Origin of the sequence: Streptomyces sp. NPDC127100 (genome assembly GCF_042724095.1) — a bacterium.
Lineage (GTDB): Bacteria > Actinomycetota > Actinomycetes > Streptomycetales > Streptomycetaceae > Streptomyces.
Window position 1 is genome coordinate 295,396 of record NZ_JBHXFL010000001.1, and the last position, 55,883, is coordinate 351,278.

General features: G+C 73.2%; 52 protein-coding genes (2 of these 52 only partly in view). 28 read left to right on the forward strand and 24 right to left on the reverse strand.

The window, feature by feature from the left end:
* The 3 genes from ACFWJB_RS01425 to ACFWJB_RS01435 form a co-directional block, all read left to right on the forward strand.
* On the forward strand, positions 1-6 hold the 3' portion of the coding sequence (locus ACFWJB_RS01425) for a sporulation protein (protein WP_386919546.1). It extends 996 nt beyond the left edge of the window; 6 of the gene's 1,002 nt are visible here — the last part of the coding sequence; its start codon lies beyond the left edge, outside the window; its stop codon occupies positions 4-6.
* Between the two features lie 78 nt (positions 7-84).
* Positions 85-540 carry a tellurite resistance TerB family protein gene (locus ACFWJB_RS01430; RefSeq protein ID WP_386919548.1) on the forward strand — a complete coding sequence of 152 codons (456 nt, stop codon included), beginning with the start codon at positions 85-87 and terminating at the stop codon, positions 538-540.
* A gap of 101 nt (positions 541-641) precedes the next feature.
* On the forward strand, positions 642-896 hold the full coding sequence (locus tag ACFWJB_RS01435; protein ID WP_386919550.1) for a twin-arginine translocase TatA/TatE family subunit: 255 nt from the start codon (positions 642-644) through the stop codon (positions 894-896).
* A 33-nt stretch (positions 897-929) separates the two neighbouring features.
* On the opposite strand, the gene ACFWJB_RS01440 is transcribed toward ACFWJB_RS01435, so the two are convergent.
* Positions 930-1,913 carry an alpha/beta hydrolase family esterase gene (locus ACFWJB_RS01440; RefSeq protein ID WP_386919552.1) on the reverse strand — a complete coding sequence of 328 codons (984 nt, stop codon included), beginning with the start codon at positions 1,911-1,913 and terminating at the stop codon, positions 930-932.
* Positions 1,914-2,020: 107 nt separating this feature from the next.
* Between ACFWJB_RS01440 and ACFWJB_RS01445 the strand changes: the two genes are divergently transcribed.
* Together ACFWJB_RS01445 and ACFWJB_RS01450 are read left to right on the forward strand one after the other, a co-directional pair.
* Entirely contained in the window at positions 2,021-2,389 is a 369-nt protein-coding gene (locus tag ACFWJB_RS01445; protein WP_385470565.1) for a DUF6479 family protein, read from the forward strand.
* 163 nt (positions 2,390-2,552) lie between these two features.
* The gene (locus tag ACFWJB_RS01450) at positions 2,553-3,059 is read left to right on the forward strand and encodes a hypothetical protein (protein WP_385470563.1); all 507 of its coding nucleotides are present in this window, start codon (positions 2,553-2,555) and stop codon (positions 3,057-3,059) included.
* Between the two features lie 47 nt (positions 3,060-3,106).
* Here ACFWJB_RS01450 and ACFWJB_RS01455 read toward each other — a convergent pair whose 3' ends face one another.
* Positions 3,107-4,777, reverse strand: a complete 1,671-nt coding sequence (locus ACFWJB_RS01455; RefSeq protein ID WP_385470561.1) for an alpha-amylase family glycosyl hydrolase — start codon at positions 4,775-4,777, stop codon at positions 3,107-3,109.
* A 377-nt stretch (positions 4,778-5,154) separates the two neighbouring features.
* On the opposite strand from ACFWJB_RS01455, the gene ACFWJB_RS01460 reads away from it, so the two are divergent.
* Positions 5,155-5,892, forward strand: a complete 738-nt coding sequence (locus ACFWJB_RS01460; RefSeq protein ID WP_386919555.1) for a hypothetical protein — start codon at positions 5,155-5,157, stop codon at positions 5,890-5,892.
* 20 nt (positions 5,893-5,912) lie between these two features.
* Here ACFWJB_RS01460 and ACFWJB_RS01465 read toward each other — a convergent pair whose 3' ends face one another.
* Both ACFWJB_RS01465 and ACFWJB_RS01470 read right to left on the reverse strand, forming a co-directional pair.
* Positions 5,913-6,644, reverse strand: a complete 732-nt coding sequence (locus tag ACFWJB_RS01465; RefSeq protein WP_385470557.1) for a GAF and ANTAR domain-containing protein — start codon at positions 6,642-6,644, stop codon at positions 5,913-5,915.
* An 80-nt stretch (positions 6,645-6,724) separates the two neighbouring features.
* Positions 6,725-8,074, reverse strand: coding sequence for a tetratricopeptide repeat protein (locus tag ACFWJB_RS01470; RefSeq protein ID WP_386919558.1), 1,350 nt, complete (start codon positions 8,072-8,074; stop codon positions 6,725-6,727).
* A 115-nt stretch (positions 8,075-8,189) separates the two neighbouring features.
* Here ACFWJB_RS01470 and ACFWJB_RS01475 point away from each other — a divergent pair, with 115 nt between their 5' ends.
* A complete protein-coding gene (locus tag ACFWJB_RS01475) occupies positions 8,190-8,390 on the forward strand; it encodes a hypothetical protein (RefSeq protein WP_385470553.1) in 201 nt (66 codons plus the stop codon).
* A gap of 76 nt (positions 8,391-8,466) precedes the next feature.
* Here the strand turns inward: ACFWJB_RS01475 and ACFWJB_RS01480 are convergent, their stop codons facing one another.
* The 5 genes from ACFWJB_RS01480 to ACFWJB_RS01500 all read right to left on the reverse strand — a co-directional run bounded on the left by ACFWJB_RS01480 (position 8,467) and on the right by ACFWJB_RS01500 (position 15,671).
* The gene (locus ACFWJB_RS01480; protein WP_385470551.1) at positions 8,467-9,870 is read right to left on the reverse strand and encodes an extracellular solute-binding protein; all 1,404 of its coding nucleotides are present in this window, start codon (positions 9,868-9,870) and stop codon (positions 8,467-8,469) included.
* Positions 9,870-12,932, reverse strand: a complete 3,063-nt coding sequence (locus ACFWJB_RS01485; RefSeq protein WP_386919560.1) for a substrate-binding domain-containing protein — start codon at positions 12,930-12,932, stop codon at positions 9,870-9,872. The genes ACFWJB_RS01480 and ACFWJB_RS01485 overlap by 1 nt, the downstream gene beginning before the upstream one ends.
* A gap of 34 nt (positions 12,933-12,966) precedes the next feature.
* Positions 12,967-13,329, reverse strand: a complete 363-nt coding sequence (locus tag ACFWJB_RS01490; RefSeq protein WP_385470746.1) for a hypothetical protein — start codon at positions 13,327-13,329, stop codon at positions 12,967-12,969.
* A 103-nt stretch (positions 13,330-13,432) separates the two neighbouring features.
* Positions 13,433-14,500: a hypothetical protein gene (locus tag ACFWJB_RS01495; protein ID WP_385470748.1), complete on the reverse strand. Its 1,068-nt coding sequence runs from the start codon at positions 14,498-14,500 to the stop codon at positions 13,433-13,435.
* Between the two features lie 64 nt (positions 14,501-14,564).
* Complete coding sequence (locus tag ACFWJB_RS01500; protein ID WP_386919563.1) at positions 14,565-15,671, reverse strand: PP2C family protein-serine/threonine phosphatase; 1,107 nt, start codon at positions 15,669-15,671, stop codon at positions 14,565-14,567.
* A 196-nt stretch (positions 15,672-15,867) separates the two neighbouring features.
* Between ACFWJB_RS01500 and ACFWJB_RS01505 the strand changes: the two genes are divergently transcribed.
* The 4 genes from ACFWJB_RS01505 (at position 15,868) to ACFWJB_RS01520 (ending at position 18,899) form a co-directional block, all read left to right on the forward strand.
* Positions 15,868-16,317, forward strand: a complete 450-nt coding sequence (locus tag ACFWJB_RS01505) for a hypothetical protein (protein ID WP_385470752.1) — start codon at positions 15,868-15,870, stop codon at positions 16,315-16,317.
* 171 nt (positions 16,318-16,488) lie between these two features.
* The gene (locus ACFWJB_RS01510; RefSeq protein ID WP_386919565.1) at positions 16,489-17,400 is read left to right on the forward strand and encodes a hypothetical protein; all 912 of its coding nucleotides are present in this window, start codon (positions 16,489-16,491) and stop codon (positions 17,398-17,400) included.
* 57 nt (positions 17,401-17,457) lie between these two features.
* Positions 17,458-17,811: an ADP-ribosylation/crystallin J1 gene (locus ACFWJB_RS01515; RefSeq protein ID WP_386919567.1), complete on the forward strand. Its 354-nt coding sequence runs from the start codon at positions 17,458-17,460 to the stop codon at positions 17,809-17,811.
* An 86-nt stretch (positions 17,812-17,897) separates the two neighbouring features.
* A complete protein-coding gene (locus ACFWJB_RS01520; protein ID WP_385470770.1) occupies positions 17,898-18,899 on the forward strand; it encodes an endonuclease/exonuclease/phosphatase family protein in 1,002 nt (333 codons plus the stop codon).
* Positions 18,900-18,918: 19 nt separating this feature from the next.
* Here ACFWJB_RS01520 and ACFWJB_RS01525 read toward each other — a convergent pair whose 3' ends face one another.
* Positions 18,919-21,003 carry a PhoX family protein gene (locus ACFWJB_RS01525; RefSeq protein ID WP_386919569.1) on the reverse strand — a complete coding sequence of 695 codons (2,085 nt, stop codon included), beginning with the start codon at positions 21,001-21,003 and terminating at the stop codon, positions 18,919-18,921.
* A gap of 253 nt (positions 21,004-21,256) precedes the next feature.
* Here ACFWJB_RS01525 and ACFWJB_RS01530 point away from each other — a divergent pair, with 253 nt between their 5' ends.
* The 3 genes from ACFWJB_RS01530 (at position 21,257) to ACFWJB_RS01540 (ending at position 25,265) form a co-directional block, all read left to right on the forward strand.
* Positions 21,257-23,041, forward strand: a complete 1,785-nt coding sequence (locus ACFWJB_RS01530) for a VWA domain-containing protein (protein WP_386919571.1) — start codon at positions 21,257-21,259, stop codon at positions 23,039-23,041.
* Positions 23,042-23,165: 124 nt separating this feature from the next.
* On the forward strand, positions 23,166-24,782 hold the full coding sequence (gene metG, locus ACFWJB_RS01535; protein ID WP_386919573.1) for a methionine--tRNA ligase: 1,617 nt from the start codon (positions 23,166-23,168) through the stop codon (positions 24,780-24,782).
* Positions 24,783-24,899: 117 nt separating this feature from the next.
* Positions 24,900-25,265, forward strand: coding sequence for a PH domain-containing protein (locus ACFWJB_RS01540; RefSeq protein ID WP_381843608.1), 366 nt, complete (start codon positions 24,900-24,902; stop codon positions 25,263-25,265).
* A gap of 75 nt (positions 25,266-25,340) precedes the next feature.
* Here ACFWJB_RS01540 and ACFWJB_RS01545 read toward each other — a convergent pair whose 3' ends face one another.
* Both ACFWJB_RS01545 and ACFWJB_RS01550 read right to left on the reverse strand, forming a co-directional pair.
* Positions 25,341-25,553 (reverse strand): DUF397 domain-containing protein, encoded by a 213-nt coding sequence (locus tag ACFWJB_RS01545; protein ID WP_381843606.1) that lies wholly within the window; start codon positions 25,551-25,553, stop codon positions 25,341-25,343.
* Entirely contained in the window at positions 25,550-26,425 is an 876-nt protein-coding gene (locus ACFWJB_RS01550) for a helix-turn-helix domain-containing protein (protein ID WP_385470764.1), read from the reverse strand. Before ACFWJB_RS01550 ends, ACFWJB_RS01545 begins: the two co-directional genes overlap by 4 nt.
* Before the next feature lie 454 nt (positions 26,426-26,879).
* Here ACFWJB_RS01550 and ACFWJB_RS01555 point away from each other — a divergent pair, with 454 nt between their 5' ends.
* Together ACFWJB_RS01555 and ACFWJB_RS01560 are read left to right on the forward strand one after the other, a co-directional pair.
* Positions 26,880-27,749, forward strand: coding sequence for a helix-turn-helix domain-containing protein (locus ACFWJB_RS01555; RefSeq protein WP_386919576.1), 870 nt, complete (start codon positions 26,880-26,882; stop codon positions 27,747-27,749).
* 52 nt (positions 27,750-27,801) lie between these two features.
* Positions 27,802-28,407, forward strand: a complete 606-nt coding sequence (locus ACFWJB_RS01560) for a Uma2 family endonuclease (protein ID WP_385470768.1) — start codon at positions 27,802-27,804, stop codon at positions 28,405-28,407.
* A 109-nt stretch (positions 28,408-28,516) separates the two neighbouring features.
* Here the strand turns inward: ACFWJB_RS01560 and aspS are convergent, their stop codons facing one another.
* On the reverse strand, positions 28,517-30,280 hold the full coding sequence (gene aspS / locus ACFWJB_RS01565; RefSeq protein ID WP_385468836.1) for an aspartate--tRNA ligase: 1,764 nt from the start codon (positions 30,278-30,280) through the stop codon (positions 28,517-28,519).
* Between the two features lie 194 nt (positions 30,281-30,474).
* Between aspS and ACFWJB_RS01570 the strand changes: the two genes are divergently transcribed.
* Complete coding sequence (locus tag ACFWJB_RS01570; RefSeq protein ID WP_386919579.1) at positions 30,475-32,652, forward strand: SpoIIE family protein phosphatase; 2,178 nt, start codon at positions 30,475-30,477, stop codon at positions 32,650-32,652.
* Here the strand turns inward: ACFWJB_RS01570 and ACFWJB_RS01575 are convergent.
* The 3 genes from ACFWJB_RS01575 to ACFWJB_RS01585 all read right to left on the reverse strand — a co-directional run bounded on the left by ACFWJB_RS01575 (position 32,571) and on the right by ACFWJB_RS01585 (position 35,304).
* Positions 32,571-33,668: an AI-2E family transporter gene (locus tag ACFWJB_RS01575; protein WP_385468830.1), complete on the reverse strand. Its 1,098-nt coding sequence runs from the start codon at positions 33,666-33,668 to the stop codon at positions 32,571-32,573. The two genes, ACFWJB_RS01570 and ACFWJB_RS01575, sit on opposite strands and share 82 nt — an antisense overlap.
* 79 nt (positions 33,669-33,747) lie before the next feature.
* Positions 33,748-34,725 carry a pirin family protein gene (locus ACFWJB_RS01580; protein ID WP_385468826.1) on the reverse strand — a complete coding sequence of 326 codons (978 nt, stop codon included), beginning with the start codon at positions 34,723-34,725 and terminating at the stop codon, positions 33,748-33,750.
* 111 nt (positions 34,726-34,836) lie between these two features.
* A complete protein-coding gene (locus ACFWJB_RS01585; protein WP_189230111.1) occupies positions 34,837-35,304 on the reverse strand; it encodes an SseB family protein in 468 nt (155 codons plus the stop codon).
* A 150-nt stretch (positions 35,305-35,454) separates the two neighbouring features.
* On the opposite strand from ACFWJB_RS01585, the gene ACFWJB_RS01590 reads away from it, so the two are divergent.
* From ACFWJB_RS01590 to ACFWJB_RS01605, 4 genes are all read left to right on the forward strand, one after another.
* On the forward strand, positions 35,455-37,281 hold the full coding sequence (locus ACFWJB_RS01590; RefSeq protein WP_385468839.1) for an acyl-CoA dehydrogenase: 1,827 nt from the start codon (positions 35,455-35,457) through the stop codon (positions 37,279-37,281).
* A 133-nt stretch (positions 37,282-37,414) separates the two neighbouring features.
* Positions 37,415-38,713: a M18 family aminopeptidase gene (locus ACFWJB_RS01595; protein WP_385468822.1), complete on the forward strand. Its 1,299-nt coding sequence runs from the start codon at positions 37,415-37,417 to the stop codon at positions 38,711-38,713.
* Positions 38,714-38,849: 136 nt separating this feature from the next.
* On the forward strand, positions 38,850-39,101 hold the full coding sequence (locus ACFWJB_RS01600) for a DUF6458 family protein (RefSeq protein WP_385468819.1): 252 nt from the start codon (positions 38,850-38,852) through the stop codon (positions 39,099-39,101).
* 80 nt (positions 39,102-39,181) lie between these two features.
* The gene (locus ACFWJB_RS01605; protein ID WP_386919582.1) at positions 39,182-39,688 is read left to right on the forward strand and encodes an LURP-one-related/scramblase family protein; all 507 of its coding nucleotides are present in this window, start codon (positions 39,182-39,184) and stop codon (positions 39,686-39,688) included.
* Between the two features lie 16 nt (positions 39,689-39,704).
* Here the strand turns inward: ACFWJB_RS01605 and ACFWJB_RS01610 are convergent, their stop codons facing one another.
* Entirely contained in the window at positions 39,705-40,499 is a 795-nt protein-coding gene (locus tag ACFWJB_RS01610; protein ID WP_386919584.1) for a carbon-nitrogen family hydrolase, read from the reverse strand.
* A gap of 217 nt (positions 40,500-40,716) precedes the next feature.
* On the opposite strand from ACFWJB_RS01610, the gene ACFWJB_RS01615 reads away from it, so the two are divergent.
* On the forward strand, positions 40,717-41,541 hold the full coding sequence (locus ACFWJB_RS01615) for a maleylpyruvate isomerase family mycothiol-dependent enzyme (RefSeq protein WP_385468810.1): 825 nt from the start codon (positions 40,717-40,719) through the stop codon (positions 41,539-41,541).
* A gap of 67 nt (positions 41,542-41,608) precedes the next feature.
* Here the strand turns inward: ACFWJB_RS01615 and ACFWJB_RS01620 are convergent, their stop codons facing one another.
* Positions 41,609-42,919 (reverse strand): nitrate/nitrite transporter, encoded by a 1,311-nt coding sequence (locus ACFWJB_RS01620; protein WP_385468807.1) that lies wholly within the window; start codon positions 42,917-42,919, stop codon positions 41,609-41,611.
* Positions 42,916-43,566 carry a GntR family transcriptional regulator gene (locus ACFWJB_RS01625; protein ID WP_385468804.1) on the reverse strand — a complete coding sequence of 217 codons (651 nt, stop codon included), beginning with the start codon at positions 43,564-43,566 and terminating at the stop codon, positions 42,916-42,918. The genes ACFWJB_RS01620 and ACFWJB_RS01625 overlap by 4 nt, the downstream gene beginning before the upstream one ends.
* A gap of 197 nt (positions 43,567-43,763) precedes the next feature.
* Here ACFWJB_RS01625 and ACFWJB_RS01630 point away from each other — a divergent pair, with 197 nt between their 5' ends.
* From ACFWJB_RS01630 to ACFWJB_RS01640, 3 genes are all read left to right on the forward strand, one after another.
* Positions 43,764-44,705: a D-alanyl-D-alanine carboxypeptidase family protein gene (locus ACFWJB_RS01630; RefSeq protein WP_385468801.1), complete on the forward strand. Its 942-nt coding sequence runs from the start codon at positions 43,764-43,766 to the stop codon at positions 44,703-44,705.
* A 167-nt stretch (positions 44,706-44,872) separates the two neighbouring features.
* Positions 44,873-45,220, forward strand: a complete 348-nt coding sequence (locus ACFWJB_RS01635; protein WP_385468798.1) for a GntR family transcriptional regulator — start codon at positions 44,873-44,875, stop codon at positions 45,218-45,220.
* Complete coding sequence (locus ACFWJB_RS01640; RefSeq protein WP_386919588.1) at positions 45,217-46,212, forward strand: DUF1648 domain-containing protein; 996 nt, start codon at positions 45,217-45,219, stop codon at positions 46,210-46,212. The genes ACFWJB_RS01635 and ACFWJB_RS01640 overlap by 4 nt, the downstream gene beginning before the upstream one ends.
* Before the next feature lie 102 nt (positions 46,213-46,314).
* On the opposite strand, the gene ACFWJB_RS01645 is transcribed toward ACFWJB_RS01640, so the two are convergent.
* The 3 genes from ACFWJB_RS01645 to pdhA are packed head-to-tail and all read right to left on the reverse strand — an operon-like array spanning position 46,315 to position 49,949.
* Positions 46,315-47,727, reverse strand: a complete 1,413-nt coding sequence (locus tag ACFWJB_RS01645) for a dihydrolipoamide acetyltransferase family protein (RefSeq protein WP_385468792.1) — start codon at positions 47,725-47,727, stop codon at positions 46,315-46,317.
* Positions 47,728-47,737: 10 nt separating this feature from the next.
* Positions 47,738-48,718, reverse strand: a complete 981-nt coding sequence (locus tag ACFWJB_RS01650; RefSeq protein ID WP_385468789.1) for an alpha-ketoacid dehydrogenase subunit beta — start codon at positions 48,716-48,718, stop codon at positions 47,738-47,740.
* A gap of 1 nt (position 48,719) precedes the next feature.
* The gene (gene pdhA / locus ACFWJB_RS01655) at positions 48,720-49,949 is read right to left on the reverse strand and encodes a pyruvate dehydrogenase (acetyl-transferring) E1 component subunit alpha (protein WP_385468786.1); all 1,230 of its coding nucleotides are present in this window, start codon (positions 49,947-49,949) and stop codon (positions 48,720-48,722) included.
* Positions 49,950-50,272: 323 nt separating this feature from the next.
* Here pdhA and ACFWJB_RS01660 point away from each other — a divergent pair, with 323 nt between their 5' ends.
* Positions 50,273-50,929 (forward strand): response regulator, encoded by a 657-nt coding sequence (locus ACFWJB_RS01660; RefSeq protein ID WP_385468783.1) that lies wholly within the window; start codon positions 50,273-50,275, stop codon positions 50,927-50,929.
* Between the two features lie 75 nt (positions 50,930-51,004).
* Here ACFWJB_RS01660 and ACFWJB_RS01665 read toward each other — a convergent pair whose 3' ends face one another.
* A complete protein-coding gene (locus ACFWJB_RS01665) occupies positions 51,005-52,603 on the reverse strand; it encodes a protein kinase (protein ID WP_385468780.1) in 1,599 nt (532 codons plus the stop codon).
* Between the two features lie 347 nt (positions 52,604-52,950).
* On the opposite strand from ACFWJB_RS01665, the gene ACFWJB_RS01670 reads away from it, so the two are divergent.
* Complete coding sequence (locus ACFWJB_RS01670) at positions 52,951-54,606, forward strand: protein kinase (protein ID WP_386919592.1); 1,656 nt, start codon at positions 52,951-52,953, stop codon at positions 54,604-54,606.
* Positions 54,607-54,675: 69 nt separating this feature from the next.
* Here the strand turns inward: ACFWJB_RS01670 and ACFWJB_RS01675 are convergent, their stop codons facing one another.
* Positions 54,676-55,218: a bacterial proteasome activator family protein gene (locus ACFWJB_RS01675; RefSeq protein WP_385473037.1), complete on the reverse strand. Its 543-nt coding sequence runs from the start codon at positions 55,216-55,218 to the stop codon at positions 54,676-54,678.
* Between the two features lie 219 nt (positions 55,219-55,437).
* Here ACFWJB_RS01675 and ACFWJB_RS01680 point away from each other — a divergent pair, with 219 nt between their 5' ends.
* Positions 55,438-55,883: the 5' portion of a hypothetical protein gene (locus ACFWJB_RS01680; protein ID WP_386919594.1), read on the forward strand. It continues 346 nt past the right edge of the window; 446 of the gene's 792 nt are visible here — the first part of the coding sequence; it begins with the start codon at positions 55,438-55,440; the stop codon falls past the right edge of the window.

Sequence of the window (55,883 nt, forward strand, 5' to 3'; positions counted from 1 at the left end):
GAGTGAGCGGCGGGCCGGCCTGGTAACTTCTACACGGCTGTAGATACCAGGCCGCAGACCACCTCTCGACCGTACGGAGTTCTCATGGCCCTGTGGGACCGCGTCAAGGAGTCCGCGTCGCAGATGCAGACGCAGCTCGTGGCGAAGAAGAACGACCTCAGGAGCGGTGCCTTCCGCGACGCGAGCATGGCGATGTGCGCCCTGGTCGCCGCCGCCGACGGCACCGTCGACCCGTCCGAGCGTCAGCGCGTCGCCCAGCTCATCGCCACCAACGACGTGCTGCGGAACTTCCCCGCCGACGACCTGCGCCGCCGGTTCGAGGACAACCTGGACAAGCTGGCCGCCGACTTCGCCTTCGGCAGGGTCAGCGTGCTCCAGGAGATCGCCAAGGCCAAGAAGAAGCCCGCCGAGGCACGTGCCGTCATCCAGATCGGCATCGTCATCGGCGGCGCGGACGGCGAATTCGACAAGGACGAGCGGGCCGTCGTCCGCGACGCCTGCTTCGCCCTCGACCTGCCGCCGCACGAGTTCGACCTCTGACCGGTGCCCGGCCGGCACCGGTCGACCCGAGTCCCTTCCTGCCGTAGATTCCGACCGGGCCCGTGTCACGGGCCCGGACCGCATGCCATCTGGGGAGCGCCGTGTTCGGACTGAGCGAGCTCGCGATCATTCTCGTCGTCGTCATAGCCGTCCTGGCCGCCAAGAGGCTCCCCGACCTGGCCCGTTCCGCGGGCAAGTCGGCGCGCATCCTCAAGGCGGAGGCCCGGGCGGCGAAGGACGAGCAGGCGCCGGCGCAGGACCCGGGGACCCCGCGCGTGATCCCCGGCGAGGCGGTCCGGCACGAGGACACCGGGGACACCGGCACCGGTGCGGCCCGGGGCGGCGCCCAGGCCTGAGGGCCGGGGGCCGTCCGGCACGGCAGGGGCGCCTCACCGGCCGGCGGCGAAGAAGTCGAGGACCGTGCCGGTGGCGTCCAGGGCGCCGCTGGTGCGGCCGAAGCCCGTGGGCGGGGTGAGGGACGAGCCCGGCCAGGTGTGCCCGGCGTCGTGGACGACGAGGAGCTGCACGGTGCCCGCCGGATCACCGCCCAGGCGCCAGACGGTGCGGTCGTAGCCCCGCTCCCGTTCGGTCACCGGGCGCCCGGCGCGCCCCGCCGCGGCGAAGGCCTCCGCGCTGTCCCGGGCCGACCTGGTCGGCAGGATCGGCTCCTCGGGGTCCGGCGGCGGGGACGGCCATCCCGCGAGGGGGCGTACGGGGTCGTCGGCGCCGTAGACGACCATGACGGGCACCGGGCCGGTGGGTTCGACGGCGGCGGCGCCCGAGGGCAGCTGGCCGGAGACCGAGGCCGCTCCCGCGACCAGGCCGGGGCGCTCGGCCGCGACGCGCAGCGCCATCGAGCCGCCGTTGGAGAACCCGGCGACGTAGACCCGCTCGGGGTCGGCCAGCCCGGTGCGCACCAGGTGCCCGACCAGCGCCTCGGTGAACCGCACGTCGAGGCCGGGGTCCGGGCGCCGCTTCGTCTTCCACGTGCCGGCGCCCCAGCCCCGGCCGAGGCCCTCCGGGTAGGCGACGAGCATGCCGCGCGCCGCGGCGGCCTTCTCCAGCCGGGTTTGCTCCCGCAGCCCGGCGGCGTCCGAGCCCCGGCCGTGGAAGGCGACGACCAGGGGCCGCGGGCCGGCGCCGGCGGGCCGGTGCAGGAGGTAGTCGCGGGTGCGGCCGTCCACGCGGATCCGTTCGCGGGTGCCCGGCCCCGCGGTGGCCGTGGCGCCCGCGGCGGTCGGGCTGCTCGCCGGCGGGGTGGCGCCGGGTCGTCCGGGGTCGGCGGCGCAGCCGGCCAGGGGGAGCGCGAGGGCGAGGAGGAGCGCGCCGGGCCGTCGGCGCGGGTTCGGGGCGAGGTCGCGGAGGGAGCGCATGTCCCGAGGAGACCAACGCCACCGGGTCCGTGTCCACGACCGACGGCACCCCCTTGGATTCGGACATAGCGTGCGCTTTATCTCAATCCGGGGTACATAATCAGAACATGAGTACGGCAACGTATGAACTGCTGGCCGCTTCGAACGCGCTCAACATGTTCGCGGCCTTCATCGGCGGGCTGGTGGTCGCCGGCATGCTGATCCTGGCCGTGCGCATCGGCATGAGGGCCATGGAGCAGGAGTCGACCCGTCCGCGCGCCGAGGAACAGCCCCACCTCCCCGCCTCCGGTCCCGTCTACGAGGAACGGGAGATGCGGGAGCCGGACGAGATCCCGCTGAACACCGACGGGAGCCCACGGCTGATGCCGTACCAGCTCCACCACGCGGGCAGCCGACGCGGCGCGGACCAGAACCGGCGGCGCTGGCTGCCGGGATCGAGCGGGTCCTTCGGCAGCGGCAGCCCGGGACGCATCTGACCCCCGGCACCGCACGCCCCCGTCCTCGACGGCCCCCGGGGCCGCCGGGGACGGCCCCGTTCGGACCAGCACCGGAGTGCGGCGCGGTGCCGGCGCGCCTTGACTGGCAGGGACCCCGCGTGTCCGCGCGGGAGCGGGCGCGTGCGAGGTCCCTGGAGGCGACATGGGCGGTCACCGGGCACACCGGGCGGCGGCGGTGACGGTACTGGCGGCCGCCGTGCTGGCGGGCTGCTCCGACGGCGGCGACGGCGGTGGCGGCGGCACGCCCACGGACTCCGCGAGCGCGGCGGTCAGCCGGGCCGCGTCGGCCGCGTCCTCGCTCGCATCCGAGGGCTCGGACGCCCTGGCCTCGGCGACGGCGGAGGCCGGGCGGTGGCTGGAGGACATCACGTCGGGCGCCGACGTCAAGGCGGACGTGAAGGCGGGGGCGCCGGAAACGGACAGCGGCGGACGCACCACGGCCGCGATCACGGTCCGCAACACCGCGGAGGACACCAAGTCCTTCGCGGTGCAGGTCAACTTCACCGACACCGGCAACACCCTGCTCGACACGGTCGTCGTCACCGTCGACGACGTCCCCGCCGGCCGCTCCGGCAGCGCCACCGCCCGCAGCAGCCACGACCTGTCCGGGGACGTGCGCGCGGTGGTGGCCCGCGCGGTGCGCTACTGAGGGCCGACGCGGTCCGCGCGAGGCGGGCCGCGTGGCACGCGCCGCCGCTACCTCACCAGCCACGCCGTGGTGTCCGGCCCCAGCCTGCCGTCCTCCAGGGGCACGCTGGTCAGCACCACCTCGCCCGCCGGCAGGCCGACCGGCGCGTCCGAGAGGTTGGTGACGCAGCGCCAGCCGTCCGAGCGGTCGAACTGGAGCACCCCGGGCGGCACGTCGTCCGCCCAGGTCAGCGACTCGCCGTCGAGAAGCTTGCGGCGCAGGCGCAGGGCCGTGCGGTACAGCTCCAGGGTCGAGCCCGCCACCCCGTCCTGGGCCTGGACGGAGTACTCCCCGAAGCCCGGCGGCTGCGGCAGCCAGGCCGCGCCCGCGCCGAAGCCGTACGACGGCCCGCTCGTCGTCCAGGGCAGCGGCACCCGGCACCCGTCGCGGCCCTTGCGGACGTGCCCGGTCTGCTCCCAGATCGGGTCCTGGAGCACCTCGGTGGGCAGGTCGGCCACCTCGGGCAGGCCCAGCTCCTCGCCCTGGTAGAGGTACGCCGAGCCGGGCAGCGCCAGCATCAGCAGCGTCGCCGCGCGGGCCCGGCGCAGGCCCGCCCTCCCGTCGACCGCCGGGGCGTGGCCGCCGGACAGCAGCCAGGCGTCCGTGTCGGTGCCGGGCGGCAGGACCAGCCGGGAGGCGTGGCGGACCACGTCGTGGTTGGACAGCACCCAGGTCGCGGAGGCGCCGGCGGCGTGCGCGTCCGCCAGCGAGCCGGCGATGATCTCGCGCAGCTCCGCCGCGTCCCAGCCGCCCTGGAGGTACTCGAAGTTGAAGGCCTGGCCCAGCTCGTCCGGGCGGGCGTAGAGCGCGCGCCGGGCGCCCGGGACCCAGGCCTCGGCCACCGCCATCCTCGGCGGGCTGTAGGCGTCGAGGATCTTGCGCCAGTCGCGGTAGACCTCGTGCACGTCGTCGCGGTCGTAGAAGGGGTGGGTGCCGGGGGCGAACTCCGCGAGCGCGGCCTCGCTGCTCAGCTCGGGGGCGCCGAGGTCGCGCAGCGGCTCCGTGAGGTCCTTGACCAGCGCGTGGGCGACGTCGATCCGGAAGCCGTCGACACCGCGGTCGCACCAGAACTTCAGCGTGGTGCGGAAGTCGGCGCGGACCTGCTCGTTCTCCCAGTTCAGGTCGGGCTGCTGGGGGGCGAAGAGGTGCAGGTACCACTGGCCGTCCGGCACCCGCTTCCAGGCGCTGCCGCCGAAGACGGACTGCCAGTCGGTGGGCGGCAGCTCGCCGTGCTCGCCCCGGCCCTCCCGGAAGACGTACCGGTCGCGGGCGGCCGAGCCGGGACCGGCGTCCAGGGCCTCGCGGAACCAGGCGTGACGGTGGGAGGAGTGGTTGGGGACCAGGTCGACGATCACCTTCAGGCCGAGCCGGTGGGCCTCGGCGGCCAGGGCGTCGAAGTCGTCCAGGGTGCCCAGGCGCGGGTCGACGTCGCGGTAGTCCTCGACGTCGTAGCCGCCGTCGGCCAGCTCGGAGGGGTAGAACGGGCTGAGCCACAGGGCGTCGACGCCCAGGGCGGCCAGGTGGGTCAGGCGCTGGGTGATGCCGCGCAGGTCCCCGAGCCCGTCGCCGTCTGCGTCGGCGAAGCTGCGCGGGTAGATCTGGTAGATGACGGCCTGCCGCCACCAGTTGGGGTCCTTGGACGACAGGTCGGGCGTGCTGGTGGTGCTGCGGACGGTCACGCGGTCTCCTTCGCGATGCGTGCGGGCGACACGAACAGATCTGTCCACATCACCCCAAAAGTGAACGCGCGGGAGGCGGGACGCGCCGGTGACCGGAAGCTGTCCTCGCTCTCCCGGGTGTCCTGGTGTTCGACCGCGCTCGGGGACGGGTCCGGGCACCGGGTCGCGCCGGCGGCCAACGCCACGTCCGCCGGGGGCCGTTCGCGTGTGCCGCAGCGGCTCCCGGACCCGCCGGGGCGGGTGACTCCGGCGGGGGCCCGGCTCACTCGGGTGGACCCCGTGCGGTGGTGGGGCGGGTGGGGTGGTGGTGCCGTGGGGGTGTGACCGATCGTGCGGGGCGCCGGCCGGCCGGAAGGCGGCCCCGAGACCTCGTCCGCGTGCTCGCGATCCCGGCCGCCCTGGCCCTGTGCGCGGCCGCCTGCTCCACCGCCCGCCCGGACGGGACCGGCCCGGCGGCACCGCGGTCCCCGGCCGCGCTCCCGTCGGCCGCCGCCCCGCCGGCGCTCACCCCGGCCCAGGCGAACGCGGCGCTGATCACGGAGGCCGACCTGGGGGAGACCTGGGGGCCGACGCTCGGCGCCGCGACCTGGCGGGACGACCTGCTCAAGGCCACCGCCGACGACCCGGACTGCCGCCGGCTGCTGGACGTCCTCTACACCGAGGAGCTCTTCGGCACGACCGCCCCGGCCCCTCGGGCCACGGCCGCCCTGGACGACTACGCCGGCGGAGCCCAGCTGCACTACCGGATCACCTCCCACCGCGCGGCCGACATCGACCGGACGCTGTCCTGGCTGGGGACGCTGCCCGACACGTGCGGGCACTTCACCGCCGAGGCCGCCCACGGGCCCGCCCGGGACCTCCGGGTCACCGGCGTGACACCGCCCGAGGCGGGGGACGCCCGGCAGGGGCTGCGGGTGACGGTGGCCGGCACGACGGCCGACGCCGGGGCCGTGGTCCTCACCGTGGACCTCGTCGCCGTACGCGTCGGCGACGACGCGATCCTGGTGACCGACGGCGGCCTGGGCGAGCCGGCGGAGGACGCCGCCCCGACGGCCGCGGCGGTCGGCGCGGGACGGCTGACCGAGGTCCGGCGGCAGGGGCGGGCCCTGGTGTGAGCCGGCCGGGTGCCGGTCCGCTAACCGTCGCGGTCGAAGCGCTGCCGGTGGGCGAGGACGTCACGGGCGACGTCGTACGCGGTGCGGCCCCCGGCGAAGGCGGAGCCGCGCAGCCGGGCCAGGGCCTCGTCGGCGCCGACACCGAGCTGGACCATGATCATGCCGATGGCCTGGTGTACCTCGTCGTGTTCACCGGCCAGCCCGCTCAGCCAGGTGCCCTCCTCCCCGTCGTCGAACCGCTCCTCGTCCGTCAGCGCCATCAGGGCCGTGGTCATGATCCCGGCCAGGAGCCGGGCCGTGTTCAGCTCGGCCCCGGTGAGTCCGCCCGCGGTGTCGCGGTAGAGGTCGAGGGTGCCGACGCACTGGGTGTCGCTGCCCAGCGGCAGCGCGTAGACGGCGCGCACGCCGACGGCCGTCGCCTGCTGGGCGAAGACCGGCCAGCGGTCGGCGTCCGCACCCGACCGCAGGTCGCGGACGAGCACCGGGGCGCCCGTCTCGGCGGCGCGGACGCACGGCCCGTCGCCCAGAGTGGCCTGGATCTCCGCGAGGTAGGAGGCACGGTCGCCGCTGGCGCAGAACCGGACCGGGAGACCGCCCTCGCCGCGCAGCGACGCGCTCGCGCCGCTCACGGGGAGCAGCCTGACCGCTATCGCGCAGAGACGGTCCGGCACCTCGCCGGGCGGGACGTCACGCACCCCGTCGGCGGCGGGTTCCCCTTCCGGGGGCCCTCGGCGGTCGTCGCTGGGCCGCATGTCCACCGCCTCCTTCGCTCACGCGGCCGGAGGCCCCGACTACCCGTGACGGCCCCCCGGAAACCGACAGGCCCGAGCCGTCACAGCGGCGGCTGTGCGGGCGCCGGGCCCAGCGTGGTGGTGCCGGGAGCCGTGCGGTGCCCGAGGCCGGTGCGGTAGGCGTCCAGGGCCGCCTCCACCCGCCCGGTGCGGCGCAGCAGATCGCCCAGCAGCCGGCACAGGTCGGCCAGGTCACCGGCCGCGCCCGCCCGCTCCAGCAGGCTGAGCGCGCGCACGTAGTGCTCCTCGGCGGCGTCGGTGTCGCCGGCGTCCTCGGCGATGATGCCGAGCAGCCGGTGCGCGCCCGCCGCGTGCACGGCGCCGCGTTCGGAGGACAGGTCGTCCAGCACCCCGCGCAGCAGCTCGGAGGCCTCCGCGGACTTGCCGCGCCGGTGCAGCACGTCGGCCAGCTCGACGGCGACCTGGCTGCTGTAGAGGGCGGCGCGGGTGGCGGACAGCATGTCCAGGGCCTGCCGCATCTCCTCCTCGGCGCGGCGGAGTTCGCCGTTCTGCGCGCAGACGTAGCCGCGCATCCAGTGGCAGTTGGCCAGCTCGGTGCGCAGTTGCAGCGTCCGGTACAGCTCGGCCGCCTTGGCCAGGGAGGCGTCCGCCTCGGCGAGGCGGCCCTCGGCGAGCAGCGTGCGGGCGACGGAGCGGTGCATGCGGGCCACCAGCGCCGGGTCGCCGGCCCGGGGCGCGAGGGCCAGGGCCAGTTCGGCGGCCTGGGCGGCCCGCGCGTGCGCGCCCATGTCCATGTAGGGACCGATGACGCTGGCGTAGAGCAGCAGCAGCGCGTCGGGGTCGTGCAGGCCGCCGCGGTTCAGCTCGTCGAGGGTGGACTCCAGGAGGTAGACGGCGTACCGGAGTTCACCGGCGAGGTAATGGGTCAGGGCCCGTCCCCGCAGGGCCGGCACCCGGGCCGGCAGCGGTGCGCCGGCCTCGGCCAGGCACTCCTCCGCCCGCTCGAAGTACCGGCGGCCGTCCGCCAGCTCGCCGGTCTCCACCGCGCACTCCCCGAGCCCCAGCAGCGCCGCGGCCCGCTCCTCGGTCAGCTCGTAGGCCTCGGCCTCGGCGAGCAGCCCGCCGTACTGCCCGGCCGCCTGCTCGGCACCGCCGGTGGCGAGCGTGCGCCGGGCCTCGGTGAGCCGCAGCCGCAGGTCGGTGGCGAGCCGGGCCGGGCGGCCGGTGACCAGTTCCTCGTAGCCGACGCCGAGCCGTTCGGCGAGGTGCCGCAGCGCCTCGTCCGAGGGGCGGACGCGGCCGGCCTCCAGGGTGGAGATGTAGGCGGGCGTGTACGCCGGTTCGGCGAGCTGCCGCTGGGTCATCCCGCGCTCGGCCCGCAGCCGCTGCACCCGGCGTCCGATGGTTACCCGATCTTCACGGTCGCCCACTGCCAACTCCCCCTGCGCCCCTTGCCGTTCGGCTTCGACGGCCCTAGGTTAAATTGCGGATTAAGCGTGTTTAACTGCACTCGACAGCCTCCCACACCTTCCCCCAGAGGACGCCGTGCCCGACCGCACACGCACTGCCGAACGGTACGCCAGGGGCGTCGCCGCCGCCGTCGCGGCCGTGGCCGCCCTGGTTCTGGCCGCCAACGCGAGCCCGGCCCAGTCGGCGGAGCACCGGGTGGGGGAGGTGACCGGATCACTCGCGCCGGACGCCCGGCCCGGCGAGCACGCCCCGGCGCCCCTGCCCGGCGCCCGCTGAGGCCCGGACGGGCGCGGCCCGCCGGAGCGCGCCGAGGCCGGGCGGGCGCGGTCGGCCCGGAGCGCGCGCCGCCCGCTCAGTCCGGCAGCGCCTCGCGCAGCGCCGCGTCGAGGCGTGCCGCCAGCTCCGCGTCGCCCGGCGGGTCGTCGGCGAAGAGGGCGCCGAGCTGGGCGGTGAAGGTCTGGGTGAAGGCGCCGTACAGCGGGGTGCGGGGCCGGTGGACCGCCCGCTGAAGGGCCGGGAGCAGGGTGTCGCGGGCGTAGGCCGGGCGGCCCGCCGGGTCGCGGGGCATGGCGTCCGCGCCCTCGCCGGTCGGCGCCGCCGAGGGCGTCGCGGCGGTCACCGCGCACGTCACGCCGTCGTCCGTGTACGCCGAGGTGCGGGTGGCCGCGAACCCGGCGTCCAGCAGGCAGCGTTCGCTCTCCTTGCCGGTGAGGTACCTGATCAGGTCGGCCGCCTTGGCGGACCGCTGGGACGCCGAGGTGACGGCGAGGTTCTGGCCGCCGAGCACGGCCCGGCCCGGCAGCGCGGTCACGCCCAGCCGGTCGCCGGGGAAGGCCTGGGACAGGGCCGGGTAGACGTACGGCCACTGCCGCAGGAAGGTGGTGCGCCCGGCGGCGAAGTCGCCGAGGGAGGCCGTCTCGTCGGAGTGGGCGGCGTCGGGGAGGATGTACGACGCCTCGGTGCGGTCGCGCAGTTCGGCGATGCCCCTCGTCAGCTCCTCGACGGTGGCGTCGTAGCGGCCGTCCTCGTCGGTGAGCGTGCCGCCGGGCACCGCCGAGGCGAAGGCCTCGACGGCGTTGACCGTGCGGCCCTCGTACGCGGCGAGCTGGGTCGTCCAGCCCTTCTCGTAACCGGCGGGCTTGTGGTCGTTGAGGGTCTCGATCAGCTTCCTGAGCCGCTTCCAGTCGACGCCGCCGGACAGTTCCGTGTGCTGGACGCCGGCCTGCCGCAGATGGTCGCGCCGGTAGTAGAGCAGGCCGACGTCGCTGTTGAAGGGCACGGCGTACACCTCTCCCTTCCAGCGGGCCGTGCTCGCCACGGGGGCGATGACGTCGTCGTCGAGCAGCGACTGCGGCAGCGGCCCGATCAGCCGCGCGGCGGCGAACTCCGGGACCCAGGTGACGTCGAGGTTGACCACGTCGTAGGCGGCGCTGCCGGACTGGAGGGCGCCGAGGAGCTGGCTGCGCTGCTCGTCGGCGTTGCCGGGCAGCTCGACCAGCCGGGCGCGGTACCCGGTACCGGCCTTCTCCTGCCGGGCGTTCCAGGCGTCTATGAGCCGCTGCCGGACGCCGTTCTTGCCGGTGACGTCCCGGCCGCTGGCGACCACGATGTCGCCGGGCACGTCGGCGGACGGCGTCACCGCCGGGCCGCCGCCGGTGCCCCCGTCGCCGGTGCAGGCGGTCGGCAGGAGCAGGGCCAGCGCGGCCGGCAGGGCCCACCGGGCCGCGCGCCGACGCCGTGAGAGCCGTCGCGGCATCAGTCCTCCCCCGTTCCGGTGCGGGCGACCTCGTCGTGCAGGGCGGCACCGAGGTCGTCGTCGGCGTCCAGGCACCGGCCGCCGCTCGCCTCCGAGACCCGGGCGTCCGGTTTCCCCGGGTCGCAGGCGCCGCCGGTGAGCGAGACCGTCGTGACCGGCACCCGCACCGCACGCGCGAGGGCGAGGACGTCGTCCAGACGGTCGCCGCCGAGCCGGGACACGTCCTCGTCGTCGGTGACGTGGACGATCAGGCCGGGCCGCTCGTCGCCCGCGCCGCGCCGCCCCATGTCGTCGAGGGCGGCGCGCAGCGCCCGGTACGGATCGGCCTCGGCGTCCCTGACCCCGGCCGTCCGGTCGATGGTGCGCTCGGCGTCCTTGCGGGCGTGCCGGCCGAACGGCAGCAGGGTGTCGTACGGGTCCCCGTCCGTGCCGTACACCGCCCACACCCCGTACTCGTCCCGTGCGCCGAGCCCGCCGAGCGACTGCTTCAGCAGCCCGGGTCCGCCGCTGGGCCCTTCCCACCGGCCGGCCATCGAGCCGGAGCTGTCGAGCAGGAAGAGCACCCGGCCGGGTCCGCCGGCCCCCCGGTAGCCCTCCAGGGACGCCTCCATCGCGTCCCGTCCGGCCGACTCGGTCAGCGGCGACGGCGCACGCAGCACCGAGCCGACGACGTCCGCGGTGTCCAGCAGGGCGCGGCTGCCGGTGGCCGCCCGGAACCCGTCGCGGGCGAACGCCTCGCGCCCGCGCTCACCGGTGAGCCAGGTGCGGAACCGGCCGGCCGCGTCGTCCCGGGCCGCCCGGTCGCGGTCGGCGCCCTGCCAGCGGACGCGGACGAAGACGGGCTCCAGGCCGGGCACGTCGCCGGGGTACTGGGCCATGCGCGGGGTGCGGCGGGCGCTGTCGCAGCCGACGCCGCTCTTCATCAGGAACTCGGGGACGAGGGCGGCGGTGCGGTCGTCCACGGCGTCGTCGTCGGGCAGCGTGCACAGCAGGTCGGCGGCGGTCGGGGAGGGCGGCCCGGGCTGGGCGACGCGGCTCTCGGCGCGACGGGGGTCGGCGGTGCCGGCGCCGGTGGCGTGCAGGCCGACGGTGGCGAGCAGGCCGGTGTCGGTGAACTCCGGGTCGGGGCGGCGCACCTCGGCGTCGGCGCGCCGGGCGAGCAGGTCGTCGATCATCCGGTTGAGCGGGCGCCCGACGCGCTCGTCCAGCAGCTCGGCGGCGATGCCCTGCGGGACGGCGAGCACGACCGGGGAGTACGCGAACGCCTCGCCGTCCGGCTCCAGGACGGCCACGGCGTCGGTGTCCTGGCCCTCGGCCACGCGGGCGACGTCGGCACGGGAGCCGGGTATCCAGACGTCGGGCTGCGGGCCGACGTCGCGCTGCGGGTTGGTGTCGTCGTCCCGGGGCTCCTGCCAGGCGCCGGTGCGCTTGCGCAGGACGGTGACCACGTCGGCGGCGCCCGCGCCGTAGACGGTGATGCCGCTGCGCCGGCAGCCGTCGCCGGTGGTGTTCTCCTCCGACGTCAGGTACGCGTCCGCGGCGGTCCGGACGGTCGTCTCCAGGTCGGGGTCGGTCAGGACGCGCAGTTCCAGGGGCGGTGGGCAGGAGGCCGGCGGGTCACCGTCCGCCACGACGAGCCGGTACGAGCCGAAGCCGACGACGGCCAGGAACGCCAGGAGGAGAACGCCGGTGCCCAGCCGCCCCGGCCACCGCCGGGACGGGCGGGACACCCCGGCCGCACGCGCGTCGGTCCCCCGGCCGTCCCCTTCCTCCGAGCGCCCCTTCCGCCCCGGCCGGCCGAGCACCCACCCCGATCCGGCCCCACGTCCCGAGCCGTTCACACGCCCCGAGCCAGGCCCTCGCCCCGGGCCGGCCCCTCGCCCCGAGCCGTTCACACGCCCGGATCGGCCCCCTCCCCCCGACCCGTTCCCCGGTCCCGGTCCCGGACCGCCCTCGTGCGCCGACCCGTTCTCCGATCCGCCCTCGTGCGCCGAGCCGTCCCCGCGCCCCGAGCCGCCTCCGTGCGCCGGCCCGCCCCCGCTCTCCGACCCGTCCCCGCCGTCCCGGCCCGCGTCCGACCCGTCGTCCGGCGCCGCACCCTCACCGGCGTCCGCCCCACGCCCCGCGGCCGTACCCCCGCCGGCCTCCGGCCCATGCTCGGGCACCGCACCCGACTCCGCGTCGCGGCCCGCGTCCCCGCCGGCTCCGGGCGCCGGGTCCTCACCGGGCCCTCGCCGCGGCTCCGGCCCGGTGCCCGGAACCGGCCCGTGCCCGCCGCCGGCGCCGGGTCGCGGCGGACGCACCCCGCCTTCCCGCCGGCCGCGTCCGCCGCCGCCGGAGGCGGCACCGTTGCCGGCCGAGAGGAGGACGTCCTCCTCGGGCTCGGTGCGGCTCTGCGGTTCCCACAGGTCGCCGCGCACGGTGCGGTGGCCGCCGCCGGTCATCCGGGCCCGCACCGCGTCCGCGAGTCCGCGGAACCACACCTCCTTGTCGCTGCCGTCCAGCAGCGTCACGAGTTCGTCGGTGAAGGGCGTCGGGGTGCGCGGATCGCCCGCGTCCGTGCGGTGGTTGGCCTGCACGCTCATCAGCAGCAGGACCCGCCGCTTGTCGCGGAAGGTCTCCCAGATCCACGCGGCGTTCCCCGCGAAGCAGCAGTCGAGGACGACCACGATCCGCCGCGCCTCGCTCGCCGCGAGCACCGTCAGCACGGTGGTGAACATCTCCGCGCCGGGGAAGACCGCCGCCCCGCCCGCGACCACGCTCGCGTTGCGCGTCTGAAGGAACAGCTCGTCACCCGCGCTCGGTATCGCCCCGTGCCCGGCGAAGTACAGCAGCAGGACACCCCTGGCCTCGTCGGCGGCCGTCCGCAGCGCCCGGCCGAAGGCGACCTGGTCCGGCGAGCGGCGCACCTTGATCTCCCGCTCGCGGAACACCCCGCCGCGCAGCAGCGCGTCCCGCAGCCGGTCCACGTTGTGCCGGACCGCGGGAAGGTCGCCGGGCACCCCGTACGGCGGCTCCGTGAGGTCGTACTTGGCCACCCCGACCAGCAGCGCCCTGTTCACCTGCCCCCGAGGGTCGTAACCGGTCACCGCCCGCCTACCTGCCGTCGAGGTTCACCGGCTCGACGTGCTCCTCGGGCGGCTCGCCGTCCTCCACCTCGCTGCGGTTGGCCTTCCAGGCCCGCACGGCCCCCTTGACCTGGTCCAGCACCTCCTGGACCACCACGGCCGCGCCGCCCCCGACGAACGCCACGACGATCTCCATGCCGATGCCCATCGGGGCGCCGGTCTCGTCGGCCCGGCGCCGCTGGTCGATGCGCAGTTCGCCGGCCCGGACCAGCTCGTCGAGCGGCTTCTCCCGTTCCAGCCACTTGAGCAGCGCCCCGATGTCGCTCTCGCTCGCGGTGCCGTCCAGCCGGACGCGGATACCGCGCGTCACCACTCCGTCCCCCTCAGCCATGACTCACCATCATGGCACCGCTGTCGCGCACAGGGGAGGGTTCGTACGCCACCGTCGCGATGCGCACGCGGGCGCACGCGCCGGCCGTGGGCCCGGGCGGGCGTCAGCCCTGGGTCCCCAACCGGCTCAGCTCCCGCTGCACATGGTCCAGCGCTCCCTCGCGCCGCCCCGGGACCCGGCCGCGCAACGCGGCGAGCGCGGCGCCCAGTTCGCGCGCCCGTCCGGCGTCCCGGATCCGGCCCCACTGGTGGTGGGCCCGGTCCACGGCCGCCTCCACGGCGGGCGTCCCCGGTTCCTGCCCGGCTCCCAGCCGCGCCTCGGCCACCGCCAGCCAGGCCCGGCAGCTGCGCGCCGGGTCCCCGGCGAACATCGCCAGGTCGGCCCGGACCTCCGCCCAGTGCAGCGCGTCCTCGGAGGCGGGCCCCAGCGCCAGGGCCGCGGCCCGTTCGTGACGCGCGGCGAGCGCGTCGGCGTCCCCGTGCCGCCCGGTCCGCACAGCGGCGGCGATCACCGCGTGCGGGTCCCCCGCCACCGGCCCCGGCGCCGCCAGCACCAGGTCCGCGCCGCTCACGCCGCCGTCGGCCGCGCCGCGGGCCAGGGCCTGCTGGTGCAGCTGGTCCGGCGGCGGCCGGTGCCCGCTGCGCAGGATCGTCGCGACGCCGCGCATGTACGCGGGGGCGGCCACGGTCCGCCGCGAGGGCGGCGGCGCGATGCGCCCGTAGACGGCGTTGTTGCGCCCCGAGTCCAGCGGGTGGGTCCGCAGCCACTCCCAGGTCTCCTGGTCGGCGTGCAGGTCCAGCAGCAGCGTCGTCGCACCGCTCGGCCGCAGCCGGAGCTCCTCGCGGAGCCAGTGCCAGGGCAGGGCGGTGTAGCGGACCGTGGAGGGCGTCGTACGGGCCAGCGCCAGATGGGGCAGGCGCTCGCGCCGGTCCAGTTGGAGCTGACCGGTGACGTACACCGTCAGCGGGCCGGGGGCGGCGGCGGCCGCGCGGAGCCGGGTGAGCACGGCCTGCGGCTCGAGCGGGTCGGCGAGTTCGACGACGTTCGCGGTGTCCGTCCCGGCCAGCACGGCGGGCGGCACGGCGGCGAGCACGGGGAGCACCGACGCGGCGTCCACCAGGCACCCCCGGCCCACGGGCGACGCCGCGAGCAGCAGCACGGTTCCGGGCATGTCCCCTCCCCCTGTCGATCACGTACGGCAGCACGTTAACGGTTGCGACCGCACAGCGGGGCACTCAGCCGCTCACCCGCCGCACCGCGAACACGGTGGTGTCGTCGACCAGCCGCGCCCTGCTGTGCCGCAGCGTGCCGTCCCTGACGAGGGCGACCAGCCGCCGCGGCGCCGCGACGCGCGGATCGGCGGCGACGGCGCGGGCCACGTCGTCCGCGGGCCGGTAGAAGCGTCCCGCGGAGTCACGGGCCTCGGTCACCCCGTCGGTGACGAGCAGCAGCGTCTCGTCCCGGGCGAGGGCCAGCCGGTGCACCGACACCGACGGCCCGGGCACGAGGTCGCCCATGCCCAGCGGCAGCCCGCCGACGGCCGGCAGGCGCCGTACGCCGTCCGGTCCGACCGCCAGCGGGGGCTCGTGGCCGAAGACGACGGCGTCCACGGTGTCGGGCAGGTCGTCGGTGAACTCGATCAGCACGGCGGTGGCGAAGCGGTCGCCGCCGGGCTGGCCGGCGGCCGTGCTGTGTCTGCGGTGGCGCAGGATGCGGGTCTCCAGGCGTTCGGCGACCGTCGCGAGCTCCGCCTCGTGGTAGCCGGCCTCGCGGAACGTGCTGAGCAGCGCGGCCGCCGTCTCCACCGCGCCCAGCCCCTTGCCCTGCACGTCGCCGACGAGGACCCGGGTGCCGTGCGGGCCGGGCTGGACGTCGTAGAAGTCGCCGCCGACGCGGGCCTCGGTGTCCGCGGAGAGGTAGACGGCGGCGATCTCCAGGCCGCCGAACACCTCCGGGAGCGGGCGGAGCACGGTGCGGCGGGTGGTGTCGGCGATGTCGCGCATGTGCAGCATGCGCCGCTCGCCGCCCACCCGGACGGCGGCGGCGGCCACCGCGATGAGGCCGCCGAGGACGACGAGGACCAGGCCCGACAGCCCGGTGCGCTCGTGGTGCTGCCATACGGTGTCGGCGAGGACGTAGACGACGGCCGCGAGCACCGCGAGGGCCGCCGTGCCCGGCACCCCGCAGATCGCGGCCGCGACGCCGGGCACGAGCACGGTCCAGGAGATGATCTGGAAGGCGCTGGTGGTGACGTCGGCCACGGCGATGCCGGCGAGCAGCGCCAGCGGGAAGATCCAGGCGACGCTCCGGCCGCGCACGCTCAGCAGTTCGTGCCGGGACACGACGTCCCCCCGGCCGGCGGCCCGGACGAGTCCCTCGAGGAGCCGCCACCGGCCGCGTACCGGCCCTCCGGAACGACCTCCCGCACGACCCCTCACAGGCCTCAGCGAAGCACGGGCCCCCACGGCCCGCATCCTGACTTGCCGCCCGCCCCCGCCCGGTGTGCCCTGGTAGGGGGCGAGGAGAGAGGAGTGCTCCATGGCTCACGCGGTAGACACGCCCAGGAAGTCCATCGACCGGGCCGGCCGCGACACGACGACCGACGTCTTCGGCCCGCGGACGCACCTGGTGGCGAAGTGGGCGGTGCCCGTCGCGGCCGGGCTGGTCTACGGCTTCTGGGCCGCGGCCAACCGCCGCTACGGCGGCCCCATCACCGGCTGGAACCTGCTGTTCGGCTTCCTGACCGCGCTCGCGTTCGTCGTGCTGTACGCCGTGGTCCGGGCGGTCGCGGAGCGGTTGCCCCGCGAGGGACACGCGGTGCTGTGGGGCGCGTTCGCGGGCAGCGCGCTGGGGTTCCTGTACGCGCAGAGCGGCGTGGCCATGTTCACGTGCATCCTCGCGTCCCTGCTCCTGGCGGCCGCCGTGACGGCCTCGTTGTTCTACGTCTACTACTCGCGCGAGGACGCGACGGGCCACCGCACGCCCTGACCCGCGCCGCCCGTCATCCCGGGCGGCGGTGAAACGGGCCCCGGCCACCCGGCCGGGGCCCGCCCGTGCGCGCCGGCGGCGCCGGGCCGGTTTCGGCCGTTCGGAGCGTCCGGCGGGCCCGTACGGGTCACCCCGGTCGCCCGGCGTGTCCGGCGGGCCTTGCCTGGAAGGGTGCACCCCCGTCTTCGGAGCGCCCTGTCGGCCGGCCTGATCGCCCTCGCCTGCCTGCTCACGCCGTGCGGCACGCTGGCGGCCTGGGGTGCGTACGGGCTCACCGACACCGGCCGGTACGCCGCCGCCATGGCGCCGCTCGCCGCCGACCCGGACGTGCGGGACGCGGTCGCGGACACGGTGGGCGACGGGGTCATGAACGAGGTGGGTGCCGGCCCCCTGCGCTCGACCGTGCGCCTCTACGTGGAGGACGCGGCCCGCTCCTTCACCCGCACCGAGGCCTTCCGCGCGGGCTGGGACGCGGCCAACCGGGCCGTCCACGCCGCCGTGCTGCGCGCCCTGCGCGACGAGGGGGCCGCCGGGCGCCCCGTCACCGTCGACCTGGCCCCCGTCACCGCCCGGGTCCGCGGCCGGCTCCTCCAGGACAACGTGCCGATCGCGCGGCGGATCCCGGTCCGCCACACCGAGGTCACCGTGCTCCCGGCCCGCGAGGTGGACCGGCTCAGGAAGGGCTACCAGGTGCTCGACGTCGCCGCCTTCTGGCTGCCGCTCGCGGCCGTCGCCTTCGCCGTCGCTGGGATCGCCCTGGCCGCCTGCCGCCGGCGCGCGCTCACGGCCACCGGCGTCGGCACGGCCGTCGGCGGGGTGCTGCTCGCCCTCGCCGTCCTCCTCGGCCGCCGGCTCACCCTGGCGGAGCTGCCCGGCGCGGTGGACGGCCCGGCCGCCGGCGCCGTCTACGACGCCCTCACCGCGACCCTGCGCACGGCGTCCTGGCTGCTGGTCGGCCTCGGCCTGACGGTCGCCGCGGCCTCCTGGCTCACCGGCCGGTACGGACACCTGCTGCGCCGCCGCCGGCCCACCGCGGGCGCCGCCGCCGAGGCACCACCGTCCTCGACACGGGCCCGGCTCTGACACCCGCCACGGAAACCCCTGGTCCCATGGACACCCGCCCGGCTACCGTCCCCACCCATGCGCGAGACGACGACCCTGTGGCGCCCCACGGGCCCCGAGGAGCTGGCCCTCGTCGAGGCGTCCGGCTGGACGGCCTGGCCGCCCCGGCTGCCCGATCAGCCGATCTTCTATCCGGTCCTCAACGAGGACTACGCCGTCCGCATCGCCCGCGACTGGAACGTCCCCGCGTCCGGCTCCGGGTACGTCACGCGGTTCGAGGCGGACACGGAGTTCCTCGCGCGCTACCCGGTACGGCAGGCGGGCGGCGAGACGATCCTGGAACTGTGGGTCCCGGCGGAGGAGCTGGAGGAGTTCAACCGGCACATCGTGGGCCGCATCGAGGTCGTGCGGGAGTTCCACGCGGACGCGTAGCCGGTGGGCAACTTCACGCCCTCGTCCGCCGTCCTTGAGGGAGGATCCGGACGACGCACCCGCGAGCGGAGGGCCGGCACGTGGACATCGGCACGGCGAGGGGCGCGCGGGCGGACGCGCACGGCGGCCCGGCGGCCCGCGGGGCCGGACGACGGTTCGGCGCGTGGTGCGCCGGGCTGCTGTTCGCCGGGGTCTCCGCGGTCGCCGGCTGCCGGACTGCCGACACCGACGGCATCACGCCCGTTCCGCAGCTGCTCGCCTTCCTGCCCTGGCTGCTGGTGCCGACCGGGGCCGGGCTGCTGCTGACACTGCTCGCCCGCTGGTGGACGGGTGCGGTGTGGGGCGTGGCGCTGCTCGGGCTGCTGGCGTGGTTCATCGAGCCGTACGGCAGGGCCGGTGAGCCGGCCGGGCCGCCGGTCGCCGTACTGCGGGTGCTGACGTCGAACGTCGAGTTCGGACAGGGCACCGAGGCGCTGATCGGCGCGGTGCGGCGGGAGAAGCCCGACCTCCTGTTCGTACAGGAGTGCGAATACACGTGCGACGCGGCCCTGCGGCGGGAACTGGGGGCCGGCTACCCGCACCGGCGGGCCGTCGAGGGCGGCGGCTCCGAGGGGTCGGTCATCCTGAGCCGCTTCCCGCTCGCCCCCGCCCCCGGCGTCCCCGGCACCATGGGCATGCCCGGCGCCGTCGCCGACGTGCGCGGCCACGCCGTACGCCTCCAGCTCGCCCACCCCATGCCGCCGCTGCCGGAGCAGCTCGGCCTGTGGCGCACGGAGCTGGGCCGGCTGCGCGACGCCGCCGCCGAGGCCGGCGGGACCCCCACCGTCCTCGCCGGCGACTTCAACGCCTCCCAGGACCACGCCGCCTTCCGGCGCGTCCTCGACACCGGACTGCACGACGCGGCCCGCCTGGCCGGCCAGGACCGCACGCCCACCTGGCCGGCCCGGACGATGCCGGTGTTCGGCGCGCAGATCGACCACGTGCTGGTGACACCGGACTTCGCCGCGCGCCGCGCCCGCTTCCTGGACCTGGCCGGCACCGACCACCGCGCACTGGTCGTCGACCTCACCCTGCACGCGGGCCGCTGACCTCCGGGAGCGGGTGCGCTCAGACGCCGATGTCGCGGCCGTCCGCGCGCCACACCGCCACGACCGCCGGGCGGACGATCTTCCCGGGCCCGTCGGGCCAGGTGCTGGCGGGCTGCTCCACCGAGGCGCCGTCGACCTCGCCCGGGTGCTGCACCGCTACCAGCACGCGCCGGTCCTGGACGAGCGGGCCGCAGGTCTCGGCGCCGGTCGGCACGGTCAGGAACTGCTTCAGCTCACCGCGCCGGTCGCCCTTCGTCGCGACGCCGAAGAGGCCGTCGTGGGTGCCGAGCGCGTTGCCGTCGGTGGAGATCCACAGGTTGCCGTGGCCGTCGAAGGCCACGTTGTCCGGGCAGGAGATCGGGCTGACGGCGTCCTTGGGGAAGCCCGCGAAGTACGTCGCCGGGTCCTCCGGGTCGCCGGCCACCAGGAAGAGCGACCAGGCGAAGCTCGTCGCGTCGGCCCGGTTCCGGCGCTCGGTGAGCTCCAGGACGTGGCCGTGCTTGTTGGCGACGCGCGGGTTGGCCTCGTCGGGGCCCGCGGAGCCGGCCTTGCCGCGGTTGGAGTTGTTGGTGAGGGCGACGTACACCTTGCCGGTCCGCGGGGACGGCTCGATGTCCTCGGGCCGGTCCATCTTCGTCGCGCCGACCTTGTCGCCCGCGAGCCGGGTGAAGACGCAGACCTCCTCCGCCGTCATGCCCTCGACGTGCGAGACGGCGCCGTGGGCGGTGGCGGTGACCAGGGGGATCCAGCGGCCGCTGCCGTCGAACTCGCCGTCGCGCGGCAGCTTCCCGGTGCCGTCGATGTCCTCGGCCGGGGAGTCGCCGGTGAGCTTGGCGACGTACAGGGTGCCCTCGTCGAGCAGCGTCAGGTTGTGCTCGCGCGCGTCGCGGCCGGTGCCGTGCCGCATCCGCTTGCTGCCGACGAACTTGTAGAAGTAGTCGAACCGCTCGTCGTCGCCGGTGTAGACGACCGGGCGCCCGTCGGAGGTCAGCCGCACGGTCGCCGCCTCGTGCTTGAAGCGGCCGAGCGCGGTGTGCTTGCGGGGCGTGGAGTCCGGGTCGTAGGGGTCGAGTTCGACGACGTACCCGAAGCGGTGCACCTCGTTGGGCTCCTGGGCGACGTCGAAGCGCTTGTCGAACCGCTCCCACTTGCGCTCGGTGGCGCCGGTGCCGATCCCGTAGCGCTTGTCGGTGGCCCGGCCGCCGTTGGCGAAGTACTGGTTGAAGTTCTCCTCGCCGTGCAGCGTCGTGCCCCACGGGGTGGTGCCGCCGGAGCAGTTGTTGAGGGTGCCGAGCACCTTGCGGCCGGTCCGGTCGGCGGAGGTCCGCACCAGGTCGGACCCGGCGGCGGGGCCGGTGAGCCGGAACTCGGTGGTGGCGGTGACGCGCCGGTTGAGGTGATGCCGGGGCACCGGCGTCAGCCGGCCGCTCCCGCGGTCCTCCTCGACGACGACGGCGGACAGCCCGTGCGCGGCCCAGGCGATCTCGACCTGCTCGCGGGTCGGGTTCTCGGGGTCGTAGCCCCGGAACATCAGCACCTCGTCGGTGTACTCGTGGTTGGCGACGAGGAGCTGCCGGCCGCGCTCGCCCTTCAGCGGCAGCAGCGCGAGGAAGTCGTTGTTGTACCCGAACTGCCCGGCCTGGGCCTTCGCCGTCTGCTTCTCGGGGTCGAAGGCGGGCGCACCGCGCAGGATGGGCTCGCCCCACCGGATGACGACGCCCTGCCGGTAGCCCTCCGGTACGACCACGGCGTCCTCGGTGTTGGGGGCCACCGGGGTGAACCGCAGTCCGCGGGCACCCTGCGGCTTCGGCCGGTTCCCGTGCCCCGCTCCCTTCCCGGCGGCCGGCGCGGCCTGTGCGGAGGGTGCCCCCGCGACGCCCACGGCACCGGCGCCCGCCGCGGCGACGGTGACGACGGCCGCGGCGCGCATCATGGAACGGCGGCTGAGCGCACCCGCGATGACGTCGCCGACGTACTCGTTGGAGCTGGTGTTGGGCACCTCGTGGAAGCAGGCGTCACCACACCGGAAACGGCAGGTCATGGCGGACCGGCCGCCGGGATGCGAACCGGACGGCGTTCCGATCAACGGCAGCAGCTTGCGCACTTCGTTCTCCCTGGGATGCCTTGGTGTCAGCGCGACCGTAGGTGCACATACGTGCGGGAGACGGGCGCCGCGATGAACGCCGGGTGAACCCGTGGCAGCCGGAAGGGAATTGCCCCGCGGCCGGATCCGGCCCTTGACGCGCCGGTGGCCGCGTGCCAAACCCTGCGCAAGATCACAAGACGGGGCCGCTAACCTTACGTGTCCGTCCTGGCCAGGGATTGACGGGCATCAACTCACGCGAAGGGTTGCGCACATGGGCATTCTCACTCTCCTGCGGAACGCGTTCGGCCGGTCACGCAAAGCACGGGCCGCCCAGGTGGAGGGTGCGACGCAGGAGGCGACGGCACCGGCCGCCGCCCCGGAGCCGAAGCTCCCGTCCCAGCCCACCGCACCCGAGAAGCAGGCCGAGGAGACCGCCCAGGTCCCCGAGCCCCGCACCGGGACCGACGAGCACGAACTCGTCAGGGCCGCGTTCACCAACATCACGGTCCCCAAACCGACCGACTCCCCGGAAGACGACCTCCCCCCTTCCCAGAAGGCGGAGCCGGAGCCCGATCCTGTGCCCGAGGCCAAGACCGAGGCCGCGGCGGAGCCCGAGGCCAAGGCGGAGGCCGCTGCGGAGCCCGAGGCCGAGGTCGCCGCGGAGCCGGAGCCGGAGACTGAGGCCAAGGCGGAGCCCGAGCCTGTGACCGAGACGGAGGCTGAGACCCAGCCCGAGCCCGAGTCCGAGGCCAAGGCGGAGCCCGAGGCCAAGGCGGAGCCCGAGACCGAGACGGAGGCTGAGACCCAGCCCGAGCCCGAGTCCGAGGCCAAGGCGGAGCCCGAGGCCAAGGCCGAGCCCGAGCCTGTGACCGAGACGGAAGCTGAGACCCAGCCCGAGTCCGAGGCCGAGGCGGAGCCTGTGACCGAGGCCGAGGCCGAACCTGAGGCCAAGCCCGCGCCCGAGGCTGGCGCCACGGCCGAGCCTGAGCCCGAGGCCGAGCCTGAGCCCGAGCCCGAGGCTAAGACCGAGTCCGAGGCAAAGACCGAGGCTGAGCCCGAGACCAGAGCCGACGTCCAGCCTGAACCCGAGGCCCCGGCCAAGGCCGACACCGAGCCCGAGGTCGTCCCCGCACCGGCATCCGAGGCCGAGGCCGCCCCGGAAGCGGACGCCCGCCCGGAACCGACTCCGGAGGACGAGGCCGAGCCCACCCCGAAGGCCGACGCCGAGCCGGAGGCCGCCGCCCCCGAGCCCGCGGCCGCCGACGGCGAGGAAGCCCCACAGGGGCCACCCGCACCCGACAACGAAACTGTCACGGGTGGTGCGGGTGGGAACCCCGAGGCCGACGGCGAAGCCGAGGCCTCCGAACCCCCGACCGGCGACACCGGCACCGACGAGGCCCCGCAGGCCCCTCAGGACCCGCAGGACCCCGCCCCCGGCCTCTCCACCGCCTACAAGGCCGCCGGCACCGCCCTGAAGCGGCACGACCTCACCGGCACCCGCGCCAAGGTCTACCTCGTCCTCGACCGCTCCGCCTCCATGCGCCCGTACTACAAGGACGGCTCCGCCCAGGCCCTCGCCGAGCAGACCCTCGCCCTCGCCGCGCACCTCGACCCCGAGCCCACCCTCCACGTCACGTTCTTCTCCACGGAGGTGGACGGCACCGGCGAGCTGACCCTCGCCGACCACGAGAACAAGATCGACGAGCTGCACGGCGCCCTCGGCCGCATGGGCCGCACCAGCTATCACGCCGCCGTGGAGGCCGTCCTGGCCCGGCACGACAAGGAGACCGCCGGCACCCCCGCCCTGGTGGTCTTCCAGACCGACGGCGCCCCGGACGCCAAGACCCCAGCCACCCGTGCCCTCACGGACGCCGCGGCGAGCCACCCGCACGTCCACTTCTCCTTCGTCGCCTTCGGTGACCCGGAGAACAAGGCGTTCGACTACCTCCGCAAGCTCAAGACGGGCAACGCGTCCCACTTCCTGGCCGGCGAGACCCCCCTTGAGCTGACGGACAAGGAGCTCTACGAGGGCGTACTGGCCGACTGGCGCCCGTAGGTCACCGGGCGCACCGGGAGCGTCACTCCGGGGGGCGGACCGGGGGCGGGCAGCCTGGCCCGCCCCTGTCCGCCCCCCGGAACGCGTGTGAGCCGATCTCCGTCGGGCCAGTAGGATTTCGACCATGGCGGCCACTGGAACCGAGAAGCAGGGTGGCAAGGCGTTCTACGTCAGCACCCCCATCTACTACGTCAACGACGCTCCTCACCTGGGCCACGCCTATACGACCGTCGCAGGCGACGTGCTCACCCGCTGGCACCGCCAGCGCGGCGAGAAGGTGTGGTACCTCACCGGCACGGACGAGCACGGTCAGAAGATCATGCGCACCGCGGAGGCGAACGGCGTCAGCCCGCAGCAGTGGGCCGACAAGCTCGTCACCGAGGCGTGGAAGCCTCTCTGGGAGCACCTGGAGATCGCGAACGACGACTTCATCCGCACCACGCAGAAGCGGCACACCGACCGCGTCCAGGAGTTCGTGCAGGACCTGTACGACCGGGGCGAGATCTACAAGGGCGGCTACGAGGGCCCGTACTGCGTGGGCTGCGAGGAGTACAAGCTCCCCGGCGAGCTGCTCGACGGCGAGGGCGAGTACGCGGGCCAGAAGCTGTGCCCGATCCACAAGAAGCCGGTGGAGATCCTCAGCGAGGAGAACTACTTCTTCAAGCTCAGCGAGTACAGCGAGAAGCTGCTCGCCCACTACGAGGCCAACCCGGGCTTCATCCAGCCCGAGTCCGCGCGCAACGAGGTCGTGAACTTCGTCCGCCAGGGGCTCCAGGACCTCTCCATCTCCCGTTCGACGTTCGACTGGGGCGTGCCGGTCCCCTGGGACGACAAGCACGTCATCTACGTGTGGGTCGACGCCCTGCTGAACTACGCCACCGCGGTCGGGTACAACGAGAACCCGGAGAAGTTCGAGTCGACCTTCCCGGCCGACGTGCACCTGGTCGGCAAGGACATCCTCCGCTTCCACGCGATCATCTGGCCGGCGATGCTGATGGCGCAGGGCCTGCCCCTGCCGGGGAAGATCGCCGCGAACGGCTGGCTGATGGTCGGCGGCGAGAAGATGAGCAAGTCCAACCTGACCGGCATCAAGCCGCAGGACCTGACCTCGCACTTCGGCGTGGACGCGTACCGCTGGTACTTCCTGCGCGCGATCGCGTTCGGCCAGGACGGCTCGTTCTCCTGGGAGGACTTCTCCGCCCGCTACACCAGCGAGCTGGCCAACGACTACGGCAACCTCGCGTCCCGTGTCGCGGCCATGGTCGGCAAGTACTTCGGCGGCGCGCTGCCGGAGGCCACAGCCGACGGGGAGGCCGAGAAGGCGGTCCAGGACGGTCTGGCCAAGGCCGTGGCGCTCGCCGACCGGAAGATCGGCGAGGAGCTGGACTTCCAGGGCGGCATCCTGGCCGTCTTCGACTTCGTCAAGCAGGTCAACGGCTACATCACCGAGCAGGAGCCCTGGAAGGTCGCGAAGGACGACTCGCCGGAGGGCAAGGCCCGCCTGGCGACGATCCTCTACACGGCCGCGGAGTCCCTGCGCGCGGTGGCGGTCCTGCTCAACCCGGTCATGCCGGAGACGTCCCAGAAGCTCTGGGACTCCCTCGGCGCGGAGGCCGGCCTCGGCGCGCTCGCCGACCAGAAGGTCCAGGAGGCCGGCACCTGGGGCGTCCTGCCCGCCGGCTCGACGGTCACCAAGGGCGCGGTCCTCTTCCCGCGTCTCGAGGAGAAGCCGACCGCGTAACGCGTCTGCCACAAGCGGGGGCCGTGGAGAACAAGATCTTCTCCCCGGCCCCCCGCTCTGCGAGGATCCCGTAAGACGGCCGGGCGGCCGTCACCACTCACGTGGGGGGACTGTTCCATGGCACTGTTCGGCAACGCGCACAGCATCGACCCGGCCCAGGCGCAGCAGGAGTACGCGCGCCTGCTCGGTCAGGGGGAGCAGGTGCATGCCGCCTACCTGCTGATCCGCGACACCATCCTGTTCACCGACCGGCGCCTGCTGCTGGTCGACAAGCAGGGCATCACCGGCAAGAAGACCGAGTACCACTCCATCCCGTACCGCAGCATCACGCACTTCGCGGTGGAGACGGCCGGCCACTTCGACCTCGACGCCGAGCTGAAGATCTGGCTCTCGGGCAGCGCGGCCCCGATCCAGAAGACCTTCACCAAGGGCGTCGACATCTACGAGGTCCAGGCGATCCTGACCCAGTTCGTGGCCCGCTAGACGTCACGCGGAAGAGCCGTACGGCACGTGCCCTCACCCGGCGGGGACCGGGTGGGGGCACGTGCCGTCGAGGGGTCAGCTTCCGGACGCGTACGTCACGAAGTCCGCCCACGCCTCCCGGCCGAGGGCGAGACGAGGGCTCGCGTCCCGGTACTTGGAGTCGCGGACGTGGATGGTGCCGGGAGCTGTCGCGACCTCGACGCAGGAGTCACCTTCGTTGCCGTCGCTGTAGCTGCTCTTGAACCACGCCAGTTCGAGTGCGTCCCCGGCTGAGGCCTTGCGGATCATGTCTCTCCCAGCAGTTGCTCGATGAAGGCCAGCGACTCCCCCGGCGGGAGGGCTTGCGCCCGGATGGTGCCATACCGCAGTTCGAGAATGCGGAGCTGCCTCGGGTCGGAGATCGGACGCCCGCTGAACGCACCATCGGAGCGTCCCACGGCCGTTCCGTCCTCGAACTTCAGCAACTCGATCCTGCCGTCCAGGCCTGGGTGGGTCTCGCGGTGCGTCGGCATCACCTGGAGGGTGACGTTGCGCAACCGCCCCACCTCCAACAGACGTTCGAGCTGCTGCCGCCACACCATTGTGCCCCCGAGCGGCCGTCGGATCGGCGCCTCTTCCAGGACGAAGCCGAGTACCGGGGCAGGGTCCTGACCGAAGATCGCCTGCCGGGCCATGCGTGCGGCGAGCATCCGCTCGATCTCCTCCTGCGAGTAAGGAGGCTGCCGTGACTCGAAAGCCGCCCTGGCATGCCCGGGCGTCTGCAACAGCCCGCTGATGCTGTGGCACACGTACACCCCGATCTCGACCGCACGCGCCTCCATCTGGGCCAGATCCCGCACCTTCTTCGGGTACCGGACCCTCGCCACGTCCTCCTTCATCGCGGCGAGCAACCCGCCCGCCCCCAGCACCTCGTCCGCCCGCTCCAGGTACTCCGGCCGAGGAATCCGCTTCCCGCCCTCGATCTTGTAGACGAGATCCTCGCCGTATCCCACGGCCTTGCCGAAGTCGCCGGCCCGGATCCCCACCGCCTCGCGCCGCAGCTTCAACTGCCGTCCCACGGTGGCGATCACCGCCACGCCCCACTCGTCGTCCGGGTCCACCTCCCACCCCGGCTCGTCGGCCTCGGTCCTGAGCTGCCGAACCTCGTCGTCCACCGACATGCGCGCCCCTCCGTCGTACCGCCTCGTACCAGCCACGCCCTACCCGCGGGCGCCACCCCGGCAGGCCCGGACACCACCGGACAAGGACCGGACAGTCACCACGTGCGACCAGAGCGTCACCATCACGGTAGGCACATCGAGCCCCGCCGAGTGCGCCGATCCGCCCTCTCCACCCCGCAACCACCGGCACTCGACGCCCCACGCTCCGGTCCGACCTGCGCTCCCCATGCACTACTCACCAGGGAGAAAGGACCCCGCCAAGCCCCACCCCTCCCTCCCGCCGGGCAGGCTCACTCCCGCGAGTGAATATGCCAAGTGGGCTGGTTTAGTGACCGGTTGCCTGCTTTACGCTCATCGCGAGCAGTGCACGACGACCCCCAGACATGCGACGGCCCTCGCCGGGACTGGCATCCCAGTGCGAGGGCCTGACCACCGAGGAAGCAGGACCTTCCCGATGGATACCGAAAACCCTAGCGCGCCCTCACGCGCCCGGTCCCGTATCGCGCGTAAGAACCACCCCGACGGGAAACCGTTCGCCGGCGTCACCCACGACCACGTCCGCCACACCGAGAACTTCACGGTGATCGGCAACGACCTGATTCAGCACCGGGAGCTGTCCGGGCTCGCCATCGGGCTCGCGTGCTACATCCAGTCCGTGCGCCCGGGCACCGCCGTCGACATCAAGACGCTCGCCGCCCGCTTCCCGGAGGGCCCCACCCGCATCGCCGCCGCCCTGAACGAACTCGAGGCACACGGCTACCTGGTCCGCAGCCGCGAGCGCACCGCCACCGGCCGGATCGTCACGCGCACGGTCTCCCGCAACAGGCCCGGCCACCGCGCCGCCCGGGAGACGGCCCCCCGCAGGACCGCCCGGCGCACGACCCCCGACGAGTCCGCGCCACGCAAGCGCCTCCCGGCCGTTCCCCAGCCGTCGCGCCCCTGGCCCGCGCCCCTCCAGACAGCCCTCGAGGTCCTCACCGGCCTGCGCCGACACGACCCCCGCCTGCTCCTGTCCGCCACCGACGCCGAACACCTCGCCCCTGGCGTCGCCGCCTGGCTGGAACGCGAGGTCACCCCCACCGCCGTACGCCACGCCCTGACCGCGAACCTGCCGGACGAGCCTCTGACCCGGCCGGCCGCCCTCCTCGCCCACCGCCTGGCCGCCCAGCTGCCGCCTCCACCGCCGTTCCGGCCCGCGGCCTCACCGGCGGCTGAGCGCCGCCACCCCCTCCAGACCTGCGAGGGCTGCGACCGCGCCTTCCGGGCTCCTCAACCGGGCCGATGCCGCGACTGCCGCCCCGGCCCGTCCACGGATGCCGCCTAGCATGAGAGCGACGATCCTTCCCCCTGGGCACAGACGACGAGGAGCGAGCGCCATGACCATCGCCCCGGACGACGCGCGGCAGGGCGCCTCCCACCTGTACCGGGCCATGCGCGACTTCGTGGAGTCCACGGACGGCACCCTCCCCGGCAAGTTCGAGATCACCAAAGAAGGAATCGTCCTCGACATGATGTCGCCCGTGCGACCGCACGAACTCACCGCGCTCCGGCTCCGGAAACGCCTGGAGAAGGTCATGCCCGAGGAGATCGTGGCCCACACGGGCGAGCCCGACGTCGAGATGGAGCCGGAGGGCATCATGCGCCGCCCCGACGTCATGGTGATCGCCGAGGCGGACATGGAAGGAGAGGGCGCCTTCGATCCCCGTACGGTCATCGCCGCCGTCGAGATCGTCTCCCGCTCCAACCCGGACAACGACTGGGTCGCCAAACTGCGCGACTACCCTCTTCTCGGCATCCCGGTCTACGCGATCTTCGACCCTCGCACCGGAAGCGGCGCCGTCCTCACCGACATCCACGCCACCCCCGACGGCCCCCGCTACGCCACCCGCAAGGACTTCGTCTACGGCGAGGACGTCACCATCGGTGACTGGACCATCTCCACCGACGGCCTGCCCCGCTACGAAGAGGGAGCCGACGCCTGACGGCACCGCCAGGCGGCGTGCGTGACGGGCACCGGCGGCACCGGGGTGTCGTGACGACGAAGGGCCCGCCGGCGGAGTCGCTCCGCCGGCGGGCCCTTCGGCCGTCCGCCTACTTCGGCTGCGGCTTGCGCACCGTCAGGTGCAGCTCCTTCAGCCGGGCCTCCTCCAGCTCCGTCGGCGCGCCCATCATCAGGTCCTGGGCGTTGCCGTTGAGCGGGAAGGCGATGGTCTCGCGGATGTTGGGCTCGTCGGCGAGGAGCATGACGATGCGGTCGACGCCGGGCGCGATGCCGCCGTGCGGCGGGGCGCCGAAGCGGAACGCGCGGAGCATGCCGGCGAATTTCTCCTCGACCGTCTCACGGTCGTAACCCGCGATCTCGAACGCCTTGAGCATGATCTCCGGCTCGTGGTTCCGGATCGCGCCCGAGGACAGCTCGACGCCGTTGCAGACGATGTCGTACTGCCAGCCCAGGATGTCCAGCGGGTCCTGGGTCTCCAGGGCCTCCAGGCCGCCCTGCGGCATCGAGAAGGGGTTGTGCGAGAAGTCGATCGCGCCGGTCTCCTCGTCCTTCTCGTACATCGGGAAGTCGACGATCCAGCAGAAGCGGAAGACGTCCTCCTCGAAGTGGCCGGCGCGCTTGGCGGCCTCGACCCGCACCGCGCCCATGATCTTCGAGACCTCGTCGAACTCGCCCGCGCCGAAGAACACCGCGTGCCCGGCGGCCAGCGACAGGCGCTTGGTCAGCTCGGCGACGTTCTCCTCGGTCAGGAACTTCGCGATCGGGCCGGACAGCGAGCCGTCCTCGCCGACGCGGACCCAGGCCAGGCCCTTGGCTCCCTGCGAGACGGCGTAGTCACCCAGCTGGTCGAAGAACTTCCGCGGCTGGCCGGAGACGTCCGGCACCGCCAGAGCCCGCACGTGCTTGCCGGCGAAGGCCTTGAACTCCGAGCCCTCGAAGACGTCGGTGATGTCGACGAGCTCCAGCTTGGCCCGCAGGTCCGGCTTGTCGGAGCCGTACTTCAGCATCGCCTCGCGGAACGGGATCCGCGGGAACGGCGACGTCACGTGACGGCCGTTGCCGAACTCCTCGAACAGCTCGGTCATGAGCTTCTCGATCGGCTGGAAGACGTCCTCCTGCTCGACGAAGCTCATCTCCACGTCGAGCTGGTAGAACTCGCCCGGCGAGCGGTCCGCGCGGGCGTCCTCGTCGCGGAAGCAGGGCGCGATCTGGAAGTAGCGGTCGAAGCCGGAGATCATCAGCAGCTGCTTGAACTGCTGCGGGGCCTGCGGCAGCGCGTAGAACTTGCCGGGGTTCAGACGGGACGGGACCACGAAGTCACGGGCGCCCTCCGGGGAGGTGGCGCTCAGGATCGGCGTCGCCATCTCGTTGAAGCCCAGCGCCGTCATCTTGTGGCGGATCGCCGAGATGACCGACGTGCGCAGCATGATGTTGCGGTGCATGCGCTCGCGGCGCAGGTCCAGGAAGCGGTACTCCAGGCGCCGCTCCTCGTTGACCCCGTCCTCGGCGTTGATGGTGAACGGCAGCGGCTGGGCCGCGCCGAGCAGCTCGACCTCGCCCACCTCGACCTCGACCTCACCGGTGGGCAGGTCGGGGTTGACGTTCTCGGCACCGCGGGAGACGACCTTGCCGTCGACCCGAACGGTCGATTCCTTGGTCAGCTTGTCCAGCGCCTCGTACGCCTCGGTACCGGGCCGGGCGACGAGCTGCGTGATGCCGTAGTGATCGCGCAGATCGATGAAGAGGATGCCGCCCAGGTCGCGCCGATTGTGCAGCCAGCCACTCAGTCGGACGTCGGTGCCGACGTCAGAGGAGCGGAGCTCGCCGCAGGTGTGGGACCTGTACCGATGCATCGTCGTTCATCCAGTCTTCGCGGATCGGGGGGCCGTGTCCCACGGATCTCACGGGGCTCACCTGGCGTGGTCTCGCGGTCCGTGTTTCACGTGAAACAACCCCCAGCGTACCGGGGACCCACGGCTCGATTCCTCACCAATACCGCCGGGGCGCGCGGTGGCAGCCTTCGATCACCTCTTCTTACAGTGGGGCAATGCGCACTGGCGAGTCCCTGCCCGAGGTGGGGGAGGTCCTCACCGCCCTCGCGACCGGCCTCTGGCACTGGGACACCGCCGCCGGAGAGGTCACGGTCGACGCGGAGGCCGCCCGGCTGCTCGGGCTGCCCGCCCGGGCGGGCAGGCTTCCCGAGGCCCGGGTGCGGGCGCGGATGCACCCGGTGGACTGGAACGAGGTCACCGAGGTGGTCCAGCGGGCCGTCGTCGACAACACGCTCGCCGAGGTGCGTATCCGGATCATGGACGAGCGCGGCCGCCACGTCCGGGTGGTGCGCAGCCGTTCCAAACCGTCCTACGACCGCGCGCGCAAGGCCTACGAGCTGATCGGCACGCTCCAGGAGGTCGCCGAGCCGACCCCCGGCACGCCCGCCGGACGCAGCGCGGTGATCGGCGACTGGCGCCGCTCGCGGGAGGCGTTCCTGCTGGACGCGGGCCGGGCGCTGGCCGAGGCACGTTCCACCGAAGAGGTGCTGCGGGTGGCCGCGGGCCTGGCGATGCCCGGGTTCTCGCCGGACGGCCTCGCGGTGTTCGGGGTGTCGGGCGACCGCCTGACGGTCATCGGCCACCACGGCCAGCCGCAGAACGACATGGACCCGTTCGTGGCCATGCCGCTGGACACCGACTACCCGGCCGCCGAGGTGGTCCGCACCGGCCGTGCCGTCTACCTCTCCTCCCCCGAGCAGTACCGCTCCCGCTACCCGATCACCTGGCCGCTCGCCGAGCGCTTCGGCCGCAGCTCCTGGGCCTTCCTGCCGCTGGTCGCCGGGGGGAGGACCATGGGCGCCTGGATGGCCGCGTTCACCTACCCCGTCGCCTTCACCCCGGACGAGCGGTCGGTGCTGACCACCGTGGCCCGGATGCTGGCCCAGGCGCTGTCCCGGGCCGGCGCCGCCGACACCCAGCGGGAGCTGACCGACGGACTGCAGCGCACCATGCTGCCCGCGCTGGGACCGCAGATCCCCGGCGTGAACCTCGCCGCCCGCTACGTCCCCACCGGGGGCGGGCTCCAGGTCGGCGGCGACTGGTACGACATGATCCCGCTGCCCCGGGGGCGCTTCGCCCTGGTCATCGGCGACGTCCAGGGGCACGACGTGCGGGCCGCCGGGCTGATGGGCCAGCTCCGCATCGCCCTGCGCGCCTACGCGTCGGAGGGCCACCGCCCCGACGCGGTGCTCTCCCGGGCCTCCCACTTCTTCCACAGCCTGGTCGACTCCGCCGAGGACTCCGACGACCCCCGCTTCGCGACCTGCTTCTACGCGGAGGTGGACCCGGCCACCGGCGTCGTGGAGAGCGCCCGCGCGGGCCACCTGGAGCCCGTGGTGCGGATGACCGACGGCACGGCGCTGATCCTCGCCACCGAGGGCGGGCTGCCGCTCGGTGTCGACCCGGACTCCGACTACCCGACCTCCCGGCTCGCCCTGGAACCGGGCGACACCCTGATGCTGTGCACGGACGGACTGGTCGAGACGGGCGGCCACGACCTCCAGACGGGCTGGCACCGCCTGCGGGTCGTCCTGGAGGAGCACGAGGGCGACCTGGAGGAGATGGCCGACGCACTCGTCCAGGCGGTGCACGGGCCGTCGTCGCACCACACCACCGGTCCCCTGATCGACCGGCGGGAGGACGACATCGCCCTGGTGCTGCTGTGCTGGCAGGACGAGAGCTGCGGGCCCGGCGTCAGCACGGTCGCCCGGCCTCCCGTGCGGCGCACGATGCTGACGGTCGAGCAGGCCGAGCCCGAGCGGATCGCCGTCGCCCGGCAGCATCTGCGGGACCTGCTCCACGACTGGCCCGACGAGGAGCAGCGGGACGCGGCCGTCCTGCTGCTGTCCGAGGTGCTGACGAACGTCCTCGTCCACACCGACGCCGACGCGCTGCTGGTCGCCGAGGTCGGCGGGAGGCCGGGCGAGCGGTACATCCGGGTGGAGGTCACCGACAGCGGCGACGACCTGCCGCACAAGCGCCGGCCGGGGGAGATGGCGTCCTCGGGACGCGGCCTGATGCTGATCGAGCTGCTCTCGGGCGCGTGGGGCGTCGCCCCCCGCGGCGAGGGGAAGAGCATCTGGTTCGAGTTCTACGAGTCCCCGGACGGCGGCGGATCCGGGGAGGAGCCGGGCCCCGCCTTCGGGTTCATGGAGGCCTCGGAGGCCGGGTAGCGGCTCTGGAGCTCGTGGACGACCCCGACCGCCGCGGCGGTGAGCGGGACGGCCAGCAGCATGCCGAGGATGCCCGCCACCGACGCCCCCGCGGTCAGGGCCAGCAGCACGACCGCCGGGTGCATCTGCACGGTCCGGCTCTGGATCATCGGCTGGAGCACGTGCCCCTCCAGCACCTGCACGGCCAGCACCACCCCGAGGGCCCACAGCGCGATGACGAACCCGCGGTCGGCGAGCGCGACCAGCACGGCGACCGTGCCGGAGATGAAGGCGCCGAGGTAGGGGATGTAGGCGCCGACGAAGACCAGCGCGCCGAGCCCGATCGCGCCGGGCACGCGGAGCACCAGCAGCCCCACGGTGATGCAGACGGCGTCGATGAGGGCGATGAGGGTGGTGCCCCGCATGAAACCCTCGACGGCCCCGAAGGCCCGCCGGGCCATCGCCTCGACCGTGTCGGCGCTCCGCCGGGGGACGACGGAGCGCAGCGTGCCGACGGCGCGGTCGGAGTCGCGCAGGAAGAAGAAGACGAGCAGCAGCGCCAGGACCGCCATGGCCAGCATCTCGCCGGCCACGCTCACCCCGGTGATCACCCCGGATGCGGCCGTGCCGCCGAACTTGCCCAGCAGCTCGCGCGAGTTCGACGCGAGGTCGTCCAGTGAGGTCCCGGCCGCCCCGAAGTGGTCGGCGACGCCCCGTGCCGCATCCTTCAGCGAGGCGACGATCTGGTCGCCGGTGTCGACCAGCGCGGCGACCACGATGTACACGGCCCCGCCGACCACGGCCACGACGGCGACGCAGGTCAGCCCCGCGGCCAGGGACCGCTGGACGTGCGCCTTCACCAGCCGCCGGTGCAGCGGCCTGAGCAGGGCGGTGCCGAGCAGCGCGAGCAGGGCCGGCGTCACCGCGGTGCGGAGCTCGACGCACAGCCGGACCGCGACGAGGACGACACCGGAGGCGAGCAGGACGACGGCGCACCACGCGGCGAAACGGCGGACCGGACCGGGAAGCAGGTGCACCGCTCCAGCCGATCACGCGCCGGGCGGGCTGTCCTGTGCGGACGGCCCGCCCGGGTGAGAGCACTCGGCCTTACGGCCGTCAGGCGCCGGGGCCCTCGGCGGACATGCCGTGCACCGCCGGGACGGTGCCCAGCCGGCCCTTCTGGAAGTCCTCGAAGGCCTGCATCAGCTCGTCCTTGGTGTTCATGACGAACGGGCCGTAGTGGGCCATGGGCTCACGGATCGGGCGCCCGCCCAGGAGGACGACCTCGAGGTCGGGGGTGTGCGAGTCCTGCTTCTCGTCCGCGCGGACGGTCAGCGACCCGCCGGCCCCGAACACCGCCGTCTGGCCCAGGCGGACCGGGCGGCGTTCCGCGCCCACGGAGCCCTTGCCCGCCATGACGTACGCGAGGCCGTTGAAGTCCTCCCGCCAGGGCAGCGTGACCTCGGCGCCCGGCGCGAGCGTGGCGTGGACCATGGTGATCGGCGTGTGCGTGATGCCGGGGCCCTCGTGACCGCCCAGCTCACCGGCGATGACGCGCAGCAGCGCGCCGCCGTCGGGCGAGGTGAGCAGCTGCACCGAGCCGCTGCGGATGTCCTGGTAGCGCGGGGCCATCATCTTGTCCTTGGCCGGGAGGTTCACCCACAGCTGGAGGCCGTGGAAGAGACCGCCGGACATGACGAGCTGCTCCGGCGGCGCCTCGATGTGCAGCAGGCCGGAGCCCGCCGTCATCCACTGGGTGTCGCCGTTGGTGATGGTGCCGCCACCGCCGTTGGAGTCCTGGTGGTCGAAGATCCCGTCGATGATGTAGGTGACGGTCTCGAAGCCGCGGTGGGGGTGCCAGGGCGTTCCCTTGGGCTCTCCGGGCGCGTACTCCACCTCGCCCATCTGGTCCATCATGATGAACGGGTCGAGATGGCGGTAGTTGATCCCGGCGAACGCGCGGCGCACCGGGAAGCCCTCGCCCTCGAAACCGCCGGGTGCGGTCGTGACGGTGAGCACGGGACGTGCCACGGCGTCGGCGGGTGCGGATACGCGGGGCAGCGTCAACGGGTTCTCGACGGTCACTGCAGGCATGTCGGTACCTCCTCGGGTACGCCCACTTTAGTTGAGCGTTGAACTTCCTGCCACCCAGAACCGAGAAAGCCCGGAGGGCATTCCCTCCGGGCTCACGGTGGCGGCAGCGGATCAGCCGTACATCCGGCGCATGGCGAAGTCGACCATCTGCTCGACGGCCTTGGCGTCGAAGACCATCCGGTGCTCGCCCTCCATGTCCAGCACGAAGCCGTAGCCGGTCGGCAGGAGGTCGATCACCTCCGCGCCCGTGATCACGAAGTACTTGGACTCCTTGCCCGCGTACCGGCGCAGCTCCTTGAGCGAGGTGAACATCGGGATCACCGGCTGCTGGGTGTTGTGCAGCGCCAGGAAACCGGGGTTGTCGCCGCGCGGGCAGTAGACCTTCGAGGTGGCGAAGATCTGCTGGAAGTCCTCGGCGGCCATCTGCCCCGTGGTGAAGGCGCGCACCGCGTCCGCGAGCGAGGGCGGCGACGGCTCGGGGTACAGCGGCGGCTGCTGGCCGTACCCGCCGGACATCGGCTGCTGCGGCGGCGCGTACTGCTGCTGCTGAGGACCCGCGGTCTGGTCGTAGCCGTACATGGCGCACAGCGTAACGAGTAACGAGTCACAGATGGGCGGTGCGGGGTTGCTTCTTATTACCGACGGGTAGCATCATCGGAGCTACTAGTTGGTACGTGTATCAGGTGCGAGGAGCCAGTGCCTCGCCGATCTATCGACGGAGCCGTCGCCATGGGGCACTACAAGCCGAATCTCCGGGACATCGAGTTCAACCTCTTCGAGGTGCTCGGCCGTGACAAGGTTTACGGCACCGGCCCGTTCGCGGAGATGGACACCGACACCGCGAGGAGCGTCCTCGAGGAGCTGACCCGCCTCTCGGAGAACGAGCTGGCGGAGTCCTTCGCGGACGCCGACCGCAACCCGCCGGTCTTCGACCCGGAGACCAACACCGCACCGGTCCCCGCGTCCTTCAAGAAGAGCTACCAGGCCTTCATGGACTCCGAGTACTGGCGCCTCGGCCTGCCCGAGGAGATCGGCGGCACCACCTCCCCGCGCTCCCTCATCTGGGCCTACGCGGAGCTGATCCTCGGCGCCAACCCGGCCGTGTGGATGTACTCCTCCGGCCCGGCCTTCGCCGGCATCCTCTTCGAGGAGGGCAACGAGGTCCAGAAGCACATAGCCTCGATCGCCGTCGAGAAGCAGTGGGGCTCCACCATGGTGCTCACCGAGCCGGACGCCGGCTCGGACGTCGGCGCCGGCCGCACCAGGGCCGTGCAGCAGGAGGACGGCTCCTGGCACATCGAGGGCGTGAAGCGCTTCATCACGTCCGGCGAGCACGACATGTCGGAGAACATCCTCCACTACGTCCTCGCCCGCCCCGAGGGCGCCGGCCCCGGCACCAAGGGCCTGTCCCTCTTCCTCGTCCCGAAGTACGAGTTCGACTTCGAGACCGGCGAGCTCGGCGAGCGCAACGGCGTCTACGCCACCAACGTCGAGCACAAGATGGGCCTGAAGGCCTCCAACACCTGCGAGATGACCTTCGGCGACCGCCACCCCGCCAAGGGCTGGCTGATCGGCGACAAGCACGACGGCATCCGCCAGATGTTCCGCATCATCGAGTTCGCCCGCATGATGGTCGGCACGAAGGCGATCTCCACCCTCTCCACGGGCTACCTCAACGCCCTGGAGTACGCCAAGGAGCGCGTCCAGGGCCCCGACCTGGCGAACTTCATGGACAAGACCGCTCCCAAGGTCACCATCACGCACCACCCGGACGTCCGCCGCTCCCTCATGACGCAGAAGGCGTACGCCGAGGGCATGCGCGCGCTCGTGATGTACACCGCCTCCGTCCAGGACGAGATCCAGGTCAAGGAGGCCAACGGCGAGGACGCCTCGACCGAGCACGCCCTCAACGACCTGCTCCTGCCGATCGTCAAGGGCTACGGCTCGGAGAAGGCCTACGAGCAGCTCGCCCAGTCGCTCCAGACCTTCGGCGGCTCCGGCTTCCTGCAGGAGTACCCGATCGAGCAGTACATCCGCGACGCCAAGATCGACACCCTGTACGAGGGCACCACGGCGATCCAGGGCCAGGACTTCTTCTTCCGCAAGATCGTCCGCAACCAGGGCGCCGCGCTGAACTCGCTCGCCGAGGACATCAAGAAGTTCCTGGCGCTCGCCACCGGCGGCGAGGAGCTGTCCGGCGCCCGCGAGCACCTCGCCAAGGCCGCCGTCGAGCTGGAGGCCATCGTCGGCCTGATGCTCACCGACCTCGCGGCCACCGAGCAGGACGTCAAGAACATCTACAAGGTCGGGCTCAACACCACCCGCCTGCTGCTCGCCTCCGGCGACGTGATCATCGGCTACCTGCTCCTCAAGGGCGCGGCGATCGCCGCCGAGAAGCTGCCGACCGCGTCCGCCAAGGACAAGGCCTTCTACACCGGCAAGATCGCCGCGGCGAAGTTCTTCGCCGCGAACGTCCTGCCCGGCGTCACCCTGGCCCGCAAGATCGCGCAGGGCGTCGAGCTGGACCTGATGGAGCTGGACGAGGCCGCCTTCTAAGGCCTCCTCCGAGACGCCGCCAGGTTCCTCCGGGAACCCGGCGGGGCACTCTCCACAGTCCCCACACACCCTCACGAGGGCCCGCTCCCGGCAGACGGGGAGCGGGCCCTCGCACGTCGTTAAGGTGAACCCCATGAGCGCACCCTCCCGTTTCGATCGCGGACACACCGACGACCTCCTGTCCTTCCTGGCCACGAGCCCGACGCCGTACCACGCGGTGGCGAACGCCGCCGAGCGGCTGGAGAAGGCCGGTTTCCGGCAGGTCGCCGAGACGGACGCCTGGGACGGGACGGCCGGGGGCAAGTACGTCCTGCGCGGCGGCGCGATCGTGGCCTGGTACGTCCCCGAGGGAGCCGAGCCGCACACGCCCTTCCGCATCGTCGGCGCGCACACCGACTCCCCCAACCTGCGCGTGAAGCCGCGGCCCGACAGCGGTGCGCACGGCTGGCGCCAGATCGCCGTGGAGATCTACGGCGGGCCCCTGCTGAACTCCTGGCTCGACCGCGACCTCGGACTGGCCGGCCGCCTGTCGCTGCGGGACGGCTCGACCCGGCTGGTCGACGTCGCCCGGCCGCTGCTGCGCGTCCCCCAGCTCGCCATCCACATGGACCGCAACGTGTCCACCGAGGGCCTCAAGCTCGACAAGCAGCGCCACCTCCAGCCCGTCTGGGGCCTCGGCGACACCGTGCGCGACGGCGACCTCATCGCCTTCCTGGAGGAGGAGGCCGGGCTGGAGCCCGGCACGGTCACCGGCTGGGACCTCATGACCCACTCCGTGGAGCCCCCCGCGTACCTGGGCCGCGACCGGGAGCTGGTGGCCGGCCCCCGCATGGACAACCTGCTGTCCGTGCACGCCGGGACCGCCGCCCTGGCCGCCGTCGCCGCCTCCGGCGCCGCCCTGCCGTACATCCCCGTGCTCGCCGCCTTCGACCACGAGGAGAACGGCTCCCAGTCGGACACCGGCGCCGACGGCCCGCTGCTCGGCGGCGTGCTGGAGCGCTCGGTGTTCGCGCGCGGCGGCTCCTACGAGGACCGGGCGCGGGCCTTCGCGGCCACGGTCTGCCTGTCCTCCGACACCGGCCACGCCGTCCACCCCAACTACGCGGAGCGGCACGACCCGACGCACCACCCGCGCGTCAACGGCGGCCCCATCCTCAAGGTCAACGTCAACAACCGCTACGCCACGGACGGTTCGGGCCGCGCCGTCTTCGCCGCCGCCTGCGAGAAGGCGGACGTGCCCTTCCAGACCTTCGTCTCCAACAACTCCATGCCCTGCGGCACGACCATCGGCCCGATCACCGCGGCCCGGCACGGCATCCGCACCGTCGACATCGGCGTGGCCATCCTGTCGATGCACAGCGCCCGGGAGTTGTGCGGCGCCGACGACCCGTACCTGCTGGCGAACGCGCTGGTGGCGTTCCTGGAGGGCTGAGTCCGCCGCCCCGGCCCGCCGCCCGCTCCCGGCCGGAACGCCCCCGCACCGCATGGGTGTTCCAGCCGGGGGTATCCGGACGGAACCGGATCGACCGGAAAGCCGGACCGACCGGATCTATAAGGAGGCGACACTCATGGGCCTCGGCGGATGCATCATCCTCATCGCCGTGGGAGCCATCCTCACGTTCGCGACCGACTGGGACATGCAGGGCGTCAACCTCGACCTGGTCGGTGTCATCTTCATGATCGTCGGTCTGATCGGTGTCGCGACCTTCAGCAGCATCGCCCGGCGGCGCCGCGTCGTGATGCCGCCGGCGACCCCCGTCGTCGAGGACCGGCCCCACCACCACACGCGTGACGGCTACAGCGACGGCTACGGCGCCTGACCGGCGCCGCGCGCGGCCCCGCTCAGCCTGTCGGCCTATCGTCCGCGTCCCCGGGGGCGCGGCGGGGAAGCGGTCAGGGCATGAGATTCCTCGTGTACGACCGGCTCCTCGGCTTCGGTGACGACTACTGGATCGAGGACGCCGACGGCGACAAGGTGTACCTCGTCGACGGCAAGGCGATGCGGCTGCGGGACACCTGGGAGCTGAAGGACACCCAGGGCCGGGTGCTCATCGACATCCACCAGAAGATGTTCGCCTTGCGCGACACGATGGTGATCGAGCGGGCCGGCGAGCCGCTGGCGACCCTGCGGCGCAAGCGGCTGTCGCTGCTGCGCAACCACTACCGGGTCTCCCTGGCCGACGGCACCGAACTCGACGTCAGCGGCAGGATCCTCGACCGGGAGTTCGCCATCGAGTACGACGGCGAGCTGCTGGCCGTCGTCTCGCGGCGGTGGCTGACCCTCCGGGACACCTACGGCGTGGACGTCGTCCGGGACGACGCCGACCCGGCGCTGCTGATCGCCCTGACCGTGTGCGTGATCCACCTGGCGGAGAAGGAGCGGGAGAAGGACGACGACGGCGACTGACCGCCCCGCCCTCCCGTCACCGGCGCGGTGCCCGCAGGCCCAGCACCCGGTCCTTCAGCGCCGGGAACTGCTCCCGGGTCCCCGACGGCTTCGCCGGGTCGAGGTCCACGGTGAGGATCTCCTCGTCCGCGCCGGCCTCGGCCAGCACCTCGCCCCAGGGGTCGACCACGATCGAGTGACCCGCCTGCGGAACCCCCGCGTGCGTCCCGGCCGTTCCGCAGGCGAGGACGTACGCCTGGTTCTCCACCGCCCGGGCGCGGGCCAGGAGCGTCCAGTGGGAGCGGCGGCGCTCCGGCCAGCCCGCCGGGACGACGAGGGTCTCGGCACCGGCGTCGACGAGGCCGCGGAAGAGCTCGGGAAAGCGGAGGTCGTAGCAGGTCGCCAGGCCCAGGGTCGTCTCCGGCAGACGGACCGTCACCAGCTCGCTCCCCGCGCCCATCAGCACGGCCTCGCCCCGGTCGAAGCCGAAGCGGTGGATCTTGCGGTAGGCGGCGGCCAGGTCGCCGGCGGGGGAGAGGACGAGCGAGGTGTTGTAGAGCCGGCCGTCGGGGGCGCGCTCGGGGACGGACCCCGCGTGCAGCCAGACGCCCGCGTCGCTCGCCGCCTTGGCCATCGCCTCGTACGTCGGCCCCCGGAGCGGCTCGGCCCGCGTGCCGAAGTTCTCGAAGGCGAAGGCGCCCGTGGTCCACAGTTCCGGCAGGACGACGAGGTCGGCGCCCGCCTGATCGCGGACCAGCGACGCCGCGCGCAGGCGGCGCGCTTCGACCGACTCGTCCTCGTTCACGGCGATTTGGATCAAAGAGGCGCGCACACTACCACCGTCCTGGCATTCGAGCCGTCCACTCGGGCCTACGATCGTCACACGAAAGCACTGCCGGGGTGCCGCACAGCAGCGTAACTTGGGGGTCCCCCCGGTTCGAGCCCAGCCCGCAGCCGGGGACCTCCGAGACCGCGCCGACCGCAGCCACCTCCCACTGGCACCGCCGCCACAACCTGCCCGTGTACCGACCGCCGAGGGGTCCCGTTCCGTGAGTCTGCATCCCACCCTCCAGCCCTACGCCGACGCCTGGACTCACTCCATCGAGGCGATATCCGAGCTGGTCCAGCCGCTTGTGGAAGCAGAGTGGAACCGCCGCACCCCCTGCCCGGGCTGGTCGGTGCGGGACGTGGTGTCGCACGTCATGGGCCTGGACTCCGAGATGCTCGGCGACCCGCGCCCCATCCACACGCTCCCGCGCGACCTGTTCCACGTCACCAACGAACAGCAGCGGTACATGGAGATGCAGGTCGACGTCCGCCGCCACCACACGGCGCCCGAGATCACCTCCGAGCTGGAGTACATGATCATCCGGCGCAACCGGCAGCTGCGGAACGAGTCGCGGGACCCGGGCACCAAGGTCCGCGGCCCCTACGGCACGGACCTGACGCTGGAGGAGTCCATGCGCCGGCACGCGTTCGCCGTGTGGGCGCACGAGCAGGACCTGCGCACGGCCCTCGGCCGCCCCGGCGACCTCGACTCCCCCGGCGCGCTCGTCGCCCGTGACGTGCTGCTCGCCGAACTGCCGGGCGTCGTGGCCGACCGCGCGGACGCGCCGCGCAGCTCGGCCGTCGTCTTCGACGTCCACGGCCCGGTCGAGTTCCTGCGCACGATCCGCGTCGACATCCAGGGCCGCGGCACCCTGGAGACGGCCCCCGCCCTCGGCCCGGCCGCCGCCCTGACCCTCGACTGGGAGACGTACGTGCGCCTGGCCTGCGGGCGGGTGACGCCGGAGGCGGTCGGGGACCGCGTCAAGACGGAGGGCGACGCGGACCTGGCGGCGGCGATCCTCAGGAACTTCGCGGTCACGTCCTGACCGCCGTGCCCGCGGGCGGGCGTGCCTCCCCCGGTGCCCGCAGGGGCCCGGGAGGGACCCCCGGGGGCTACACGGGCACGTGCACCGTCTCCACCCGGCTGGCGACCAGCCGCTCCCGCTCCCTGCGCGCCGCCCGCCCGCGCAGCCGCAGGATCTGCGTGACGCCCAGCGCCTGGAGCACGAACACCGACGAGAACGCCACGGCGTAGTCGTCGCCGGTCGCGTCCAGCAGCACCCCGACCGCGAGCAGCGTGGTCATCGACGCGACGAAGCCGCCCATGTTGGTGATCCCGGACGCCGTCCCCTGGCGCTCCGGCGGATTCGCCGGCCGCGCGAAGTCGAAGCCGATCATCGACGCCGGCCCGCACGCGCCGAGCACCGTGCACAGCACGACCAGCAGCCACATCGGCGCGTGCTCGGCCGGGTAGGCCAGCGTGGCCGCCCACAGGGCCGCCGTCGCGCCCACCGTGCCGAGCGCCAGCGGCAGCCGCGCCGCGTGGTGCCGGGCGATGATCTGGCCGTAGACCAGGCCGACCGTCATGTTGGACAGCACCACGAGGGTGAGCAGTCCGCCGGCCGTGCCCCGGGACAGGCCCTGGGCCTCCACGAGGAACGGCAGGCCCCACAGCAGCAGGAACACCATCGCCGGGAACTGGGTCGTGAAGTGCACCCACAGCCCCAGCCGGGTGCCCGGCTCCCGCCAGGAGGCGGCGATCTGCCGGCGCACGTACGCGGCCCCCTGGTGCGGCACCGGCTCCGGTTCGTGCCCCTCGGGGTGGTCCTTCAGGAAGAGGACCAGCAGGACGAGGACGACCACGCCCGCGAGCGCGCTGCCCGCGAAGGCCGCCGTCCAGCCGATGCCGTGCAGCAGCCGGGCCAGGACCAGCGTGGAGACCAGGTTGCCCGCCATGCCGACCAGTCCGGCGAGCTGGGCGACCATCGGCCCGCGCCGGGCCGGGAACCAGCGGGTGCCGAGCCGCAGCACGCTGATGAAGGTCATCGCGTCGCCGCAGCCGAGCAGCGCCCGCGAGGCGAGCGCGGTGCCGTACGTCGGCGAGAAGGCGAAGCCGAGCTGCCCCACGGTGAACAGGACGACGCCGATCCCCAGCACCCGCTTGGTGCCGAGCCGGTCGACCAGCAGGCCCACGGGTATCTGCATGCCGGCGTAGACCAGCAGCTGGAGGATAGAGAAGGTGGACAGGGCGGAGGCGTTGACGTGGAAGCGGTCGGCCGCGTCGAGGCCGGCCACGCCCAGGGACGTGCGGAAGATGACGGCGACGAAGTAGACCGCGACGCCGATGCTCCAGACGGCGACCGCGCGCCGTCCTCCGGGCGGATCACCCGGCAGCGTGCTCCTGGCCGGCGCGACGGAACTCATCGGACCTCACCCCGCGCCAGGTGCGAGAACCAGCCCACGTGCCGGTTGACCACGCCGACGGCCGCGTCGGCGTCCCCGGCGCGCAGCGCGTCGAGGATCTCCTCGTGCTCGGCGAGCGTCTTCGCGATGCGGTCGGGGTGGGAGTGCATGACGGCGACGCCCATGCGCAACTGGCGGTCGCGGAGCTGGTCGTAGAGGCGGGAGAGGATCTCGTTGCCGCCGCTGCGGACGATCTCGGCGTGGAAGCAGCGGTCGGTGACGGACGCGCCGGCGAAGTCGCCGGCGGCGGCCTGCTCGTGCTGGCGGGCGAGCAGCTCCTCCAGCCGCTCGACGAGCCCCGGCGGGGCGGGTACGGCCTTGCGCGCCGCGTGCTCCTCGACCAGCAGCCGGGTCTCCACCACGTCCGCGATCTCCTGGGCGGAGACGGGCAGGACCAGGGCGCCCTTCTTCGGGTAGAGCCGGATCAGCCCCTCGACCTCGAGCCGGAGCAGCGCCTCCCGCACCGGGGTGCGCGAGACACCCACGGCCTCGGCGAGCTCACCCTCGGTGAGCAGGGTCCCGCCCTCGTAGCGACGCTCCAGGACGGCCTGCTTGACGTGGGCGTACACGCGGTCGGCGGCGGGTGGTTGCTTCACGGCCATGGTCATGCCCACAGGATAGATACAACAGGGACACAAGTGGGATGCCGTCCAGTATCCGGACGCGCCGCCACTCGTCCGGGGGACGTACCCGCCTACGGCACAACCGTTCGTGCTATTCACGTGTCCCACAGGCGCGGCCCATGCTGGATCGACCGCAACTGGGCCTCACCACTGGGGATTTCACAACAATCGGGGTATCTCACTTGATAAACGGTATTCAGGGCGCCCGCCTTCGCCGCGCCGTCGCCGTCGCCGTGTCCGCCGGCGCCGTGCTGGCGTCCGGAGTCCTCGCCACCGCGCCCGCGCAGGCCGCCGCACCCGCACAGGCCGTCGCCGCGCCCGTACAGGCCGTCGCCGTGCCCGCGATCGCCGCCAAGGGCGGCTTCGTGATGAACGACGCGAACGGCAGGACCCTCTACACCAAGGCCGCGGACACCAGGCGCTCCACCGGGTCCACGACCAAGATCATGACCGCCAAGGTCGTGCTCTCCCAGCCCAAGCTGAATCTCGACGCCAAGGTCACGATCCAGAAGGCCTACAGCGACTACATCGTCTCGAAGAACGCCTCGTCCGCGCGCCTGATCGTCGGCGACAAGGTGACCGTCCGGCAGCTGCTGTACGGCCTGATGCTGCCCTCCGGCTGCGACGCCGCCTACGCGCTGGCCGACAAGTTCGGCACGGGCCGGACGCGGGCGGAGCGGGTGAAGTCGTTCATCGGCAAGATGAACTCCACCGCCAAGAGCCTCGGCCTCAAGAACACCCACTTCGACTCGTTCGACGGCATCGGCAACGGCAGCAACTACTCGACGCCGCGCGACCTGACGAAGCTCGCGAGCAGCGCGATGAAGAACGCCAACTTCCGCGCGATCGTCAAGACGAAGAAGTACACGGCGAGGACGACCACGAAGAGCGGCGGCACCCGCACCATGGCCGCCTGGACCAACACCAACACGCTGCTGAGCAGTTACAGCGGCGCGATCGGCCTCAAGACCGGGTCGGGCCCGGAGGCCAAGTACTGCCTGGTCTTCGCCGCGACCCGCAAGGGCAGGACGGTGGTCGGCACGGTGCTGGCGTCCACCTCCTCGACGCAGCGCGCCACGGACGCGACGCGGCTGCTGAACTACGGTTTCGCCAAGGCGGGCTGACCCCCGCTCACCCGCACGCCCGGAACGGGCCCGTCGCCGACGCGACGGGCCCGTTCCGCTGTCCGCGGCCCGTCGTCCGCCGAACGCCACCGTTGTCCGAAGTCCGTAGTCCGTAGTCCGTAGTCCGTAGTCCGGTTGAACATAATGGTGATAGCTTCAATAGCACCATGCTGCTGAGTCTGGACAACAACGACACCCGGCCCCTGCACGAGCAGGTCGCCGGCGCCGTCCGGCGCGCCATCGCCGAGGGGGAGTGCGGTCCCGGTGACCGCCTGCCCTCGGCACGCGACCTCGCCGAGGCCCTGGACGTCAACGTCAACACCGTGCTGCGCGCGCTGCGCGGCCTGCGCGACGAGGGACTGCTGGAGTTCCGCCGGGGCCGGGGCGTGACCGTGGCCCAGGAGGCACCCCGCACCTCGGGGCTGCAGATCCGGGTACGGGAGCTGGTCGCCGAGGCGGCCCGGCTGGGCTACAGCAGGACCGACGTCATCGACATGATCAGGGGGATGCCGTGAGGGACACGAGGCCGGCGGTCAGGACGACGGCGGTGGTCTGGACGGCCGGTGTCACCGCCGTGCTCGCCGGACTGCCGCTCGTGGCGCGGGACCGGCTGCCCGACCGGCTGGCGACCCACTGGGGCCTGCACGGAGGAGCCCCCGACGGCTCGATGCCGCTGTGGGCCGCCTCCCTCTTCCCGGCGCTGCTGTGGCTGGTGACGGCCGCCGCCGCGACCGTCCCCCTGCTGCGGACCGGGCCCCGGGCCGCCCAACCGTGGGCCGCCCTGGTCCTGCTCCCCACCGGTGTGGTCCTGGGCGGCGCGCAGGCCTGCGTCGTACGGGCCAACCTGGACCGCGCGGACTGGCACGAGGCCCGTCAGCCGACCGCGTGGCTGGTCGCGCTCCTCGCCGCGGCCGTGCTGGCCTCGGTGGCCGGGTGGCTCGCCGCCACCCGGCGGACGGCGGCCCAGGGGGACGGCACCGGACAGGGGACGGAGGCCCCCGCGCTGGAGATCCCCGCGGGGCGGCGGCTCGTGTGGTTCTCCCGGACCGCCAACCCCTGGCTCCAGGTGCTGGCGGCGGTGACCGGCCTGGTCGCCGCGGCCGCGCTGGTCGCCCAGGTCGGCGGGCTGGCCGCGCCGGGCGCCCTGTGGTCGCTGTTCGCCGGCTGCGCCACCGCGTCCCTGGCCTGCGCCCTGTGCTCCTCGGTGCAGGCACGCGTCTCGGAGCGCGGCCTGGAGGTGGCCTTCGGCCCCCTCGCCTGGCCCCGGCGCCGCTGGGCACCCGGCGACATCGACACGGCACGCGCCGAGGTCCGCGGCCCCGCCCAGGTCGGCGGCTGGGGATACCGCTTCAGCGGCCTCGGCACCACGGTGATGCTGCGTGCCGGGGACTGCCTGGTCGTACGGCCGCGGGGCCGCCGTACGGACTTCGCCGTGAGCGTCGACGACGCCGAGCGGGGGGCCGCACTGCTCAACGCGCTGCGGACGGACCGGCACCCGGGACGCTGAGCGCCCGGCCCGGACCGGTGGCCTCCGTCATCGGCGGGGAAGGACGGAACCGCGCGCCCCGTGACGGGACGCGCGGTTTCGCCGCTCGGGTCAAGCGGTGGCTCACGCCCAGGTGAGCAGCCGTTTCGGCTGTTCCAGGACCGCCGCCACGTCGGCGAGGACCTTGGAGCCCAGCTCCCCGTCGACCAGGCGGTGGTCGAAGCTCAGCGCCAGGGTCGTCACCTGACGCGGCTTCACCTTGCCCTTGTGGACCCACGGCTGGAGCTTGATCGCCCCGACCGCCAGGATCGCGGACTCGCCGGGGTTGAGGATCGGCGTGCCGGTGTCGACGCCGAAGACGCCGACGTTGGTGATGGTCACCGTGCCGCCCTGCATGGCGGCCGGGGACGTCCTGCCCTCCCGGGCCGTCGACACCAGCTCGCCCAGCGACTCGGCCAGCTGCGGCAGCGTCTTGGCCTGGGCGTCCTTGATGTTCGGCACGATCAGGCCGCGCGGGGTCGCGGCCGCGATGCCCAGGTTCACGTAGTGCTTGACCACGATCTCCTGCGCCGCCTCGTCCCAGGACGCGTTGATCTCCGGATTGCGCCTGATCGCGACCAGCAGGGCCTTGGCGATCAGCAGCAGCGGGTTCACCCGCAGGCCCGCGAACTCCTTGTCCTGCTTCAGCTCCTCGACCAGCTTCATCGTCCGCGTCACGTCGACCGTCACGAACTCCGTGACGTGCGGTGCCGTGAACGCCGAGCCGACCATCGCCGCCGCCGTCGCCTTGCGGACGCCCTTGACCGGAACGCGGGTCTCGCGCGCCGTGTCGTACGTCACCGCGGCCGCAGGGGCCGCGGGCGCGGGAGCGGCGGGGGCCGCCTCGGGTGCCCCGGCCGGTGCGGGCGCCACCGCCGCGTGCACGTCCTCGCGCGTGATGATCCCGTCCGGGCCGGAGGGCACCACGGTCGCCAGGTCGACGCCGAGGTCCTTGGCCAGCTTGCGCACCGGCGGCTTGGCCAGCGGGCGGTCCGCGGTGACCGTTCCGTGGCCGTTCATCTCGGCCTGGATCGCGGCCGACGCCTCCTGGGCCGGGGCGGCGGCGCCCTTGCGGGGGCGGCGCCGGGTCGAGGAGGTGGCCACGCCGTAGCCGACCAGGACCGGCTGGCGGCCCTCCGGCTTCTTCTCCTCCGCCTCGGCCGGCGCCGGGGTCTGGGCCACGGGGGCCCGCTCCGGTTCCGGTGCGGCCTCCTGTGCCGGGGCGGCGGCCGCGCCGTCACCGACGGCGACCGCGATGATCGACGTGCCCACGTCGACCGTGGTGCCCTCGGGGAAGTGCAGCGCGCGGACCACGCCGTCGTAGGGGATGGGCAGTTCGACCGCTGCCTTGGCCGTCTCGACCTCGCACACGATCTGTCCGTCGGTGACCACGTCACCGGGCTGGACGTACCACTTGAGGATTTCGGCCTCGGTGAGTCCCTCGCCCACGTCGGGCATCTTGAACTCGCGCACGGAGCCTTCAGTCATCGTCGTCAACGCCCTCTCCTCAGTACGCCAGCGAGCGGTCGACGGCGTCCAGCACCCGGTCCAGGTCGGGCAGGTACTCCTCCTCCAGGCGGGCCGGCGGGTACGGCGCGTGGTAGCCGCCGACCCGGAGCACCGGGGCCTCCAGGTGGTAGAAGCAGCGCTCGGTGATCCTCGCCGCGATCTCCGCGCCCGATCCCAGGAACACCGGCGCCTCGTGGACCACGACCAGGCGGCGGGTCTTCTCCACCGACGCCTGGATCGTGTCGAAGTCCAGCGGGGAGATGGACCGCAGGTCCACCACCTCCAGGGACCGGCCCTCCTCGGCCGCCGCGTCGGCGACCTCCTGGCAGAGCTTCACCATCGGGCCGTAGGCGGCCAGTGTGAGGTCGGTGCCCTCCCGGACGACCCGCGCCTTGTGCAGCGGGCCCGGGATCGCCTCAATGTCGACCTCGGCCTTGTCCCAGTAGCGCCGCTTGGGCTCGAAGTAGATCACCGGGTCGTCGCTCTGGATGGCCTGCTGCATCATCCAGTACGCGTCGCCCGCGTTCGACGGGGAGACCACCTTCAGGCCCGCCACGTGCGCGAACAGCGCCTCGGGCGACTCGGAGTGGTGCTCGACCGCGCCGATGCCGCCGCCGTAGGGGATGCGGATGACGACCGGCATCTTGACCTTGCCCAGCGAGCGGGCGTGCATCTTCGCGAGCTGCGTGACGATCTGGTCGTACGCCGGGAACACGAAGCCGTCGAACTGGATCTCGACCACCGGGCGGTAGCCGCGCAGGGCCAGGCCGATGGCGGTGCCGACGATGCCGGACTCGGCCAGCGGGGTGTCGACGACCCGGTCCTCGCCGAAGTCCTTCTGGAGACCGTCGGTGACGCGGAAGACGCCGCCGAGCTTGCCAACGTCCTCACCCATGATCAGGACCTTGGGGTCCGCCTCCAGCGCGTGGCGCAGCGACTCGTTGATCGCCTTGGCCAGCGCCATCTTCTCCGCTGCCATCTCAGACCCCCTCGGCCTCTGCGAACGACGCCTGGTAGGCGGCGAACTGGGCACGCTCCTCGTCGACGAGCGCGTGCCCGTCCGCGTACACGTTCTCGAACATGGCGAAGCGGTCCGGGTCGGGCATGGCGCGGACCACTTCGCGCACCCGCTTGCCCAACGCCTCGCTCTCGGCCTCCAGTTCCCCGAAGAACCCCTCGTCCGCGTGGTTCGAGGACTCCAGGTAGCGGCGCAGGCGCAGGATCGGGTCCTTCGCCTCCCAGGCGGCCCGCTCGTCGTCGTGCCGGTAGCGGGAGGGGTCGTCCGAGGTGGTGTGGGCGCCCATGCGGTAGGTGAACGCCTCGATCAGCGCCGGGCCCTCACCGCGCCGGGCGCGCTCCAGGGCCCACCGGGTGACCGCGAGGCAGGCCAGCACGTCGTTGCCGTCGACCCGGACGCCGGGGAAGCCGAAGCCCTGGGCGCGCTGGTAGAGCGGCACGCGGGTCTGCTTCTCGTTGGACTCCGAGATCGCCCACTGGTTGTTCTGGCAGAAGAAGATCACCGGGGCGTTGTAGACCGCGGCGAAGTTGAACGCCTCGCTGACGTCGCCCTGGCTGGAGGCGCCGTCGCCGAAGTAGGCGATCACGCCGGAGTCCGCGCCGTCCTTGGCCACCCCCATCGCGTAGCCCGTGGCGTGCAGCGCCTGCGAGCCGATGACGATGGTGTAGAGGTGGAAGTTGTTGCTGTTGGGGTCCCAGCCGCCGTTGTTCACACCGCGGAACATGCCGAGGAGGTTGGTCGGGTCCACCCCGCGGCACCAGGCGACGCCGTGCTCGCGGTAGGTGGGGAAGACGTAATCGTCCTCGCGGGTGGCGCGGCCGGAGCCGATCTGGGCGGCCTCCTGGCCCAGCAGCGAGGCCCACAGGCCCAGCTCCCCCTGGCGCTGCAGTGCGGTGGCCTCGGCGTCGAAGCGCCGGGTGAGCACCATGTCGCGGTACAGACCGCGCAGCTCGTCGGGGGTGATGTCGGCGACGTACTCGGCGTACTCCGCGTAGGCCGCCTTCCTGACGCGCTTGCCCTCGGGCGTCAGCAGCTGCACGAGCTCCGTCCCGGAGCCCTTCCCGGCAGCCGTGCGGGTGGTGCGGGTCGTGCGCTTGGCGCCGGTGGTGCCGGCCTCGGTGCCGGTGGTGCCGGCTGCCTTGCTTCCGGCGCTGCGTCGCGGCTTGCGCGCGGCAGTGCTCTCCACGGTCACGTGTGCTCCTCCGTCGGTCCGGCCCCCGGGTTCGCCGGGCGCCAGTGCGGCTCACCTGTGGCCCGTCGGTCGCACAGGGTGGGTGCGGCCCGGTCGGGGACAGGCGTGACAGGTGCCCCGGCGAGCGTCCCTGCAAAAAGCACGTTACCCAGTGCTCCACATTTCTGTGAAACCCCTCCTGACCTGCGTTTTTACTCGGATATCCAAGTAAATCGGCGAAGTGGGGAAGTTTTACTGGTCACAGCCTCGCAGGGGGCCGGAACAACGGCACGTTATCCCGGCCACCCCGGGCACGGGAAGAGCTGGTGTGTGACACTGAGCGCGTGCGCGAAGACGGAAAAATCCGGGTATTCCTCCTCGACGACCACGAACTCGTCCGTCGGGGTGTGCACGACCTGCTGGCGGGCGAGGCCGACATCGAGGTCGTCGGCGAGGCCGGCACGGCGGCCGGCGCGCTCGCCCGGATCCCGGCCACCCGTCCGGACGTGGCGGTGCTCGACGTCCGGCTCCCGGACGGCAGCGGCGTGGAGGTCTGCCGCGAGATCCGGTCCCGGGACGAGGCCGTCCGGTGCCTCATGCTCACCTCCTTCGCCGACGACGAGGCCCTCTTCGACGCGATCATGGCGGGCGCCTCGGGCTACGTCCTCAAGGACATCCGGGGCGCCGAGCTGCTGTCCGCCGTGCGGGACGTCGCCGCCGGGAGGTCGCTGCTCGACCCGGCGGCCACCGCGCGCGTGCTGGAGCGGCTGCGCGACCCGGGCACCAGGGGCGACGACCGGCTCGCCCGCCTGACCGACCAGGAGCGCCGCATCCTGGAGCTGATCGGCGAGGGACTCACCAACCGGGCGATCGGCGAGCGGCTGCACCTGGCCGAGAAGACGATCAAGAACTACGTGTCGAGCCTGCTGTCCAAACTCGGCATGCAGCGGCGCTCCCAGGCGGCCGCCTTCGTGGCCCGCATGCAGGCGGAGAACCGCTGAGGACACACGTCCGGGAACGCGACGCGCGCGTGGCCCACGAGGGGGCGCACGCGCGCGTGAGCGGGAGTGCCGCGGTCAGCCGCCCAGGGGGTCGACCGGGCCGCCGGAGCTGTCCCCGCCGCCGCCACCGCCCTGGGTGGGCGAGGATGGCGCCGTCGGCTCCGTCGTCTCGTCGTCCGTCGGTTCGTCCGTCGGCGTCGTCGGGTCGGTCGTCGGGTCACCCGTCGGGTCGCCCGTGGGGTCCTCCGTGGCGGTGTGCGACGGCGTGTAGGACGGCGTCCAGGGCTGGTCCCAGTCCCCGCCGGTGCCGCCACCGCCGTTGTCCTCGTTCGTGCCCGGGTCGGTGGTCTCCTCGGTCGCCTCGTCGCTCGGCGACTCGCTGGCCTGGTCGTCCTGGGTGCTCTGCGAGGTGGTGGGCGACGGCGAGGTCTTCGTGCCGCCGCCTCCGCCACCGCCGCCGGTGTTGTTCATCGCCAGCGCGACGCCCGCGACGACCGCGATCACCGCGAGGACGGCCAGGATCCACAGCTTGCCCCGGCCGCTGCCCTTGTTGCCGTGCCCCTCGAAGCCGCCGTCGTCGCCCCCGCCGTAGCCGCCCGGCAGGATCTGCTGGGGGATCTGCGTGGTGCCCGAGCCGTGGTCGGGGTGCGGCAGCACCGTGGTGCCCGCCATCCCGGCCGCCGGGGTGTGCCGGCCGTCGTGCACGCCGACCGGGCCGGTGTTCCAGGTGCCGGTGTGGCCGCCCTGCTCGTAGAGCATCTGCAGGCCGTACTGGACCAGGCCGCGCATCTCCTCGGCGGTCTGGAAACGGTCGTCGGGCTCCTTGGCCAGCGAGCGCATCACCAGGCCGTCCAGCTCCGGCGGGACCGCGTCGGAGACCTCGGACGGAGGGGTCGGGATGTCCTGCACGTGCTGGTAGACCACCGACAGCGGGGTCTCGCCGGTGAACGGCGGCCGCAGCGCGAGGAGTTCGTACAGCAGGCAGCCCGTCGCGTACAGGTCGGAGCGGTGGTCGACGGCCTTGCCGAGGGCCTGCTCCGGGGACAGGTACTGGGGGGTGCCCATGACCATGCCGGTCTGCGTCATGGTCGTCGACGCGCCGTGCAGGGCGCGGGCGATGCCGAAGTCCATCACCTTCACCGCGCCGTTGTCCGTGATGATGACGTTGGCCGGCTTGATGTCGCGGTGCACGATGCCGTGCTGGTGCGAATAGGCGAGCGCCTCCAGGACGCCCGAGACGATGATCAGCGCCTGCTCGGGGCCCGGCGCCTCGGCGTTGAGGAGGAGGTCGCGGATGGTGCGGCCCTCGACGATCTCCATCACGATGTAGGGCACGGACTGGCCGCCGACGAAGTCCTCGCCGGAGTCGTACACGGCCACGATGGAGTGGTGGTTGAGCCCCGCCACCGACTGCGCCTCACGCGTGAAGCGGGCCTTGGAGACGGGGTCCTCGGCGAGGTCGGCGCGCAGCAGCTTGACCGCCACGGTGCGGCCGAGACGGACGTCCTCGGCGGCGAACACCTCGGCCATGCCGCCCCGCCCGAGCCTGCGGGTCAGCCGGTACCGGCCGTCGCCGACCAGTCCGCCGTTGCCCCAGTTCTCCGGCGCGTCAGACATACCGCCGCCAGATGCCTCGGGTTCGGACGGGCCCTGGGCGCGCTGCTGCTGTGCCATCAGTCCTCGCCGTCGTTTCTGCCCGCGGTGCGCGCGGTGTTGTTACGGTCTCCGTCGGCCACGCTACAGCCTCCGCGCAAGCCTCCGGTCCGAGATGGACGCCGGGACCGGCATCGGGGACGGACCGGTCATGAAACCCTGGTTCCGTACCGTCGTGCAAATTCTGTGTACCGGCCGTACGCCCGCTGTAACGCTTGCGCGACGCTTCTTTCGCGTACGGTCACGGAACGGGCACCGCGCTTGACGTGTCACTGCCCTGGGGCAGACTTGGCCGGGAATAGCACTTTCGATCAACACGCGCTCGCGCCGCTGCCGCTGCCGCCGGCGCCTACGGGGGAAGCAGAGACATGAGCCAGGACGCCGGACAGGGCCGGTACGCGGGGCGGGCGCTCGCCGGCGGCCGCTACCAGCTGCGCGACTTGCTCGGCGAGGGCGGCATGGCCTCGGTGCACCTGGCGTACGACGCGGTGCTGGACCGCCAGGTCGCGATCAAGACGCTGCACACCGAGCTGGGCCGGGAGCAGGCCTTCCGCGAGCGTTTCCGCCGCGAGGCCCAGGCCGTGGCCAAGCTCACGCACACCAACATCGTGTCGGTCTTCGACACCGGCGAGGACGATCTCGGCGGCGCGACGATGCCGTACATCGTCATGGAGTACGTCGAGGGCCGGCCGCTCGGCTCGGTGCTGGACGAGGACGTCCGGCAGTTCGGCGCGATGCCCGCCGACAAGGCCCTGAAGATCACCGCCGATGTGCTGGCGGCCCTGGAGATCAGCCACGAGATGGGCCTGGTCCACCGGGACATCAAGCCGGGCAACGTGATGATGACCAAGCGCGGCGTGGTCAAGGTGATGGACTTCGGCATCGCCCGCGCCATGCAGTCCGGCGTGACGTCGATGACGCAGACCGGCATGGTCGTCGGCACCCCGCAGTACCTCTCGCCGGAACAGGCCCTCGGCCGCGGCGTGGACGCCCGCTCCGACCTGTACTCGGTCGGCATCATGCTGTTCCAGCTGGTGACCGGGCGCCTGCCGTTCGACGCGGACTCGCCGCTCGCCATCGCCTACGCGCACGTGCAGGAGGAGCCGGTCGCGCCGTCCTCCGTCAACCGCGCCCTGCCGCCGGCCGTGGACGCGCTGGTGGCCCGCGCGCTGAAGAAGAACCCCAACGAGCGCTTCCCCAGCGCCGAGGCCATGCGCGACGAGTGCCTGCGGGTGGCGGCCTCCTTCCAGGCCGCCCCGCCGAGCATCGTCCCCGGCGCGCAGACGCCGAGCGGCGGGGGTGTCGGCTCCGCCGTCTTCCCGCCGGTCGACCAGACCGGCCACGCGCCCGCGGGCCCCGTCCAGACCCCGTACCAGCCGACGCCCACGCCGAACCCGTACGGCACCCCGGCACCGGTGGCGCACTCCCCGGCGTACGGCTACCCGCAGCAGGGCGGCTACCCGACGCCGGCCGCGTCGGCGTACGCCCCGCAGCAGGGGGCGCAGACCCCGCCGCCGTACAGCATCAGCCCCCAGTCCCAGGGGGCCGGCTCCCCGGGCGGCGGCCGGAGCAACAAGCCGGTGATCCTGGGCTCGGCGGTGGTCGCCGTCCTGGCCGTGGGCGGTCTGATCGCGGCGCTGCTGATGAACGGCGGCGACGACGATCCCGAGGCGGGCGGCGGCGGAAGCAGCGCCAGCGCCTCCGCGACGGAGACCAGGGCGGAGGGCTACCGCGGGCCGGACACGACCAAGAAGATCGAGAAGGACGAGTGCACGGAGCCCGACGAGTCGTACAACGACCCCGACAAGATCGAGGTCCCCGACTTCACCTTCAAGTACATCGGCTCGGTCAAGGAGTGCTTCCAGGCCGCCGGCTGGACGATGAAGATCGTCGACGTCGACGAGAACACCTACGGCGAGGGCTCGGTCAGGGACCAGTTCCCCGAGGCCGGCACGGACGTCGACCCGAAGAACATGCCGGAGATCCAGCTCAAGGTGTCGACGGGCAACCCCCCGTCGTCCTGATCCCGCGTACGCGAAGGGCCCGGCAGCAGGTGCTGTCGGGCCCTTCGCCGCTTCCGGCGGTACGGCGGCCTACAGGTAGGGGCCGCCCGAGCGGCCGCCCGGGTGCGGCTCCTCGCCCTCGTGGCCCACGCCCGGCGGGAGGGCGCGGCGCATCTGCTCCAGCTGCGCCCGCGCGGCCATCTGCTGGGCGAACAGCGTGGTCTGAATCCCGTGGAACAGGCCCTCCAGCCAGCCGACCAGCTGGGCCTGGGCGATGCGCAGTTCCGCGTCGGTGGGCGTCGCGCCGTCCGTGAAGGGCAGGGAGAGGCGCTCCAGCTCCTCGACCAGCTCCGGAGCGAGGCCGTCCTCCAGTTCCTTCACCGAACTGGCGTGGATCTCCTTCAGCCGGGCCCGGCTCGCCTCGTCCAGCGGGGCGACGCGCACCTCCTCCAGCAACTGCTTGATCATGCTGCCGATCCTCATGACCTTCGCAGGCTGCTCCACCTGCTCCGTCACCGGGATCTCACGGGGTTCCCCGTCCCCGTCACCGCCCCCGCTCAACGCCATTCCGTCCTGGCCGACGACCAGGATCTGGGGATTGTCCGGCGACCTGTCGTTCCTCGGCATCTCCATACCGCCATTCTCTCGCACCCCTGTGCCGCATCCGTGTGGTGCCCCCGGAGAGCGGTGATCCACCCCGTACGGCGGAGTCCGGAATGCCGGGACGGCCATCAGGTGTGAGGCTTGTTCCGTCGATTTTCGGCACCCCGGTCCCGGTTCCCCCCGGTGCCGGCGGGGTCGGAGTCGGCGGCCGTTGGTTCTGCGACTGCTCATCGGGAGGGGGTCACCGACGTGACTCCATGGCTGCGCGCCGCGCGCGCGACGGGGCTGGCGGGGATTGTGGGGGCGGGCGTCCTGCTGTCACCGTGCGCGGCGGGGGCGGCACAGGGCACCGCTCTCGTGACTCCGGGGGCGTTGAGGGGCCCGTCCTCCCCGGTGGCGGCGCCCGCTCCGGCTCACGGGGCCGGGTCCGGTCCGGACGCACCCGCCGACCCCGGACGCCCCGGTCGTCCCGAGCACCTCGAGCGTCCGGCCGGGTCCGGCCGCTCCGACGTCCCGCACCACCCGGACGACCGCCCCGGCACGCGACCCTCGTCCGCGCACTCGCCCACCGCGCCCTCCCACACGTCCCGCGCCGAGGAGGGCCGTCCGACGTCCCGCCCGACGTCCGGCGCCGGACGTGGGTCCGCGACGCCCTCCCGGGCCCCCTCGAAGCCGTCGCCGTCCGCCTCCGTGCC

Excerpts from the sequence above, each read along its gene's own strand:
- aspS (WP_385468836.1), bottom strand. The coding sequence starts at position 30,280 with ATGCATCGGTACAGGTCCCACACCTGCGGCGAGCTCCGCTCCTCTGAC.
- ACFWJB_RS01620 (WP_385468807.1), bottom strand. The coding sequence starts at position 42,919 with ATGAGTTCCGTCGCGCCGGCCAGGAGCACGCTGCCGGGTGATCCGCCC.
- ACFWJB_RS01555 (WP_386919576.1), top strand. The coding sequence starts at position 26,880 with ATGGATACCGAAAACCCTAGCGCGCCCTCACGCGCCCGGTCCCGTATC.
- ACFWJB_RS01635 (WP_385468798.1), top strand. The coding sequence starts at position 44,873 with ATGCTGCTGAGTCTGGACAACAACGACACCCGGCCCCTGCACGAGCAG.
- ACFWJB_RS01465 (WP_385470557.1), bottom strand. The coding sequence starts at position 6,644 with ATGCGGCCCAGCGACGACCGCCGAGGGCCCCCGGAAGGGGAACCCGCC.
- metG (WP_386919573.1), top strand. The coding sequence starts at position 23,166 with ATGGCGGCCACTGGAACCGAGAAGCAGGGTGGCAAGGCGTTCTACGTC.
- ACFWJB_RS01595 (WP_385468822.1), top strand. The coding sequence starts at position 37,415 with ATGAGCGCACCCTCCCGTTTCGATCGCGGACACACCGACGACCTCCTG.
- ACFWJB_RS01450 (WP_385470563.1), top strand. The coding sequence starts at position 2,553 with ATGGGCGGTCACCGGGCACACCGGGCGGCGGCGGTGACGGTACTGGCG.
- ACFWJB_RS01570 (WP_386919579.1), top strand. The coding sequence starts at position 30,475 with ATGCGCACTGGCGAGTCCCTGCCCGAGGTGGGGGAGGTCCTCACCGCC.
- ACFWJB_RS01605 (WP_386919582.1), top strand. The coding sequence starts at position 39,182 with ATGAGATTCCTCGTGTACGACCGGCTCCTCGGCTTCGGTGACGACTAC.
- ACFWJB_RS01585 (WP_189230111.1), bottom strand. The coding sequence starts at position 35,304 with ATGTACGGCTACGACCAGACCGCGGGTCCTCAGCAGCAGCAGTACGCG.
- ACFWJB_RS01550 (WP_385470764.1), bottom strand. The coding sequence starts at position 26,425 with ATGTCGGTGGACGACGAGGTTCGGCAGCTCAGGACCGAGGCCGACGAG.
- ACFWJB_RS01530 (WP_386919571.1), top strand. The coding sequence starts at position 21,257 with ATGGGCATTCTCACTCTCCTGCGGAACGCGTTCGGCCGGTCACGCAAA.
- ACFWJB_RS01490 (WP_385470746.1), bottom strand. The coding sequence starts at position 13,329 with ATGGCTGAGGGGGACGGAGTGGTGACGCGCGGTATCCGCGTCCGGCTG.
- ACFWJB_RS01650 (WP_385468789.1), bottom strand. The coding sequence starts at position 48,718 with ATGGCAGCGGAGAAGATGGCGCTGGCCAAGGCGATCAACGAGTCGCTG.
- ACFWJB_RS01445 (WP_385470565.1), top strand. The coding sequence starts at position 2,021 with ATGAGTACGGCAACGTATGAACTGCTGGCCGCTTCGAACGCGCTCAAC.
- ACFWJB_RS01580 (WP_385468826.1), bottom strand. The coding sequence starts at position 34,725 with ATGCCTGCAGTGACCGTCGAGAACCCGTTGACGCTGCCCCGCGTATCC.
- ACFWJB_RS01625 (WP_385468804.1), bottom strand. The coding sequence starts at position 43,566 with ATGACCATGGCCGTGAAGCAACCACCCGCCGCCGACCGCGTGTACGCC.
- ACFWJB_RS01495 (WP_385470748.1), bottom strand. The coding sequence starts at position 14,500 with ATGCCCGGAACCGTGCTGCTGCTCGCGGCGTCGCCCGTGGGCCGGGGG.
- ACFWJB_RS01670 (WP_386919592.1), top strand. The coding sequence starts at position 52,951 with ATGAGCCAGGACGCCGGACAGGGCCGGTACGCGGGGCGGGCGCTCGCC.
- ACFWJB_RS01600 (WP_385468819.1), top strand. The coding sequence starts at position 38,850 with ATGGGCCTCGGCGGATGCATCATCCTCATCGCCGTGGGAGCCATCCTC.
- ACFWJB_RS01440 (WP_386919552.1), bottom strand. The coding sequence starts at position 1,913 with ATGCGCTCCCTCCGCGACCTCGCCCCGAACCCGCGCCGACGGCCCGGC.
- ACFWJB_RS01675 (WP_385473037.1), bottom strand. The coding sequence starts at position 55,218 with ATGGAGATGCCGAGGAACGACAGGTCGCCGGACAATCCCCAGATCCTG.
- ACFWJB_RS01545 (WP_381843606.1), bottom strand. The coding sequence starts at position 25,553 with ATGATCCGCAAGGCCTCAGCCGGGGACGCACTCGAACTGGCGTGGTTC.
- ACFWJB_RS01505 (WP_385470752.1), top strand. The coding sequence starts at position 15,868 with ATGGCTCACGCGGTAGACACGCCCAGGAAGTCCATCGACCGGGCCGGC.
- ACFWJB_RS01540 (WP_381843608.1), top strand. The coding sequence starts at position 24,900 with ATGGCACTGTTCGGCAACGCGCACAGCATCGACCCGGCCCAGGCGCAG.
- ACFWJB_RS01590 (WP_385468839.1), top strand. The coding sequence starts at position 35,455 with ATGGGGCACTACAAGCCGAATCTCCGGGACATCGAGTTCAACCTCTTC.
- ACFWJB_RS01430 (WP_386919548.1), top strand. The coding sequence starts at position 85 with ATGGCCCTGTGGGACCGCGTCAAGGAGTCCGCGTCGCAGATGCAGACG.
- ACFWJB_RS01665 (WP_385468780.1), bottom strand. The coding sequence starts at position 52,603 with ATGGCACAGCAGCAGCGCGCCCAGGGCCCGTCCGAACCCGAGGCATCT.
- ACFWJB_RS01560 (WP_385470768.1), top strand. The coding sequence starts at position 27,802 with ATGACCATCGCCCCGGACGACGCGCGGCAGGGCGCCTCCCACCTGTAC.
- ACFWJB_RS01515 (WP_386919567.1), top strand. The coding sequence starts at position 17,458 with ATGCGCGAGACGACGACCCTGTGGCGCCCCACGGGCCCCGAGGAGCTG.
- ACFWJB_RS01480 (WP_385470551.1), bottom strand. The coding sequence starts at position 9,870 with ATGCCGCGACGGCTCTCACGGCGTCGGCGCGCGGCCCGGTGGGCCCTG.